This window comes from Brevibacterium moorei, from assembly GCF_024580735.1.
GTDB classification, from domain to species: domain Bacteria; phylum Actinomycetota; class Actinomycetes; order Actinomycetales; family Brevibacteriaceae; genus Brevibacterium; species Brevibacterium moorei.
Genome location: NZ_JANIJX010000005.1, coordinates 57414 through 114502, shown reverse-complemented (window position 1 = coordinate 114502; position 57089 = coordinate 57414). Strand labels below are relative to the sequence as shown.

56 protein-coding genes (2 of these 56 cut by a window edge) are annotated in these 57089 nt (G+C 66.9%); 11 read left to right on the top strand and 45 right to left on the bottom strand.

Annotated elements, in window-relative coordinates; all coding sequences use genetic code 11:
- Positions 1-651: the end of a dipeptide ABC transporter ATP-binding protein gene (locus NQ034_RS05345; protein WP_257047469.1), read on the top strand. Its footprint begins 1065 nt before the window's first position; 651 of the gene's 1716 nt are visible here — the last part of the coding sequence; the start codon falls outside the window, past its left edge; it ends in the stop codon at positions 649-651.
- A gap of 139 nt (positions 652-790) precedes the next feature.
- Here NQ034_RS05345 and NQ034_RS05340 read toward each other — a convergent pair whose 3' ends face one another.
- The 3 genes from NQ034_RS05340 to NQ034_RS05330 form a co-directional block, all read right to left on the bottom strand.
- Positions 791-1417, bottom strand: coding sequence for a superoxide dismutase (locus NQ034_RS05340; protein WP_257047468.1), 627 nt, complete (start codon positions 1415-1417; stop codon positions 791-793).
- Positions 1418-1648: 231 nt separating this feature from the next.
- A complete protein-coding gene (locus NQ034_RS05335) occupies positions 1649-2983 on the bottom strand; it encodes a M16 family metallopeptidase (RefSeq protein WP_257047467.1) in 1335 nt (444 codons plus the stop codon).
- Positions 2984-2992: 9 nt separating this feature from the next.
- Positions 2993-5212, bottom strand: coding sequence for a polyribonucleotide nucleotidyltransferase (locus NQ034_RS05330; RefSeq protein ID WP_257047466.1), 2220 nt, complete (start codon positions 5210-5212; stop codon positions 2993-2995).
- 181 nt (positions 5213-5393) lie between these two features.
- Between NQ034_RS05330 and NQ034_RS05325 the strand changes: the two genes are divergently transcribed.
- Complete coding sequence (locus tag NQ034_RS05325; RefSeq protein ID WP_257047464.1) at positions 5394-6260, top strand: PaaI family thioesterase; 867 nt, start codon at positions 5394-5396, stop codon at positions 6258-6260.
- 95 nt (positions 6261-6355) lie between these two features.
- On the opposite strand, the gene rpsO is transcribed toward NQ034_RS05325, so the two are convergent.
- Complete coding sequence (gene rpsO, locus NQ034_RS05320; protein WP_257047463.1) at positions 6356-6625, bottom strand: 30S ribosomal protein S15; 270 nt, start codon at positions 6623-6625, stop codon at positions 6356-6358.
- 204 nt (positions 6626-6829) lie between these two features.
- Here rpsO and mtnN point away from each other — a divergent pair, with 204 nt between their 5' ends.
- The gene (gene mtnN, locus NQ034_RS05315; protein WP_257047462.1) at positions 6830-7648 is read left to right on the top strand and encodes a 5'-methylthioadenosine/S-adenosylhomocysteine nucleosidase; all 819 of its coding nucleotides are present in this window, start codon (positions 6830-6832) and stop codon (positions 7646-7648) included.
- A 37-nt stretch (positions 7649-7685) separates the two neighbouring features.
- Here mtnN and NQ034_RS05310 read toward each other — a convergent pair whose 3' ends face one another.
- The 11 genes from NQ034_RS05310 to rimP form a co-directional block, all read right to left on the bottom strand.
- The gene (locus NQ034_RS05310) at positions 7686-9425 is read right to left on the bottom strand and encodes an HNH endonuclease signature motif containing protein (protein WP_257047461.1); all 1740 of its coding nucleotides are present in this window, start codon (positions 9423-9425) and stop codon (positions 7686-7688) included.
- Between the two features lie 493 nt (positions 9426-9918).
- The gene (locus NQ034_RS05305; protein WP_257047460.1) at positions 9919-10830 is read right to left on the bottom strand and encodes a lysozyme; all 912 of its coding nucleotides are present in this window, start codon (positions 10828-10830) and stop codon (positions 9919-9921) included.
- 382 nt (positions 10831-11212) lie between these two features.
- The gene (locus NQ034_RS05300; protein ID WP_257047459.1) at positions 11213-12235 is read right to left on the bottom strand and encodes an LLM class flavin-dependent oxidoreductase; all 1023 of its coding nucleotides are present in this window, start codon (positions 12233-12235) and stop codon (positions 11213-11215) included.
- Between the two features lie 210 nt (positions 12236-12445).
- Positions 12446-13396: a bifunctional riboflavin kinase/FAD synthetase gene (locus tag NQ034_RS05295; RefSeq protein ID WP_257047458.1), complete on the bottom strand. Its 951-nt coding sequence runs from the start codon at positions 13394-13396 to the stop codon at positions 12446-12448.
- A gap of 127 nt (positions 13397-13523) precedes the next feature.
- Complete coding sequence (locus tag NQ034_RS05290) at positions 13524-14555, bottom strand: tRNA pseudouridine synthase B (RefSeq protein WP_257047457.1); 1032 nt, start codon at positions 14553-14555, stop codon at positions 13524-13526.
- 77 nt (positions 14556-14632) lie between these two features.
- Positions 14633-15394, bottom strand: coding sequence for a VldE C-terminal domain-containing protein (locus NQ034_RS05285; RefSeq protein ID WP_257047456.1), 762 nt, complete (start codon positions 15392-15394; stop codon positions 14633-14635).
- Positions 15395-15630: 236 nt separating this feature from the next.
- Complete coding sequence (gene rbfA / locus NQ034_RS05280) at positions 15631-16065, bottom strand: 30S ribosome-binding factor RbfA (protein WP_257047455.1); 435 nt, start codon at positions 16063-16065, stop codon at positions 15631-15633.
- A 92-nt stretch (positions 16066-16157) separates the two neighbouring features.
- Positions 16158-19025, bottom strand: a complete 2868-nt coding sequence (infB, locus tag NQ034_RS05275; RefSeq protein WP_257047454.1) for a translation initiation factor IF-2 — start codon at positions 19023-19025, stop codon at positions 16158-16160.
- A gap of 130 nt (positions 19026-19155) precedes the next feature.
- On the bottom strand, positions 19156-19440 hold the full coding sequence (locus tag NQ034_RS05270; protein WP_257047453.1) for a YlxR family protein: 285 nt from the start codon (positions 19438-19440) through the stop codon (positions 19156-19158).
- A 25-nt stretch (positions 19441-19465) separates the two neighbouring features.
- The gene (gene nusA / locus NQ034_RS05265; RefSeq protein ID WP_257047452.1) at positions 19466-20425 is read right to left on the bottom strand and encodes a transcription termination factor NusA; all 960 of its coding nucleotides are present in this window, start codon (positions 20423-20425) and stop codon (positions 19466-19468) included.
- Positions 20426-20532: 107 nt separating this feature from the next.
- Entirely contained in the window at positions 20533-21048 is a 516-nt protein-coding gene (rimP, locus tag NQ034_RS05260) for a ribosome maturation factor RimP (RefSeq protein WP_257047450.1), read from the bottom strand.
- A gap of 111 nt (positions 21049-21159) precedes the next feature.
- Here rimP and NQ034_RS05255 point away from each other — a divergent pair, with 111 nt between their 5' ends.
- A complete protein-coding gene (locus NQ034_RS05255; protein WP_257047449.1) occupies positions 21160-22131 on the top strand; it encodes a hypothetical protein in 972 nt (323 codons plus the stop codon).
- A 4-nt stretch (positions 22132-22135) separates the two neighbouring features.
- Positions 22136-23155, top strand: coding sequence for an aminoglycoside phosphotransferase family protein (locus tag NQ034_RS05250; RefSeq protein ID WP_257047447.1), 1020 nt, complete (start codon positions 22136-22138; stop codon positions 23153-23155).
- Positions 23156-23157: 2 nt separating this feature from the next.
- Here NQ034_RS05250 and NQ034_RS05245 read toward each other — a convergent pair whose 3' ends face one another.
- Together NQ034_RS05245 and NQ034_RS05240 are read right to left on the bottom strand one after the other, a co-directional pair.
- Positions 23158-23961, bottom strand: coding sequence for a TSUP family transporter (locus NQ034_RS05245; protein ID WP_257047446.1), 804 nt, complete (start codon positions 23959-23961; stop codon positions 23158-23160).
- Positions 23962-23992: 31 nt separating this feature from the next.
- Positions 23993-25810, bottom strand: a complete 1818-nt coding sequence (locus NQ034_RS05240; RefSeq protein ID WP_257047445.1) for a proline--tRNA ligase — start codon at positions 25808-25810, stop codon at positions 23993-23995.
- A 111-nt stretch (positions 25811-25921) separates the two neighbouring features.
- Here NQ034_RS05240 and NQ034_RS05235 point away from each other — a divergent pair, with 111 nt between their 5' ends.
- Entirely contained in the window at positions 25922-26314 is a 393-nt protein-coding gene (locus NQ034_RS05235; protein WP_257047443.1) for an RNA-binding S4 domain-containing protein, read from the top strand.
- A gap of 107 nt (positions 26315-26421) precedes the next feature.
- Here NQ034_RS05235 and NQ034_RS05230 read toward each other — a convergent pair whose 3' ends face one another.
- The 5 genes from NQ034_RS05230 to dxr form a co-directional block, all read right to left on the bottom strand.
- Positions 26422-27423 (bottom strand): cytochrome b/b6 domain-containing protein, encoded by a 1002-nt coding sequence (locus tag NQ034_RS05230; RefSeq protein WP_257047441.1) that lies wholly within the window; start codon positions 27421-27423, stop codon positions 26422-26424.
- 134 nt (positions 27424-27557) lie between these two features.
- Positions 27558-28484, bottom strand: a complete 927-nt coding sequence (locus NQ034_RS05225; protein ID WP_257047439.1) for a GNAT family N-acetyltransferase — start codon at positions 28482-28484, stop codon at positions 27558-27560.
- The gene (gene ispG, locus NQ034_RS05220) at positions 28481-29632 is read right to left on the bottom strand and encodes a flavodoxin-dependent (E)-4-hydroxy-3-methylbut-2-enyl-diphosphate synthase (protein ID WP_257047438.1); all 1152 of its coding nucleotides are present in this window, start codon (positions 29630-29632) and stop codon (positions 28481-28483) included. The genes NQ034_RS05225 and ispG overlap by 4 nt, the downstream gene beginning before the upstream one ends.
- A gap of 42 nt (positions 29633-29674) precedes the next feature.
- A complete protein-coding gene (locus tag NQ034_RS05215; RefSeq protein ID WP_257047436.1) occupies positions 29675-31150 on the bottom strand; it encodes a M50 family metallopeptidase in 1476 nt (491 codons plus the stop codon).
- Positions 31147-32373 carry a 1-deoxy-D-xylulose-5-phosphate reductoisomerase gene (dxr, locus tag NQ034_RS05210; protein WP_257047434.1) on the bottom strand — a complete coding sequence of 409 codons (1227 nt, stop codon included), beginning with the start codon at positions 32371-32373 and terminating at the stop codon, positions 31147-31149. The genes NQ034_RS05215 and dxr overlap by 4 nt, the downstream gene beginning before the upstream one ends.
- Positions 32374-32539: 166 nt before the next feature.
- Between dxr and NQ034_RS05205 the strand changes: the two genes are divergently transcribed.
- Together NQ034_RS05205 and ald are read left to right on the top strand one after the other, a co-directional pair.
- On the top strand, positions 32540-33748 hold the full coding sequence (locus NQ034_RS05205) for an acyl-CoA dehydrogenase family protein (protein ID WP_257047433.1): 1209 nt from the start codon (positions 32540-32542) through the stop codon (positions 33746-33748).
- A 173-nt stretch (positions 33749-33921) separates the two neighbouring features.
- Entirely contained in the window at positions 33922-35037 is a 1116-nt protein-coding gene (gene ald, locus NQ034_RS05200) for an alanine dehydrogenase (RefSeq protein ID WP_257047431.1), read from the top strand.
- A 19-nt stretch (positions 35038-35056) separates the two neighbouring features.
- Here ald and NQ034_RS05195 read toward each other — a convergent pair whose 3' ends face one another.
- From NQ034_RS05195 to rpsB, 9 genes are all read right to left on the bottom strand, one after another.
- A complete protein-coding gene (locus NQ034_RS05195; RefSeq protein WP_257047430.1) occupies positions 35057-35692 on the bottom strand; it encodes a hypothetical protein in 636 nt (211 codons plus the stop codon).
- Between the two features lie 15 nt (positions 35693-35707).
- Entirely contained in the window at positions 35708-36265 is a 558-nt protein-coding gene (locus NQ034_RS05190; protein WP_257047429.1) for a DivIVA domain-containing protein, read from the bottom strand.
- Positions 36266-36383: 118 nt separating this feature from the next.
- On the bottom strand, positions 36384-37745 hold the full coding sequence (gene rlmN, locus NQ034_RS05185; protein WP_257047428.1) for a 23S rRNA (adenine(2503)-C(2))-methyltransferase RlmN: 1362 nt from the start codon (positions 37743-37745) through the stop codon (positions 36384-36386).
- A 112-nt stretch (positions 37746-37857) separates the two neighbouring features.
- Positions 37858-39228, bottom strand: a complete 1371-nt coding sequence (locus NQ034_RS05180; protein WP_257047427.1) for an FAD-binding oxidoreductase — start codon at positions 39226-39228, stop codon at positions 37858-37860.
- A gap of 43 nt (positions 39229-39271) precedes the next feature.
- On the bottom strand, positions 39272-40192 hold the full coding sequence (locus tag NQ034_RS05175) for a phosphatidate cytidylyltransferase (protein ID WP_257047425.1): 921 nt from the start codon (positions 40190-40192) through the stop codon (positions 39272-39274).
- 3 nt (positions 40193-40195) lie between these two features.
- Positions 40196-40753: a ribosome recycling factor gene (gene frr, locus NQ034_RS05170; RefSeq protein ID WP_257047424.1), complete on the bottom strand. Its 558-nt coding sequence runs from the start codon at positions 40751-40753 to the stop codon at positions 40196-40198.
- A gap of 150 nt (positions 40754-40903) precedes the next feature.
- The gene (pyrH, locus tag NQ034_RS05165; RefSeq protein ID WP_257047423.1) at positions 40904-41656 is read right to left on the bottom strand and encodes a UMP kinase; all 753 of its coding nucleotides are present in this window, start codon (positions 41654-41656) and stop codon (positions 40904-40906) included.
- A gap of 159 nt (positions 41657-41815) precedes the next feature.
- Entirely contained in the window at positions 41816-42643 is an 828-nt protein-coding gene (gene tsf, locus NQ034_RS05160) for a translation elongation factor Ts (protein WP_257047422.1), read from the bottom strand.
- A gap of 14 nt (positions 42644-42657) precedes the next feature.
- Positions 42658-43515 (bottom strand): 30S ribosomal protein S2, encoded by an 858-nt coding sequence (gene rpsB / locus NQ034_RS05155; RefSeq protein ID WP_257047421.1) that lies wholly within the window; start codon positions 43513-43515, stop codon positions 42658-42660.
- Positions 43516-44011: 496 nt separating this feature from the next.
- On the opposite strand from rpsB, the gene NQ034_RS05150 reads away from it, so the two are divergent.
- From NQ034_RS05150 to NQ034_RS05140, 3 genes are all read left to right on the top strand, one after another.
- Positions 44012-44992, top strand: a complete 981-nt coding sequence (locus NQ034_RS05150) for a D-alanyl-D-alanine carboxypeptidase family protein (RefSeq protein WP_257047420.1) — start codon at positions 44012-44014, stop codon at positions 44990-44992.
- Positions 44993-45195: 203 nt separating this feature from the next.
- On the top strand, positions 45196-46359 hold the full coding sequence (locus tag NQ034_RS05145; protein ID WP_257047418.1) for an inorganic phosphate transporter: 1164 nt from the start codon (positions 45196-45198) through the stop codon (positions 46357-46359).
- Positions 46356-46595 (top strand): hypothetical protein, encoded by a 240-nt coding sequence (locus NQ034_RS05140; RefSeq protein WP_257047417.1) that lies wholly within the window; start codon positions 46356-46358, stop codon positions 46593-46595. The genes NQ034_RS05145 and NQ034_RS05140 overlap by 4 nt, the downstream gene beginning before the upstream one ends.
- A gap of 131 nt (positions 46596-46726) precedes the next feature.
- Here the strand turns inward: NQ034_RS05140 and NQ034_RS05135 are convergent, their stop codons facing one another.
- The 14 genes from NQ034_RS05135 to rimM all read right to left on the bottom strand — a co-directional run.
- The gene (locus NQ034_RS05135; protein ID WP_257047416.1) at positions 46727-47791 is read right to left on the bottom strand and encodes a tyrosine recombinase XerC; all 1065 of its coding nucleotides are present in this window, start codon (positions 47789-47791) and stop codon (positions 46727-46729) included.
- A gap of 31 nt (positions 47792-47822) precedes the next feature.
- Complete coding sequence (locus NQ034_RS05130; protein WP_257047415.1) at positions 47823-49067, bottom strand: DNA-processing protein DprA; 1245 nt, start codon at positions 49065-49067, stop codon at positions 47823-47825.
- On the bottom strand, positions 49064-50596 hold the full coding sequence (locus tag NQ034_RS05125) for a YifB family Mg chelatase-like AAA ATPase (protein ID WP_257047414.1): 1533 nt from the start codon (positions 50594-50596) through the stop codon (positions 49064-49066). Before NQ034_RS05125 ends, NQ034_RS05130 begins: the two co-directional genes overlap by 4 nt.
- A complete protein-coding gene (locus NQ034_RS05120) occupies positions 50593-50943 on the bottom strand; it encodes a YraN family protein (RefSeq protein ID WP_257047413.1) in 351 nt (116 codons plus the stop codon). The genes NQ034_RS05125 and NQ034_RS05120 overlap by 4 nt, the downstream gene beginning before the upstream one ends.
- Before the next feature lie 320 nt (positions 50944-51263).
- Positions 51264-51578 (bottom strand): DUF2469 domain-containing protein, encoded by a 315-nt coding sequence (locus NQ034_RS05115; protein ID WP_257047412.1) that lies wholly within the window; start codon positions 51576-51578, stop codon positions 51264-51266.
- A gap of 46 nt (positions 51579-51624) precedes the next feature.
- Positions 51625-52317, bottom strand: a complete 693-nt coding sequence (gene rnhB, locus NQ034_RS05110) for a ribonuclease HII (RefSeq protein ID WP_257047411.1) — start codon at positions 52315-52317, stop codon at positions 51625-51627.
- Positions 52314-53141 carry a signal peptidase I gene (gene lepB / locus NQ034_RS05105; RefSeq protein WP_257047409.1) on the bottom strand — a complete coding sequence of 276 codons (828 nt, stop codon included), beginning with the start codon at positions 53139-53141 and terminating at the stop codon, positions 52314-52316. Before lepB (NQ034_RS05105) ends, rnhB begins: the two co-directional genes overlap by 4 nt.
- A gap of 87 nt (positions 53142-53228) precedes the next feature.
- Positions 53229-53666, bottom strand: coding sequence for a hypothetical protein (locus NQ034_RS05100; RefSeq protein ID WP_257047408.1), 438 nt, complete (start codon positions 53664-53666; stop codon positions 53229-53231).
- A gap of 94 nt (positions 53667-53760) precedes the next feature.
- Positions 53761-54315: a signal peptidase I gene (gene lepB / locus NQ034_RS05095; protein ID WP_257047407.1), complete on the bottom strand. Its 555-nt coding sequence runs from the start codon at positions 54313-54315 to the stop codon at positions 53761-53763.
- Positions 54316-54368: 53 nt separating this feature from the next.
- Positions 54369-54710 carry a 50S ribosomal protein L19 gene (rplS, locus tag NQ034_RS05090; RefSeq protein ID WP_257047405.1) on the bottom strand — a complete coding sequence of 114 codons (342 nt, stop codon included), beginning with the start codon at positions 54708-54710 and terminating at the stop codon, positions 54369-54371.
- 328 nt (positions 54711-55038) lie between these two features.
- Positions 55039-55239, bottom strand: a complete 201-nt coding sequence (locus tag NQ034_RS05085; RefSeq protein ID WP_257047404.1) for a hypothetical protein — start codon at positions 55237-55239, stop codon at positions 55039-55041.
- 75 nt (positions 55240-55314) lie between these two features.
- Complete coding sequence (locus tag NQ034_RS05080) at positions 55315-55797, bottom strand: hypothetical protein (RefSeq protein ID WP_257047403.1); 483 nt, start codon at positions 55795-55797, stop codon at positions 55315-55317.
- Positions 55798-55898: 101 nt separating this feature from the next.
- Complete coding sequence (gene trmD / locus NQ034_RS05075; protein ID WP_257047402.1) at positions 55899-56750, bottom strand: tRNA (guanosine(37)-N1)-methyltransferase TrmD; 852 nt, start codon at positions 56748-56750, stop codon at positions 55899-55901.
- 3 nt (positions 56751-56753) lie between these two features.
- Positions 56754-57089 carry the 3' portion of a ribosome maturation factor RimM gene (rimM, locus tag NQ034_RS05070; protein WP_257047401.1) on the bottom strand. It continues 189 nt past the right edge of the window, so 336 of the gene's 525 nt are visible here — the last part of the coding sequence; its start codon lies beyond the right edge, outside the window; it ends in the stop codon at positions 56754-56756.

The following is a 57089-nucleotide window of genomic DNA, read 5'->3' as shown; positions in this document are numbered from 1 at the left end:
GGCGAATCGGGTTCGGGCAAGTCCACGGTGGGCAAGATGCTCTCGGGCTATCTCAAACCGGATTCCGGTCGGATCAGGGTCGCCGACATGCCGGTGACGGAACTGCCGCCGGAGCGCGACACCGAATACCGCAGGCGCGTCCAACTGGTGTTCCAGAATCCGGCGACCGCGCTGGATCCCAAACACACGATCGGGGCGAGCCTGGCAGAACCGCTGCGCAATTTCCGGATCGGGACCAGATCGGACCGCGCCGAACGGATCGCCGAGGCGCTGCGCATGGTCGCCCTCGATCCTCAGCTGGCCGATCGACGGCCCCGCGAGCTCTCCGGCGGGCAGCTGCAGCGGGTGGCGATTGCGCGTGCGCTCATCGTCGACCCGGATGTGGTGGTCTTCGACGAGGCCGTGTCCGCGCTGGACGTCACCGTGCAGGCGCAGATCCTCGAACTCATCACCGAGCTACAGGAACGAATGGGGCTGACCTATCTGTTCATCACCCACGACCTCGCGGTGGTAGCCCAGGTCGCCCACGAGGTGCTGGTGCTCTCGCATGCCCACGAGGTCGAATCCGGGCCGACCGCCCGGGTGCTGGCGAGGCCGCGCGATGAGTACACGCGTATGCTGCTCGACGCGGTCCCCCGCGGTCTGGATTGACCTGTTCCACCGACCCTGCTGTTCCGCAGGGCCCGGCTGAGTCCGAGTACTGAATATGCAACCGCCCCGCACCTGTTCCCAGGTGCGGGGCGGTTGTCATTCAAACGCCCGGTTCGGCGGAACCGGGGTCGTGTTCGACTCAGCCGAAGAGCAGGCCCTTGGTCTGAGCGGTGGCGCGGTCGAAGCGGCCCTGGACATCGGCCCAGTTGACGACGTTCCACCAGTTCTTCACGTAGTCAGCCTTGACGTTCGTGTAGTCCAGGTAGTAGGCGTGCTCCCACATGTCCAGCTGCAGCAGCGGGATGTAGCCGACCTGCACGTTGCCCTGCTGATCGTAAAGCTGCTCGAGGGTCAGACGCTGGCCCAGCGTGTCCCAGCCCAGGATGGCCCAGCCGGAGCCCTGGATCGAGGTGGCCGTGCCGGTGAACTGGCCCTGGAACTTGTCGAAGCCACCGAACTGATCGTCGATCGCAGCGGCGAGCTCACCGGTCGGCTTGTCGCCACCGTCCGGGCTCATGTTGTTCCAGAAGATCGAGTGGTTGATGTGGCCGCCCAGGTTGAAGGACAGGTCCTTCGAGAGCTTGCCGATGGTTCCGAAGTCGCCCTTGTCGCGGGCTTCGGCCATCTGTTCGAGGGCGGTGTTCGCGCCCTTGACGTAGGTCGCATGGTGCTTGTCATGGTGCAGTTCCATGATCTTCGCGGAGATGTGCGGTTCGAGTGCCGCGTAATCATACGGCAGTTCCGGGAGCGTGTACTGCTCAACCATGTGAATCCTCCTTGAGAGTATGTGATTGCGAGGGCGGGAAACCACCGGGGGCATCCCGCGCCATCACCTTCGACCTTATCGAAGGCCGTCGTGATGGACAACGCCTGCAGGGGCATTGAGTATTCCCTGTCAGCGAAATGGACCGTCCCAGACGCCATATGACCGGCATCTGGGACGGATTTCGCGGTGGACCCCGCTCGGAACGAGTTCATGTCTCAGAGGAGACCCTCCTCAGGGCAGGTGCAGATCCGTACGCGGGCCGATCGCCACCAGGGCCCGGGGACCGGCCAGCATCCGCGCTGCCAGGTCGCGCACCTGCGCACCGGTGACCGAACGCACCGCATCGACGATCCATTCGGCGCTGCGCAGCCTCTGCCCGGTCAGTTCGGAGCGGGCCAGGCGGTTCATCCGCACCGCCGTCGACTCCATCCCCAGCACAGTGGCGGCCGAGGCCTGGGCCGCGACATCGACGACCTCGGCGGCCGACGGGCCGAGGGCGGCCAGGCGTTCGAACTCCGCCTGGCACAGGTCGAGCACCTGCTGCGCCTTCTCCGGGGCGCACCCGGCGTAGATGCCGAAATCGCCCACATCGGGGTAGCGCGCACCCGTGCAGTACACGGAATAGGCCAGCCCGTGCTCCTCCCGCACGCTCTGGAACAGACGCGAGGACATGCCGCCACCCAACAGGGACTGCAGCACGGTGGAGGCGAACCGGTCCTCGCCCAATTCGCTCACACCCTCGAAGCCCAGCAGCAGCTGCTGCTGTTCGAGGTCCTTGCCCAGCAACTGCACGCCCGGGGTGAAGACCGAGGTAGCCCGCGCCGGGCGCGCGCCCGTGCCGTTGGCGCGACCAACGGCCCAGCCGGTAACCGCGCCACCGGCTGGAACCTCGGTCCCAGCCACCGCGGGCAGGTGCGCGGTGGCGCGCAGCACCAGGTCCACAATCTGCTCGTGGCCCGCCCCGCCGGCGGCCGCGAACACCAACCGTGGGCCCACATAGGCGTGCCTGTAGTGCTCCAGCAGCTCCCCGTGGCCCAGGTCCCGGATCCGCTCGCGGGTCGCGCCCACCGGCCGGCCCAGGGGCTGATCGGAGTAGAACACCTGGTCGGCGGTTTCGAACAGCACGTCCAGCGGGTCGTCGGCCGCCATCGCGAGTTCCTCGATGATGACGCCGCGCTCGCGTTCGAACTCGCCTGCGTCCAACAGCGCGTCGAGCACCATGTCCCACAGCAGATCGGTGGCCTGCGGCAGATCATCTAAGATGCAGCGGGCGAAATAGCAGGTGTAGTCCTTGGCGGTCACCGCATTGGAGTCCCCGCCCAACAGGTCGAAGATCCGCGCGATGTCCTTCGAGGAGTGGCGGTGCGTGCCCTTGAACAGCATGTGTTCGAGGAAGTGTGTGGACCCGGCGGTCTCCGGGGTCTCATCGCGCGAACCGGAATCGACCCAGACGCCCACCGTCTCGCTCGACAGGCCGGGCATCGTCTCCGTAATGACCCTGATACCCGAAGGGAGGGCAGTGCGGAAAACCCCACTGCCCTCCCCCAGGAGTGCTTCAGTATGCACTATTGCGGATCAGTCCTCCGCCTCGGCTTCGTCATCGGAGTCCTCCTCGACGACGGGGACCAGCGACAGCTTGCCACGATCATCGATCTTGGAGATCTCGACCTGGATCTTCTGACCCACGGAGACGACGTCCTCCACGTCCTCGACGCGCTTGCCACCGTTGAGCTTGCGCAGTTCGGAGATGTGCAGCAGACCGTCCTTGCCGGGCGTGAGCGAGACGAACGCGCCGAAGCTCATGCACTTGACGACGGTGCCCAGGTAGCGTTCGCCGACCTCGGGAACCTGCGGGTTCGCGATCGCGTTGACGGCCGAGCGCGCGGCTTCTGCGGCCGCACCGTCGGTCGCGCCGATCAGCACGGTGCCGTCGTCCTCGATCGTGATGTCCGCGCCGGTGTCCTCCTGGATCTGGTTGATCATCTTGCCCTTCGGGCCGATGACCTCGCCGATCTTGTCCACCGGAATGTTCACGGAGATGATGCGCGGGGCCGTGGGGGCCATTTCCGCGGGGGCGTCGATGGCCCCGGCCAGCACGTCCAGGATCACCAGGCGGGCCTCGCGGGCCTGGCCGAGTGCTGCGTCGAGCACCTGCGAGGGGATTCCGTCGAGCTTCGTGTCCAGCTGGATGGCCGTGACGAAGTCCTTGGTGCCGGCGACCTTGAAGTCCATATCGCCGAACGCGTCCTCGGCGCCCAGGATGTCGGTCAGGGCGGCATAGGCCGTCTGCGGACCGTCGGGGGTGTCGATGACGTCGGAGACCAGGCCCATGGCGATGCCGGCAACCATATCGCGCAGCGGCACGCCGGCGTTGAGCAGCGACATCGTCGAGGCGCAGACCGAACCCATCGAGGTCGAACCGTTCGAGCCCAGGGCCTCGGAGACCTGGCGGATCGCGTACGGGAAGTCCTCACGCGAGGGCAGCACCGGCACCAGGGCGCGTTCGGCCAGGGCACCGTGGCCGATCTCGCGGCGCTTCGGGCTGCCGACGCGGCCCGTCTCACCAGTGGAATACGGCGGGAAGTTGTAGTGGTGGATGTAGCGCTTCGAGGTCACCGGCGACAGCGAGTCGATCTGCTGTTCCATCTTCAGCATATTGAGCGTGGTGACACCCAGGATCTGGGTCTCGCCGCGTTCGAAGATGGCCGAGCCGTGGACGCGCGGCAGCACGCCGGCCTCGGCGGTCAGCGGACGGATGTCCTTCAGGCCACGGCCGTCGATGCGGACCTGTTCCTTCAGGATGCGCTGGCGCACGATCTTCTTCGTCAGGGCGTTGAGCGCACCGGCGATTTCCTTCTCCCGGCCGGCGTACTTCTCACCCAGCTGGGACATGAGATCGTCGAGCAGCGCGTCGCCGGCGGCTTCGCGTTCCTGCTTGTCGGCGATCGTGAAGTTCTGCGTCTGCTTGTCGAAGGCCAGGGCCTTGACGTCTTCGTAGACGTCGTCCTCGTAGTCCTTGAACACGGGGAATTCGACGACGGGCTTGGCGGCCTTGTCGGCCAGTTCCTGCTGAGCGCGGACCAGTTCGCGGATGAAGGGCTTGGCGGCCTCGAGGCCTTCGGCCACGACCTTTTCCGTCGGCGCCTTGGCACCGGCCTTGATCAGGTCAACGGCGTTCTCCGTGGCCTCGGCCTCGACCATCATGATCGCGACGTCGTCACCGACCACGCGGCCGGCGACGGCCATGTCGAACACGGCGTCCTTCAGCTGCGAGTAGTTCGGGAAGGCAACCCACTGGCCGTCGATCAGGGCGACGCGCACGCCGCCGATCGGGCCGGAGAAGGGCAGGCCGGAGAGCTGGGTCGACATCGAGGCGGCGTTGATGGCCAGGGTGTCGTACAGGTGATCCGGGTGGATCGACATGACGGTGATGACGATCTGCACCTCATTGCGCAGGCCCTTGACGAAGGACGGGCGCAGAGGGCGGTCGATCAGGCGGCAGGTCAGGATCGCGTCGGTCGAGGGACGGCCCTCGCGGCGGAAGAACGAGCCGGGGATCTTGCCGGCTGCGTACGAACGCTCTTCGACGTCGACCGTCAGCGGGAAGAAGTCGAAGCCCTCGCGGGGGTGCTTGCCCGCGGCGGTGGCCGAGAGCAGCATGGTTTCGTCGTCCAGGTAGGCGACGGCGCAGCCGGCGGCCTGCTGGGCCAGACGGCCGGTTTCGAAGCGCACGGTGTGCTTGCCGAAACGCCCGTTATCGATATGGGCGACGGCGGATTCGGGATTGAGACCCAAAGGTAACTCCGTTCAATGGAGGGTGCCCCGTCCACCCGTCCGATCATCGATCGAGACCCACGCACATTCGTTTTCGTCTTGCGGAGGTCACTACCGATCACCGGATCCTGAGTGGGTCCTGGGGCATGGACTGTTCTAGTCTACCAATCAGTGTCCGATGAAGAACAGTGAAAGGTGTCCGATGACTCATTCCCAGCCGACTCCCCCGCTCCCCGCCGTTGAGCTGGCACCCGCGGCCCAGCGCCGCGCCGCTCTGGAGGCCATGGGCGTGCCCGCCGGCAGTCGGAGGCTGGCCCGCCACGTGGGGGATCTGGAGTTGACCATGGGCGACGGTGTGGCCTCGTCCACGATGACCCTGGGCCCGCGCCTGCAGGCGGCACCCGGCCGACTGACCGCCGGAGCCCTGGGCGTCCTGGCCGACGAGGCGACCGGCTATGCAGTGGTCGATGCCGTAACGCACCCGAACTGGACGGTCAGCAGCGATATCGAGATGAACCTACTGGGCGCGCCGCTCGCCGTGGGCGAGACAGTGACTGTCAACGCGCAGACCCTGGCGGCAAATGACGTCGAGGCCGTGTCGGTGGGCCAAGCGGTCACCGCCGAGGGCCGGCTGGTCGCCCAGGTGCTGCAGCGTTCGCGCTATACCGCAGACACACAGGTCGAGCCGGAATATCCGGAGATGCCGGGGGCTGCGACCGCACACGGGGTCGATGAGCTGTTGGGTGCCAAGTGGAGTGCCGGCGGGGATGCCAGGATGACATTCACAGTGGGCCCGACCTCGCAGAACTCATCGGGCAATCAGCATGGCGGGGTGGCGCTCATGGCCTCGATGCGGACGGCCGAGTTGGCCCTGGAGGCCAAGGGCAGCGAGCTGCTGCCGACCTCGATCCACATTTCGTATCCGAGGCCCATGCCCACGGGGCTGGAGATCTCCTACACCGCGCACATCGAATCCCTGGGGCGGACCTTCGCAGTGCTGCGAGTGGTGGGCGAGGCCGCCGGCCGGGTGCGCACGATCGCCCAGGTCAGCGCGAGCCTGTACCGATGAGCCGGGTTAGCTGAGCCGGGTTTGCCCTGAGATGACGAAAGCCCGGTCGAGTCGGTGACTCGACCGGGCTTTCAGCCGGCTTCAGCGCGCTGGAATCAGCGGCGCAGGCCCAGACGCTTGATCAGCGAGCGGTAACGCTCGATGTCGACGTCCGCCAGGTACTTCAGCATACGGCGACGACGGCCGACCAGCAGCAGCAGGCCACGACGCGAGTGGTGGTCGTGGGTGTGCTCCTTGAAGTGCTCCGTCAGGTCCGAGATGCGGCGCGACAGAACGGCGATCTGAACCTCGGGGGAACCCGTGTCGCCTTCGTGAGTTGCGTATTCCTTGATGATCTCCTGCTTGATAGCGGAATCAAGTGCCATGAGAACCCTCCTACAAGATCGCTGCGCGGCGCCCGAACCTGATGTTGCGAGCACTATGGAACCGCGGCCGGCGAAAAAACGGCAGTGTCCAGCTTAGCGCGCCCGCGAGCACCGGCGCAAAGGGAACGATGCGAGGTGGAGCCCTACTTTGCGCGATGTTGGTCACACCTACAGGGCGACGCTGTGTTCTGGGAGAATGTTCCTATGACTTCCGCTGCCGTTTCGACCTTTGTATCCCGCCCCACACCGTTCCCCGCCGAGTTCGCCGCAATCGTCGGCGCCCCCGCCATCCAGGTGGCGATGGATGAGGAGGCCGCACCCTTCTTGCCCGATGCCGTTCAACCCGCGGCCGAGGGCATCACCGCGTTGGCCGAGCCGATCGATGTGGGGCGGGCCCGTTTCTATGCGCTGCAGACGGCTGGCGGGAATCCGTTCGTACTGGTGCGCGCGGGGATCGGTCTGGTGAATGCCGCGGCGGCCGCGACCCTGGCGCTGGCCGTTCTCAAGGCGTCGGCGATCGTCTCGGCCGGTTCCGCCGGCGGACTGCGCCAGGATGTGAATGTGGGCGATGTGGCCGTGGGTCGGGACTTCACCTTCACGGACGCCGACGGCACCGCCTTCGGATATGTGCGCGGGCAGGTGCCCGGCATGCCCGAGTCCTATCCCGGAGCCGAGGCGCTCATCGCCCGGGCTCAGACCACCCCGATTCCGCAGGTTGCCGACGAGGTCGAGGGGGCCTCCGTTGCTGCCGGACAGCTGCTGGTAGGGCAGATGCTCGCCGGAGGCTCTTTCGTCACCGCGCACAATGTGGGCGATGCCCGGCAGGCCTTCCCCAGTGCGTTGAGCACTGATATGGAGACCACCGCCATCGCGCAGGTCGCGTGGTCGATCGGTGTGCCGATGACTGCGGTGCGGGGAATCTCGGACTTGTGCGGGCCCGCGGCCGATCAGGACTTCCACCTGAGCCTGGACGTGGTCGCTGTGCGTTCCGCAGCAGTGGCACTGGGCGCGCTGGGGCTCTGACCGGGGCCCTGCCTGAAGCGGGCTTCCCTACCGTGGTTTAGAAGGGTGGGACGTCCGTATCGTCTGCGTTCGTTGTTCCAGGCGGGTCAGGTGGATCGGGGGAGTCTGCTGCCTCCCACCCCGGTGGGGAGAAGTCCTCTGGCACCCACACCGGCGGTAGACCCGCCTCATTCCGCGCAGCACTCACATCAACCAGAGCAGCCGCGAACCGGGAATGAAACACCGGCCGCTGCTCGATATCAACATGCCGGGGAGGAATCCACGCCGGCAAACCGCCAATCAACTCGGCCCTCCACCCATGCTGGTCATGCCACGTGTGATGGAACCGGCACGCCAAGGTCAGATTCGATACCGTCGTCGACCCACCGGAGGACCAGGGGATCATATGGTGGGCATCGCACCACCCCACCGGCATATCACAACCCGGGAACGTACACCCCCGATCCCTGGCCGCAATCAACTCAACCTGCCGCCGCGTAGCAAACCTGCCCGCACTCCTCACGGTCACCTCACGTGTCCCCGGCTGGTTGGCCTGGAAGTACACGAGTGCCCCCGGGGACAGGGATTCCAGATCCTGTAACCCGATCGGGCCGGCAGTGGATTCCACCTCCGCCTTCCCCTGCGCATACTCTTCAGCAGTCGCTGTGACGATCAGGGCCATCCCCGCACCCTGCGGACCCGAACCCGCGGCCCGGTCAATCAAGGTCGCGAACATGTCATGACGCCTGGCACCATCGGGCCGCTCCCGATACCCAAACGGATGATCCGCCTTCGTTGTCGGCTGCCCATCAACCGTCACCGCCGTCGGTGCTAGATCACCGGGCGGTTCATCAGCGGGAACCGCATCCAGGCCACCGACCTCAGTAACCGTGCCCGTTCCCGTCGCGTCCTCCACCGGCGCTCCGGGCTCCTGCCGATTCGTCAAGAGCCCATGCAACTTCCCACCCGTCACCGGATCCAACAGGCCCGTCAGATTCCACGCACCATTCCTCCTAGGTGTCACCGTCACATGAAACTCATCAACCAACGGCGGAACCTCCGCGAAACGCCCATCAGGATCCAGATAGGCTCGGATCCGAGAACCCAGCACACGAATCTGGTCCACATCAACACTCGGCACCGTCTGAACCAACAGTCTCTCCGCCGTGGCGTGATGAACATGCCTGACCCGGCGGGGGATCTTCTCGATCTCCCGGATCACCGCCTGCGCCTGATCCACCGACACACCCCCGTCCGCCAGGGCGAGGGCAACATGCGGGTAGGCCGGCTCCAGACGGGCACCCGTTAGAGACCGGCCGACACCGATCGCGTGCGCAAACCGCACCCGCCGCCTCGCGGCCGCCCCATCAATCCTCAACAGGCGAGTCACCAGGGCCGGAAGAGTCTTCGCACCATAATCAACAGTGGGCACCTCGTATTCGGCCCGCGCCACAACAACAGCCTCCGTCGAGGCGGTCACCCGGGTGAGGTGTTCGATTCCCTTGAGCACCAGGAGCAGGTCGGAAGCATCGAGACTGGGATCCGTACCCACACCGGCACACAGACCAGCGAGTGACTCAGCCGCAACAGCGAGTTCCGGAGCGATCTCCTGTAGACGCCCCCAATCGTCGGGGGTCAGCAAGGGGTCAGCTGGACGGGTGAAGACCCCGGCACCATCAGCCGCATCCGGATTCTGAGCCGGACCACCTCCCGACAGGCCCTGGCCATTGCAGGGTGAGCCTGTCGGCTCGTCCGGATCGGGGGAACCAGCACGCGGGAGGGTGGAATCGATAGTCATGACCTCTCCCCTCCTCTACCGGACCGGAACCAGGTCCGGACGTTGCTGTCAGAAGCCGCGCTGAGTATTCAGCGCACGCGTGCTGTGACTGTGTCGGGGAAGACGAGCCGTAAAACCGAAGGGGACTTCACTGTCCGATTCGGGTTTCCTGACCTACTTCAAGTGTAGCGTGTGTCACTCATGAAGGGAAGGGTTTATTCGAAACTGGTTTCCGATGTTTGCCGAGTAACGTCCCTCTGTTTCGGTGGTAGCAGATGCGCTGGGTGGCAGGGTATGCGCGCGCATCTGACACGACAGACAAGGCGCGCAAACTCAACCCGACTAGCATCCAACTCGCGAGTGCCACCGAAAGGCGCCGGCACCCCACCCGAGGAACACCCAACCCGCGAGTACCACCGATGTAACACGCAGAGGCCGGGATTGGGAATCCTCCCAGTCCCGGCCTCGGCTGCCTCTTGACTCAGGCAGCGCTCGTACTCAGGCAACCATCTACTCAGGCACCCTTTGTCAGGGCCCTCAGCTGCTTCATACCACCGTTGAAGACATCCATGTCCGGCACCGGCCTGCCGGATTCGGTGTACTGCCAGAAGGTGAAGTTCTTCCAACCAGCGGGCAGCCGACCGGGGCCATCGGAGTACGAGCTCGGATACCGTGCGATGAACAGCGGGTTGGCGCCGAACTTCTTCGAATTGCCCGTGCACTGCTGCCACCAGTCACGCGTTGTGTAGATGGCGGGCCGAGTGCCCGTCTTCTTCACCGTGGCAGAGAAATCGCTGATCCACTTGACCATCTTGGCATCGCTCATGCCGTAGCAGGTGGAGCCGTACGGGTTGTATTCCAAGTCCAGCAGCGGCGGCAGCGTCTTCCCGTCCGACCGCCAACGACCACCGTGGCTCACGAAGTAGGACGCCTGCTTCTTACCGGAGGAGGTGTCGGGCGTCGCGAAGTGGTAAGCGCCGCGGATGATGCCGGCCTTCGCCGCACCCTTGTACTGCGAGGAGTAGCTGGTGGAGACGTAGCCCGTACCCTCGGTGGCCTTGACATAGGCGAACTTAATGCCCTGGCCCGCCATCGACCTCCAGTCAGCCGCGTTGATCGAGTCCCACCGGCTGACATCCACGCCCTTGAGCCTACCGGCGGACTTCTTCGTGTGCTTCGGACCGTTCCCCTTCGACTTCCCGGGCTTCTTGGAAGGACCGGAATCCTGCCGGACGCCTGCACCCATCACGTGATCATGGGCGGTGTTCATCTGCTTCCGGGACGGCTGGGTCGCACCCCCGGACATGCGCGGAACACTCGACGCACCGGCACCGCGGCCTGCGCCACCACCATCTGTGGCGCTGAGGTCGGCGGCACCGGACGACAGCGAAGTGCCGGCAGAGGCCGGCGCCTGCTGCGTGACCACGGACCCTGTGACAAGTGCTCCTACGACGATCAGGCCGGACAAAAGCCGAGACGGCCGCATACGAGGACGCGCTCCGATGCCGGGCTGCGAGGGAAGAGTCGATTTTTTCAGATCGAATCGCATAATGCACACCGTACACGGCGTGTCTCCACAACAAAATGCACCTTATGTGCTACTGACGCCCGGTTCACCGCGGCGATCCGCTCCAGCAAGCGCGAGGAGGCATTGCACAAGTCACAAAAAAATTTGCCCGCCGACCCAGACCACGATCCGGAAAACAGCCCAAATGCGAACGACGGCCTTCCAGGGTTCCATTTCATGGAACCCTGGAAGGCCGTCAAGCCTCCACCATATCGGCAGCATCTGCCGCCGGCCCAGGACCCTACTTCAGCAGCGGGAACAGATCCGCGGCGATGCGCTCCAGTTCGGAGTCCAAAGGCGATGCCTGGATCAGCACCAGGTTCAATCCGGCGTCCTCATAGGCCTTGATCTTCTCGGCGACCTGTTCGGGCGTGCCGACCAGTTCGGGGCGCAGCGCGCGAGTGCCGACCGAGTACTCGCGCTTGGACAGCTCCAGATCGAGGTTCGAGTTCGCGCGGAACTCCTCGAAGCTGGCGTACCCTGGCGAGTTCGGGTCCACGGTCGTAATGCGTTCCAACTCCTTGCGCGCCTCGGCCTCGGTATCGCGCACGATGACATAGGCGGACATGCCGATCGTTTCGAACGGCGCTCCCTGCAGACGCTCGCGGCGGGCGTTGACGTCGGCGGCCTTCTCGCGGATCTCCTCGACGGTGCCGCCGTGGGTGACATACGAGTTGGCGAAGGCGGCGATGGCCTCACGCCCGGATTCGGATTCCCCGCCGGCGAAGATCTTGGGGGTCTTCGCGGGCTTGGGCTCGACCACAGTGTTCTGGATGTCGAAGTACTTGCCCGACTGGCTGTACGGCGTCTGCGACCACAGGCCGCGCAGTGCGTTGACGAACTCCGTGCAGTGGACGTAGCGGTCGTCGTGCGGCGGGAACACGCCGCCGAACTGCTTGGCCTCCTCGGCCCACCAGGCGGCGACGACGTTGAGCGAAAACCGGTCGCCGCTGATATCGGCCAGGGTCGACACGGTCTTCGCGGTGATCTGCGGGTTGTGGAAGCCGGGGCGGATCGCGGTGAGGATCTCGATGTTCTCGGTCACAGCGGCGATCGCGGTGGCCAGGCTCCAGGCCTCCAGGCTGGGTGCCTCGGGTCCCTTGCGGTCGTTGAGGTAGAGCTCGGGCACCAGGGTCAGGTCGAAGCCCAGCCGGTCTGCGGTCTGGGAGACCCGCTTGATGTAGTCCCAGGTGGCGGGCATACCCTCGTCACCGACATTGCGCAGAAATCCGCCGTAGACGGGGGTCCAGTAACCGTATCGCATGGTGCTCCTTCGCATTCGGACCGCTTCGCGGCCCCGACATCGTGTCGTGGGGTGCGGGCGGTGGGCCGCCCGGTATATCGACATTTGGCACGCTATCGCCCCACGGCCGAGGCCGCATGGGCCGTGTCACATCGCGTCACCTGAGGCGTCGGTCGACCCGGCAGGAAGCAGGAATCGGCCCCGGAACCAGAGCCTCCCGAGGAGTATCCCTCAGATTCCCAATGCGGCCCTGGTGTCGACCAGGTCCTGCCCCATCTGCACGATGAGGGCATCCATTCCGTCGAAGGTCACCTGGCCGCGGATCCGAGACTCGAATTCGATCCGCATATGCGTACCGTAGACGTCCAGCTGGCCGAACTCGACGCCCACGACGTGGGCCTCGACCCGTCGTTCGTTCCCCTCGAACGTGGGATTAGTGCCGATTGATATAGCGCCGGGCAACAGTTCACTGTCGTCGAAGCGCAGCCATCCCGCATAGACGCCATCAGCCGGAATCAGACCGGCCACATCCATTCCCATGTTCGCTGTGGGGAAGCCCATTTCACGTCCACGGGCGTCGCCATGGACCACCGTTCCCTCCAGCACATGGCGCCGGCCCAGAACGGCTGCGGCAGCGGCCACCTCGCCGCGGGCCAACAGACTGCGGATCTCCGTGGATGAATAGCGCTCCCCACCGGTCCCCACATTCTTCAAAGGTGCGCACATGACGAAACCCAGCTCGGTGCTGAGTTCCTCCAGGGTGGAGACCCCACCGGCATTGTCCTTGCCGAAACGGGTGTCCTCACCGACGAAGACCGCCTTGGCGCCGAGCTTGCCGACCAGGTAGTCACGGACGAATTCGTCCGCCGTCTGCTGCGCGAAATCCAATGAGTAGGGCTGGATGAGCACTGCGTCGATCCCGGTGGCGGCCAGCCTGCGGATCTTCTCCGCTTCACCGGTGATGAGTTCGGGTGCGTGATCGGGGTTGTGCACCATCGCCGGGTGAGGGCTGAAGGTCACCGCCAGCGAGGCCAGTCCCTTGTCCTGTGCCAAGGTCACCAGATGCTTAAGAACGGCCAGGTGGCCCTTGTGGACCCCGTCGAAGTTGCCGATGGTCAGGGCGGTTCCGCCGTCCAAGAGTCCGGATTCACGCGCCTGAACAACCGACCGGAAAACCTCCACGCCGCAGCCGTCCTCTCCCTGTACCGTCCAGCAGTCATCACATGCGCCCGGGATCATCCCGAGCGCCACCCAAGTTTATCGCAGGGGCGCCGTCGACAAGTCCTATGCCCGCTCCCCCGCGCCGGACTCAATGCCCCAGATCGGCCGGGGTCAGGAAGCCCGTGTCCACGGCCAGGCGGCCGCGGTCCAGGTGGGCGACGGCCACCAGCCGGTCACCGGTGAGCACAGAGACCCTGTGCTGCGGCCCGATACCCGCAGGCACCGCCACCGGCACGAATTTCCCCTGTGCCAGGGCCAGGGCCTCGGCTTCGTCCACCGTGATCACCGGCAGCACGCTCGCGGCCACCAGAGCCAGGGGCTTGAGCCGCGCAGTGGGAACTCTCCCGGACCCATCGGCCAGAGCCTCGAAGTCCGGCACAGGTTGTGCCTGTTCCACGGTGAAAGCGCCCACCCTGGTCCGCCGCAGTGCCGTGAGATGGCCGTAGACCCCCAGGGCACGGCCCAGGTCCCGGGCCAGCGCGCGGATATAGGTGCCCGATGAGCAGTCGACCACCACGTCGATATCGATATAGGTGCGACCGTCCTCAACGGCCACGCGGGGTTCGGCCAGCACCTCGAAGCGGGAGACGGTGACCGGCCGGGCCTTGAGCTCGACGTCCTCGCCGGCGCGCGCGCGCGCATAGGAGCGCACCCCGTCGACCTTGATCGCCGATACCGCACTGGGCACCTGTTCGATGTCCCCGCGCAGCGGTGCCAGCGCCGCCTCGATCCGGGCGACGCCGGAGCCGAGGCCCGAGGCCGCAGCCGACGAACCCTCCGCAGCACCGTGCTGGAGTTCCCCGGCCAGCGAGCAGATCACCGAGGGATCTGCGAAGGTGTCCGCGGGGGAATCCGCATCGTCTGTGGGCGTCGAGGCACCCAAGCGGATGGTCGCCAGGTAGGTCTTATCGCAGCCCACCAGGTAGGTCAGCAGCTTCGTGCCCTTGCCGGCGCCCAGTACCAGCAGTCCGGTGGCCATGGGGTCCAAGGTGCCTGCGTGGCCCACCTTCCGGGTACCCAGCCATTTGCGGACCCGGCTGACCACGCCGTGGCTGCTGATTCCCTGGTCCTTGTCGATGAGCAGGATGCCCGTGGCACCCGAGTCGTTCTTCTTCCCCACTCCCCCATCCTAGCGGGGAGCAACCCCGTTTCAGCGGAGCCCCACCGTGGGCCGAACCCGGCCCGGCGACCTATACCTCAGTTCACCGACACGTGCACGTGGTCGAAGTGGTTGGCGGTGGCCGACCCCCGATCCGGCATCGGACGACCCTGCCAATTGTTCGTGTACGGCGCGTAGAGCTTCTGTTCCCAGATCACGTACTTCACACCCAGGGCCTTGGCGTTTTTAATCGCGTAGTCGCGGATCGAATCACCCGTCGAACCGCTGATCATGATGTCAACGGCGTGCCCGGTGCCGTGATCGGAACCGGAATCGTTGCGGTAGCCGCCGAAGGTCTTGACCTGCGGGTACTTGGCGCACACGGCGCGGTAGACCTTGACGGCATTGGGCTTGAAGTTCTTCTCCACCCCGCTGGAGACCTTGCAGGGCTTGTTCGATACCCCACCGGAGGAGGAAACTGCACCCGCGTCGGCACCGGTCCCACCTGCCGAGTCCGCCGCAGCGGCCGGGGTCTCCAGGTTCGCCTCGACGGCCTTCGTCTTTACGGCCTTCTTGAAGCCCTTCTTCGAGGTCTGCTCCCCCAGGAACTCCTCATCGCTTTGCGCCTGCGCGAGGTCACCGCCGGGCTGGGCCACAGCCTCCTGGGCACTGGCGGTGGAGACATTGGCTCCGTCCGCGGCTGACTGGCTGCCGGTGACAACGGCGGTCGACCCCAGGACAAGGGCGCCGGCTGCCACCGGAACCACGATCGCGGCCATCTTGGGCCGCTTGTCCATAACCGCCAGGATGCCCGCAGCGGAATTGCGGCGGGACGCCTTCGGCGCGGAGTGCTTACCCACGTGTCATTCCAATCATCGTCGTGCACGACCGGGTTTCCGGCCGCTCCGGTGGCTCCGGAGCACTGCACGACAGTCTACCGAGCAATCGCTTGAGTAACAATGTGATAACGGCCCCTTTCCCCGACATGCATCCCGCACGCTGACGGAGTGCACGCCCGGCAAGGGGCCGTATCAGCAGGCCCGGGCCTGCGCGGCACGGCGGCCGGAACCGTCCGGTCCCGGCGCGCCCGGACCACTCAGTCCTCCGGTTCCTCCCGCGGCTTGCGGTACGGATCGGCCTCGCCTGCGGGTTTGGCCTCGCGTGCCAGGGCCGCAACCTCGGCATCCTGGGCCGCGGCCCTGGCCAGCAGCTCGTCGAGTTCCGCAGCCGCCGCGGGCACCGCATCGGCGATGAATTCCAGGGTGGGGGTCAGCCGGATATGCAGGCCGCGGCCCACCTCCTTGCGGATCAGGCCCTTGGCCGATTCGAGCGCGGCCGCGGTCCCGGCCAGCTCATCCGGGGTTCCGTAGACCGTGTAGAACACGCTGGCATGCTGCAGATCACCGGTGACGCGAACGTCGGTGATCGTCACAAAACCCAGGCGCGGGTCCTTGACCCGCTTCTCCACGGTGCTGGCCACGATGACGCGGATGCGGTCCGCGATCTTCCTTGCGCGGGTGGGATCGGCCATTGTCGTTCCTTACTCTCCATGTACCACGTGTAATCACGGGTGAGGGCCCGCGGGCATACAGCCCACGGACCCTCACCCTATCCGAACGACGCTCAGTCGCGCGGCTTCTCCTGCATCTCGAAGGTTTCGATCAGATCGCCCTCGCGGATGTCGTTGAACTTGCCCAGGCCGATACCGCCCTCGAACCCGTCGCGGATCTCCGTGACGTCGTCCTTGAAGCGGCGCAGCGATTCGATGGTGAGGTTGTCGCCCACGACGATCCCGTCGCGGGTGACGCGCGCCTTCGAATTGCGCTTGATGAGCCCGTCGCGGATGATGACACCCGCGATGTTGCCGAACTTGGACGAGCGGAAGATCTCACGGATCTCCGCCGAACCCGTGTGGACCTCTTCGAACTCGGGCTTGAGCATGCCCTTGAGCGAGCTCTCGATGTCGTCGATCGCATCGTAGATGACCGAGTAGTACCGGACATCCACGCCCTCGCGCTCCGCCAGGTCGCGGGCCTTGGCCTCCGGACGGACATTGAAGCCGATGACGATCGCATTGTCGACCGTCGCCAGGTTGATGTCGTTCTCCGTGATGGCACCCACGCCGCGGTGGATGATGCGCAGATCGACTTCGTCGCCCACATCGATCTTCAGCAGCGAATCCTCCAGGGCCTCGACGGCACCGGAGACATCGCCCTTGAGGATCAGGTTGAGCATGTCGACCTTGCCCTCCTCCAGGGCCTTCGTGAAGTCCTCGAGGCTGATGCGCTTGCGGGTCCGCGCCTGAGCGGCATTGCGCTCCAGCGCATCGCGCTTCTCCGCGATCTGCCGGGCGGTGCGCTCATCGTCGGTGACCAGGAAGGCATCGCCGGCGCGCGGCACGGTCGACAGACCCAGCACCTGCACGGGCCGCGAGGGGCCCGCTTCCTCCAGTTGCTCGCCGTACTCGTCGAACAGCGCGCGGACGCGACCGTAGGCGGTGCCGACGACGAACGGATCGCCCTGGCGCAGGGTGCCGTTCTCGATCAGCACGCTGGCGACCGCGCCGCGGCCCTTGTCCAGCTTGGCCTCGATCGCGATGCCGCGGGCCTGCTTGGTCGGATCCGCGTTGAGTTCCAGCGCGGCGTCCGTGGTCAGCAGGACGGCCTCGAGCAGCTTGTCGATGCCCTCGCGCTTGAGCGCGGAGATCGGCACGAACATCGTGTCGCCGCCGTATTCTTCGGCCACGAGGTTGTATTCGGTCAGCTGCTGCATGACCTTGGCGGGGTTGGCGCCTTCCTTATCGATCTTGTTGACCGCGACCACGATCGGCACACCGGCCGCCTGGGCGTGGTTCAACGCCTCGATCGTCTGCGGCATCACGCCATCGTCGGCCGCGACCACCAGGATCGCGACGTCGGTGACCTTGGCACCGCGGGCACGCATGGCGGTGAACGCCTCGTGACCGGGGGTGTCCAGGAACGTGATCTTGCGCTCCTGGCCATCGTGCGGGACCTCGACCTGGTAGGCACCGATGTGCTGGGTGATGCCGCCGGCCTCGCGGGCGACGACATTGGACGAGCGAATCGCGTCCAGCAGCTTGGTCTTACCGTGATCGACGTGGCCCATGACCGTGACGACCGGGGGACGCGGAACCATGTTCTCGTCGTCCTCTTCCTCGGCGTCGAGGTCGATGTCGAAGCTCTCCAGGAGTTCGCGGTCCTCGTCCTCGGGACTGACGACCTCGACCTTGTAGCCGAGCTCCTCGCCCAGGATCTGGAACGTGTCCTCGTCGAGCGACTGCGTGATCGTGGCCATCTCGCCCAGGTGGAACAGGATGGTCACGAGGTTCGTCGGATCGGTGTTGATCTTCTCGGCGAAATCGGCCAGCGAGGCGCCGCGGCGCAACCGCAGCGGGGTCGACCCATTGCCGCGGGGAACCTTGACGCCGCCGACCGACGGTGCCTGCATATCCTCGAGTTCCTGGCGCTTGGCGCGCTTGGACTTCTTATTGCGCGCCCGACCGCCACCGCGGCCGAATGCACCCTGCGTGCCACCGCGACCGCGACCGGAGCCACGACCGCCGCCACCGGGACGACCCGGTCCGCCTGCGCGGTTGCCGGGACCGTTGCCGGGCGCACCCGGACGTCCGCCACCACCGCCGCGCGAGGGCGCGGGCTTGGCCAGGGCGGAGTTCTTCAGCATCCCGGGGTTGGGACGCGGCACATTGGGCCGCGGGCCGCCGGGACGCGGTGCCGGCTTGGGGCCACCGGGACGCGGACCGGCCGCACCCGAGCCGCCGCGGTTTCCACCGGGCTTGGGACCCGGCTTGGCACCGGGCTTGGGCATCCCCTGGCTGGCCGCGAAGGGGTTGTTGCCAGGACGCGCGCCCGGCTTCGGGCCACCCGAGCGGTTGCCGCCGTCGCGGTTTCCACCGGGCTTGGGGCCCGGCTTGGCACCGGGCTTGGGCATCCCCTGGCTCGTGGCGAAGGGGTTGTTGCCCGGCCGATTGGCCCTGGTACCCGGCTTCGGCGCGCCGTGGCCCGAGGCGGCACCCGGCTTGGGTGCACGCGCGCCCGGCTTCGGAGCGTGACCTGCGGGCTTGGGGGCCTTCGCGTCGTGCTGGGCCTTGGGAGTCGGCGCATGCGCGGCCGGCTTCGGCGTTTCGTGACGCTCATGGTGGGCCGCGCCCGGCTTGGGCGCGGGCTTGGCACCCGGCTTCGGCGCGGCGTGGCCCGAGGCGGCACCCGGCTTGGGTGCACGCGCGCCGGGCTTCGGAGCGGCCGGCTTGGCGCCGGGCTTGGGTGCGGCCTTGGCCGGCTTGTCGGCCTTGTCGGAGGAGCCGTACGACTCCTTCAGTCGCCTAACGACCGGGGCTTCCACGGTCGAGGACGCCGAGCGAACGAATTCGCCCATTTCCTGCAGTTTGGCCAGCACGTCTTTGCTGGTTGTGCCGAGCTCCTTCGCGAGCTCATGGACACGGGGCTTAGCCACATTTCTCCTGTCCGGGTCCCCTCCGGACAGGAAGGAACCTCATTGCGGGTGAACAGCGCTCATTTCACTGCCCACGACCATTTGTCTTCGGTGTCATCGCCGGACACTCACAATTTGGTTTCCATCTTCTTTAACCACTTTCCGTGATTGCGAACGGTCCGGGCGCCCGGTCGGCCGCGACCGGCCGACGGAAGGCGCGCGCGAACGCGTTCTTCTGCAGTGCCTTGTACCAGCACTGTTGCGTGGGGTGGATCCAGGCGCCCCGGCCGGCGAGCCGATGCTCCGGATCCACGCGAATATGCGGCCGCGTCGATGGATCCGAATCAACATCGACGACGAGCCGCACAAGTGAATCCCACTCTTCGCGACTGCGACACCCGATGCATGTGCGAACGGGTGTATGGAAGGCAGTCACCCCATTATTCTAGCACCAGAGCCGTTCAGGCGGCTACGATGTCGATCTTCCAGCCGGTGAGCTTCGCCGCCAGGCGGGCGTTCTGGCCCTCCTTGCCGATCGCCAGGGACAACTGATCGCCCGGCACCGTGGCCCGCGCGGAACGTTCTGCCGCGTCGAGCACCTCGACCCGCTTGACCTTCGCAGGCGACAGCGCATTGGCGATCATCTTGCCGGGGTCCTCGTTGTAATCGACGATGTCGATCTTCTCATTGCCCAGATCGGCCATCACCGCGCGCACCCTGGCGCCCAGTTCGCCGATACACGCGCCCTTGGCGTTGACCCCTGCCTTCCTCGCGCGCACCGCCATCTTCGTGCGGTGGCCGGCCTCCCTGGCCAGGCTGACGATTTCGACCGTGCCGTCGGCGATCTCCGGAACCTCGTGCGCGAACAGCTTGCGCACGAGGTTCGGGTGGGTGCGCGAAAGGGAGACCGACGGCCCCTTCGTCCCCTTGTGGACGTCGACCACATAGGCGCGGATCCGGTCACCGTGCCGGTAGACCTCGCCGGGGACCTGTTCATGCGGGGGCAGAACGGCCTCCACATCGCCCAGCTGTACCTGGACCATGTGCGGATCGCGGCCCTGCTGGACGACTCCTGAGACCAGTTCGCCCTCCCGGCCCTTGAACACGCCCAGCACGTTCTCGTCCTCGACATCGCGCAGGCGCTGGTGGATGACGTTGCGGGCGGTCATCGCCGCGATCCGCCCGAAGCCCTCCGGAGTGTCGTCGAATTCGCCGATCGGCTCATCGTCGTCGTTGAACTCCACCGCCCAGATGGTGGCGGTGCCGGTCTTGGTGTCGAGTTCGGCGCGGGAATCCGGGTAGTAGCCCTCGGTCCGCTGATAGGCCATGAGCAGGGCCTGCTCGATGAGGTCGACGAGTGTGTCGAAGGGGATGTCGCGTTCGCGTTCGATCATGCGCAGAGCGCCGAGGTCGATGTCCATATCACTGCCTAACTTACCCGGCACCGGAGTTTCCGGCGTTCAATTGTCGATATTGAGCTGAGTGACCAGGATAGTTCCTCCCGGCCGTGGGCGCCAGGGCCCTGAGCCTACTTGAACTTCACCAGTACATGGGCCCCGTGGACGTCGCCCAGCGCCAAGCGCAGCGGATCCGGCACCTTCGGGCCCTTGCCCGGACGCAAATCCGTCCCTGCGCGCGCGCCGGTGAGCACGAGCGTCGCGGAACCCGCACCGTCGTCCTCCACCCCGGCCAGCTCACCGGTGTAGCGCTGCTCGGCCGTGTCCAGTTGGACGGTCCGCCCGATCACCCGGCGATAGTGTCGCGGTGTGGACAGCGGACGCTCGGCCCCCGGGGAGGACACCTGCAGGTCGTAGGGGCGGGCACCGAACAGCTCGAGTCCGTCGGTCAACTCCGAGACGATCCGTGTGGCGCGTTCCACGTCCGCGAACGAGGTGGGTTCGGCCTCCTCGGTATCCAGATCGACGACCACCTCGAGGGTGGGGCCGGGCCCGGCCGCGTGCACGGACACCTCTTCCAGGAACAATCCGGCCTCCGCCAGGGGGCCGGCGATCGCGCCCCGCACCACTTCCACGTCATCGGCCATGCCGGTACTCCTTGTTTCCGCTCGTCGCTTCACTCATCCACCGGGGCCACGGTTCCGGCCCGGGGACCAGCCTATCGGCAGGGCGGCCGGGCGCGCGTATAGGATGACGATATGCGCACGCCGACCCCCTCCTATGGACGCTCCTATGGACGCCGCTCCGTCCTCATGGGATTCACCGGCATCGCCGTTCTCGCCCTCACCGGCTGCGGCCTGCGCCTCGAACAGGGCCCGGTGCGCCCCACCCCCGGGCCCGCCGACACCGTCCGCAGCGCCATGGCAGAACTCCTGGCCCGTATCCAATCCTCCGGAGGCACCGCGCGCGCCGTCTCCCAGCTGCGCGCAGCACTCGGCCCGGCGCGGCCCACCACAGCAGCCACCGCCTCGGCTACCGGTGCGCTGCCCGCAGCGACCGGTCTGCGACAGACGGTCTCGGCCTTCTTCGACGGCTTGCCCGCCCTGGCCGAGGACGCCGCGATGCTCACCACCCTGGCCGATGTCGCGGTGGGCGCCGGCCTGACCGCAGCGGAGTTGCCCGGCCAGTCGGCCACCGTGATCGGCCGCCTGTTCGTCGCCCGGCAGGCCGCGGCACCTGCCACCGTGCCGAGTCCGGATGTGCAGAAGCACACAGAGGACGACCGGACGAAAGCACTGGCGGCCTTCGTCACCGCCTGTTATCAGGCCGGGGCCGGCTACACGCGGGTTGCCGTCGCAGCACCGACGGGCAGCGCCTACCGGACCTTTGCACGGGAGCGGATCGCGCAACTGAACACGGCCTCGGCACAGGGCAATGCGCTGCTGCGGGCTGCCGGGGGCGAGCCCGTGGCGAACCGCCCGGCCTGGTCATTCGACTCCGATCCACACGATGAGACCGGGGCCAGGACCATGGCCAGGGGGCTCGAGGACCTGCTGGCCGCGCGCATCGGGTCCCTGCTGCTGACCGGCGGCGCCCGCGACCTCGGCGTGGCGAACCTCTGGTACACCGGCTGGGCACGTGGAAGGGCCGGCGGCGTCCAGGCGGTCCGCTTCGACTACACCGGCCAAAACCCGGGTGCGCTGGCCCCGGCGAGCGGAAACGGGGAGTAAGGACGTGCAGGTCCCACAGGTGCTTTTGAACTCCGCCGCCGAGGCGATCGGCGGCGAGCGCGCCCATGCCTGGGCCGCAGCGCTGGACTATATGTACCTGGAGCTGATGGACCGGTGGCACTTCACCCCCGACCCCAAACCGGGTTCCCCCTGGGCCGGCGCGGAATCGATCGTCATCCCCGTGCTCAGTCAGGACAACTACAAGGCGGTCGTGCGAATCGCCGCACCCAATCGGAACAATCCACATGTGCACGAACAGGTCCTGCGCGCCCTCGAACTGTGGAACGGCCATGGGGCCGTGCGCATCATCTACCAGGACGCGACCTTCCGGGCCACGATGCAGGAGCGCCTGCGCACCCGGGTCAACCTGTCGACCGAGCCATTGGAGGCCGTCGCCCCGATCTGGGGTCAGCTGGCCAGGGCGCTCAAGGTGCCCGGACCCGCCGGCTTCGTACGGGTCCAGGACATCGCTGCGGGCTGGGATGCTAAATTCGACCAGGATCTGAACCTGCTGTCGTCATTCCCCGACTTCCACCCTGGTGATCGGGCGCTGCTGGACATGGCCAGGTCCTGGACCCGGTACCTGGCCGCCTCCGATGAGCAATGGCTGTTACACGCCGATCTGCACTACTACAACATCCTGGCGGGCAATCCGGACGCCCACGGAGTCGCCACCTGGAAGGCCATCGATCCACAGCCGCTGACCGGACCGACCGCCTACACCGTCGCGCCGATCCTGTGGAACCGTCTGTTCGAGCTACCGGGCGGCACTCCGGCCGGCCAGGCCAAGTGGTTGCGCGACTTCGGCGCCGATCTGTGCAGGCACGCCGACATCGAACCGAACTACGGCCTCGGGGCTGCGATCGCCAGGGAGGCGCAGAACATGTTCTGGTATCTGCACAGCGCCTACAACGGCACGCTGAAGTCCTTCGGCGACGCCGCCAGGTCGCTGTGGGTGATGCGCGCGCTGGCGGGAATGGACGTGGGCGGAGTCGATGCCCACTCCCTCAAGCGCCTGGGCTGAGCTCAGCCCTCGACAGTCACAAGGTTGGCCAGCAGCGGTGCGCCCAGCGTGATGATGAGCACCACCAGCACGACGATGAACACGATGCGCACGAAACCGGAGCCGAAGCGCAGGGCGGTGCGCGCTCCGATGATGCCGCCGGCCAGATTTCCCACCGCTACCGCCAACCCGGCCGCCCACACCACATGGCCGGCCGGCACGAAGAGCAGTAGGGCTCCCAGATTCGTCGCCAGGTTCATGATCTTGGCGCTGGCCGAGGCCTGCAGAAAGCTGAAGCCCAGCAGCGCCACCAGGCCGATGACCAGGAACGATCCGGTGCCGGGCCCCAGGGCGCCGTCGTAGACTCCCACCACCAGGCCCAGCAGCCAGCCCAGCGCGTGGTGGCGCTTGGAGCGCAGGCCGAAGCGCAGATGGGCCTCGGCGCCCATGGCCGGCTTGAGCAGGGTGAACACGCCCACGCCCAGCAGCACCAGCACGATGATCGGCTCGAAGGCGTCACCGGGGATGAGGGTGGCGATCTTCGCACCCACCACCGCCCCGGCCAGAGCGAACACCGCGCCGGGCACAGTGAGCGATTTATCGGGTTTGACCTTGCGCAGATAGGTCACGGTGCTGCCGGCGGTGCCGACGATCGAGCCGACCTTGTTCGTCGCCACCGCCTGGATGGGGCTCATCCCTGGGACCAATAACAGCACCGGCAGCTGGATCAGGCCCCCGCCGCCGACAACTGCATCGATCCACCCGGCCAGCAGACCACCGGCCACCAGGGCCACGATGATCCACGGGCCGAGTTCGACTGCGTTCATCCCGGTACGGCCTCCCTGCGCTTCGAATCGGTCAGTCGGCCAGCGTCGCCTTGGCGTAGCCTGCCGCGACGTGCGCCGCCAGGGCGTCTACGGCCTCGGCCACGGGCAGTTCGCGGGATTCCCCGGTGAACCGATCGCGCAATTCGACCAGTCCGTCCTTCAACCCGCGGCCGACCACCAGAATGGTCGGGATACCCAGCAGTTCGGCATCGCCGAACTTCATACCGGGACTCGTCTTGGGGCGGTCGTCGATGAGCACGGAGACCCCGCGGGTCTCCAGGTCCGCCGCCAGGGACTCAGCCGTGTCGAAGACCGAGGAGTCCTTGCCGGTGGCCACGATGTGAACGTCGGCCGGGGCCAGGTGCTGGGGCCACAGCAGGCCCTTGTCATCTGCGTATTCCTCCGCGATGCAGGCCATTACTCGGGTCACGCCGATACCGTAGGAGCCCATGGTCACGACCTGCGTTTTGCCGTTGACGTCGAGCACCTTGAGGTCGAGCGCCTCGGCGTACTTGCGGCCCAGCTTGAAGATCTGCCCGATCTCCACACCGCGTGCCAGCTCGAGTTCCCCCGAGCCGTCGGGCGCCGGATCGCCGGGCCGGACCTCGGCGGCCTCGATGAAACCGTCGGCGCGGAAATCACGGCCGGCGACCAGATCGAACACGTGCCGGTTCGCGGCGTTCGCGCCGGTGATCCAGCGGGTGCCATCGACCACGCGCGGATCCAGCAGATAGCGCAGGCCGGTGGAACCCTCTGTGCCAAGCACCGGAGCGTCCAGGGTCAGACCCGGCCCGATGTAGCCCTTGACCAGGCCCGGATGCTGGGCCAGGTCCTCGGGTGTGGCGGCCTCGAGATCGACCTCACCGTCGCCCAACAGGCCGGTGCCGGCGGCACGGCCGAAGTCGACCTCGCGATCGCCGGGCAGGCCGATGACGATGACCTCGCGGGTGCCGTCGGGGTGGATCACGGTCGCCACGACGTTCTTGAGCGTATCTGCGGCGGTCCATGCCCGGTCGGCTCGTGGATGCGCGGCGTTCGCGGCATCGACCAGTGTCTGGATCGTGGGGGTGTCGGGGGTGTCCTCGACGTGTGCGGCGGGCAGTCCGTCGAACGGGATCGGCTCGGGGACCACCGTGGTGACGGCCTCGACATTGGCGGCGTAGCCGGCTGCGGTGCGGACGTAGGTGTCCTCGCCGACCTCCGATGGGTAGAGGAACTCGTGGGTGCCGGAGCCGCCCATCGCGCCGGGGGTCGCCTCGACCATCACATAGGGCAGGCCCAGACGGGTGAAGACGCGGACATAGGCCTCGCGCATCTTCTCGTACTGGACGTCCAGGCCGGCGTCGTCCACGTCGAAGGAGTAGGCGTCCTTCATGATGAACTCGCGTCCGCGCAGCAGGCCGGCGCGCGGGCGGGCCTCATCACGGTACTTCGTCTGGATCTGGAACAGGTTCGCCGGCAGGTCCTTGTACGAGGAGTACAGGTCCTTGACCAGCAGGGTGAACATCTCCTCATGTGTGGGGGCCAGCAGGTAGTCGGCCTTCTTGCGGTCCTGCAGGCGGAAGATACCCTCGCCGAAGGCGGCCCAGCGCCCGGACTTCTCATAGGGTTCGGCCGGCAGCAGGGCGGGGAAGTGGACTTCCTGGGAACCGGCCCTGGTCATCTCCTGCCGGACGATCTCCTCGATCTTGCCCAGCACGGCCAGGCCCAGCGGCAGCCAGGTGTAGACACCGGGGGCGGCGCGGCGGATGTAGGACGCGCGGTGCAGCAGCTTGTGACTCTTGACCTCCGCGTCAGCCGGGTCCTCCTTCAGGGTACGCACGAACAGCGAGGACATCCGCATGGGCATGGTGGTCTCTCCTTGGAAAACGTGGGGCGCGCGGTGAGTCCGGCGCGCAGATTGCAACCCTCATGAGATTATCATTGCGCCGGGCCCGCGGTGGTGCCCTACAGTGGTCCCATGCCAGAACTGAACTTCGATCCGGCCACCACCCAGCGCATCGACCTGTGGCTGTGGTGCGTGCGCATCTGCAAGACCAGGTCGGCGGCGCAGGCGGCCCTGAAGTCAGGCCATGTGCAGATCGACGGAGTGAAGGTCAAGCCCGCGCAGAAGGTCAGGATCGGCCAGGAGGTCAGGGTCAGGCGTCCCGGGGCGGAACGCGTCCTGGTGGTCCAGGGGTTCCTCGATACGCGGGGCCCCGCGCCCATGGCGCAGGCCTGCTATCTGGACCACTCCCCCACGCCCAGTCCGCTACTGCGCGCGGCCCTGCCCAAACGCGATCCGGGCACGGGCCGGCCCACGAAGAAGGACCGGCGGGAACTCGACCGCCTGCGCGGCCGCGACAGTCACTGACCTCCCGAGCGCAGAGTTCCACTACTTAACGAAATGACGATTTCTGCCTGAAATCACCGATATATCAACAATTCGTCAAGTAGTGGAACTACACAGGAGAGGACGGGTCAGCGGGAGGACTTGCCGAACAGGTTGGCGATCGGCGTGAGGAACATGGGCCGCAGCAGGAACCAGCCGGCCACCAGCACCACGATCGAGATCGCGAACATCAGGAAGCCGAACCATGTCGCGGTGATATCCGGGGAACCGCCGTACATATGGGTGATATTGCCCATCAGGCTGGCGAACCAGCCGTGCTGTTCCCGCAGACCGGCGACCAGGCCGCCGACGAAGACCAGGAAGACGTGGATGCAGATGAAGATGACGAAGTAGAGCATCGTCGGGAAGTGCAGCGCACGGGCGTACTCGACCTTGAAGACCTTGTTGATCTTCCATTCGTTCTTCCACGCATTCGACATCCGCAGGCCCGTGATGAGCGAGACCGGAGCGGCGATGAAGACCGTGACGAAGTAGGCCAGGACCTGCAGGGCGTTGTAGTTCGTCCAGCCCATTTCGGTCGGCCAGTTCATCGAGGCGTACTGCAGGGCGGTGGAGATCGCATTGGGGAAGATGTCCCAACTGGCGGGCACGATGCGGCGCCACTGGCCGGTGGCGAAGAGCATGATGAAGAACACCAGGCCGTTGAGGAACCACAGGAAGTCCATGGTGAAGTGGGTCCACAGGTTCAGGGTGATCTTCTTCGGGGCGCCCTTGGTCTTGATCAGGCCCTTGTTGTTGCGTGTCCAGTGCCCCTTGGGGTTGGGGTTGTTGCGCACGTCGAGCCCGGTCCTGATGATCGTGAGCATGAAGAACATGTTCAGGAAGTGTTGCCAGGACAACCAGGCGGGGATCCCATCGGCACCGCGGCGGACCTCATTGGCAGCGGACTGACCGGGGAACTTCTCGATGAAGGCCTGCACCCCGTCGAAGGTTCGCAGCCAGATCGCCAGACCGACCAGGATCGCAAGGACGACGATGCCGCCCAGAGCGTAGAGTCCCGGTTTGATGAAGGGCTGGAAGTCGAAGCCCTTGGACTTCTTCTTTTTCTTCTTCTGCGTCGACGCTGCCATGAAGCCTTCCTTGGCACTAGTGGGGAGAATCCTGATCACACCATAGCCGCCAAATTGAACGAGCGTTAAGTAGGTGATGCTAAGTAGGCGCCCGAGTGCTCCGGACACACCCGTCAAGCATAACCGGGCCCGCATCACACGGCGAACCGTTCCGCTCCGGCGCCTCCTCGGTACATGACGGTCGCAAAGGTCCCGACCTGCCGGTAGCCGGCGTGGGCATAGGACTTCAGGGCCGGGATGTTATAGGAATTCGCGTACAGGGAGACCACCGGTGCGACCCGGCGCAGCACGTCCTGGGTCAGCGCCGCCATCGCCCCGGCAGCCACCCCGTGTCCACGCGCGGCAGGAGCCACCCACACCCCCTGGACCTGCACAGAGTCCGGCGAGCGCAGTCCCAGGTCGGCCTTGAACAGGATTCGCTGGCCGCCGCTGCCATCCGGTTCGGTGATGACGTAGGTGGAGCCGGCCGCCAGCAGGCCGGCCACCCGGTCGCGGTAGCCACTCGCCCCGCCCTCCAGGGGGCTGAAGCCCAGTTCCTCCTCGAACATGGCGACCGAGGCGGGGAAGACCAGGGGCAGATCGGCCGGGCGGGCCAAGCGCAGGCGGGCGTCCGCTGCGACATCGGGGGCTGCGATCGCGGCCAACAGCGGTTGGTCCGGGCGCACCCCGCGGGGCTCGCCCCAGCCGGTGCGGCCGGCCAGGTCGAGGACCGCACCGGCCGCGCCGATGATCGACACCGCGGCCCTGCGCCGGGCCGCCAGCACCGGGGCGATGGCGGCATTCGACTCCGGGGTCGCACGGACCGGCACGATGGTACCGCCGAGCCAGTACGCCGAGCACAGCCGGCCTGCGCGGAAGTATCCGTAGAGGGTGCCCGTCATCGCCTGCGTCAGATTGCGCCCGTGAACGGCCAGCAGCTGCGACAGGTAGCAGTGTTCGGCAGGAGCGGCCGCCACCGCCTCGCGCAACCAGCCCAGGTGGATGGGTTCCAGCCGACGGATATAGCCGTCGGGGTCCCCGCCGCCTGCTGGTTGCCCGGTCCGCACAGAATGGAAGCTCACTGTGCGACGACGACTTCCGGGTGCCCCGCCGGGGCACCGGACTCATCGGCGATGCGCATCGCCTCTTCGATGAGGGTTTCGACGATCTGGGATTCCGGCACCGTTTTGACGACCTGGCCCTTGACGAAGATCTGTCCCTTGCCGTTGCCACTGGCCACGCCCAGGTCCGCCTCGCGCGCTTCGCCGGGGCCGTTGACCACGCAGCCCATCACGGCCACGCGCAGCGGCACCTCCATGCCCTCGAGTCCCGCTGTGACCTTCTCGGCCAGGCTGTAGACGTCGACCTGGGCCCTCCCGCAGGACGGGCAGGAGACGATTTCGAGCTTGCGCGGGCGCAGATTGAGCGATTGCAGAATCTGTTCGGCGACCTTGACCTCTTCGACCGGGGGCGCGGACAGGGACACCCGGATGGTGTCGCCGATGCCGCGGCTCAGCAGCGCTCCGAAGGCGGTGGCCGATTTGATGGTGCCCTGGAAGGCGGGGCCCGCCTCGGTCACGCCCAGGTGCAGTGGCCAGTCCCCGCGTTCGGCCAGCATCTCGTAGGCGGCCACCATGACGACGGGGTCGTGGTGTTTCACGGAGATCTTGAAGTCGTGGAAGTCGTGCTCTTCGAACAACGAGGCCTCCCAGACGGCGGACTCCACCAGTGCCTCAGGGGTGGCCTTGCCGTACTTGGCCAGCAGCCGTTTGTCCAGGGATCCGGCGTTGACTCCGATCCGCAGGGATACGCCGTGGTCCTTGGCCGCCTGTGCGATCTCGCGGACCTGGTCGTCGAATTTGCGGATGTTGCCCGGGTTGACGCGGACCCCGGCACAGCCGGCTTCGATCGCCTTGAAGACGTATTTGGGCTGGAAGTGGATGTCGGCGATGACGGGGAGCTTGGACTTCGCGGCAATCGCGGTCAGCGCCTCGGCGTCGTCGGCGGTCGGGCAGGCCACGCGCACGATGTCGCAGCCGGCTGCCGTCAGCTGCGCGATCTGCTGCAGGGTGGCGTTGATGTCGGTGGTGGGTGTGGTGGTCATGGACTGGATGCTCACGGGGTAGTCCGATCCCACTCCCACGGCTCCCACGTGGATCTGCCGGGTGGGGCGCCGCGGGCGCAGCACCGGGGGCGGTGCCGCCGGCATTCCCAGATCGATCGAGGTCACTTCTGTTCCCTTCTAAGCTGTCTCGGTGAAAGTCTATGCCGCCTAGAGTCCCAGGCGGATCGGTTTGAAGATGTCGACGTAGACCAGCAGCACGGTCATGCACAGCATGAGGCCCGTGACCGCATAGGTCAGCGGCAGCAGTTTGGCTGTGTCGAACGGGCCGATCACACCCCGTCCGCGGCGCAGGTTGATCCGCCGCCGCGCCCCCTCATAGAGGGCCACGGCGATGTGCCCGCCGTCCAGGGGCAGCAGCGGCACCATGTTGAAGGCGAACAGGAACAGGTTGAGCCCGCCCAGCAGGTTCAGTCCCGTGAGGAATTTATCCGTGACGTCCAGGCGGTCCGAGGACACGATCTCGCCGGCCACCCGCCCCACGCCCACCATTCCCACGGGGCTGTTCTCATCGCGTTCGGCGTCGCCGAAGGCCACCTGGCCCACCGCCACCAGCCGCTGCGGCAGGTGGATGAGCGCGTCAAAGGTCTGGCCGATCAGCTGTCCCATCTGCCCGGGGAACTCGCCGACGGGGATGCCGCTGCGGTCCATGGTCGGCGAGATCCCCAGGAACCCCTCTTCGCGGGTCTCCGGCTTACCGTCCGCACCGGTCACCGGATGGCCGGATTCATCGGTGACGGCCTGTTCGCTGCGGATCACGGGGACGTCCAGGGTCTGCCTGGCGCCGTCGCGTTCGATCACAATGGGCACCGTGGTGCCGGCCGCCGCGCGGACCTGGGAGCCCAGGGCGGCCCAGTCCGAGGTGGCATGGCCGGCGATCGAGACGATCCGATCGCCCGGACGCAGGCCGACCTGCCAGGCCGGTGTCAGGGGGTCCGCTTTCGTGCAGGCCGCCTCGGCCCTGCCCTGCTTCGCCGCTTCGGCCTGCCGCTCCTGTGCCTGCGAGGCGGGCACCGCGCATTCAACGATGGTCTGCACCGTAGTCGTCGGCTGCAGGTTGGCGCCGATGCACACCAGCACGATGAACATGATGATGATTCCCAGGACCAGGTTGACGGCGGGTCCGGCGAACATCACGGCCAGGCGCTTGGGCACCGACAGGGCGTAGAAGGTCCGGTGTTCCTCCCCCGGCACTATGTCCTGGTTCGAATAGGCCCGGGCCTCGGCCATCGTCGTCTCGAAGGGTCGGCGCCGCCGCTGCCTCCCGCCGGGCTCCCCCTGCGCGGATGGGCCCTGCGTGGCTGCGACACCCGCCGGCTGTTCCACCAGAGCGTGCGGGGCGACAGGCGCCAGGGCGTCCTCGCCGATCCGCGTATTCGTCCGATCCTTCGGCGGGTACATACCGGGCATCGCGATGAAGCCGCCCAGCGGCAGCAGTTTGACGCCGTACTCGGTTTCCCCGCGCCGGAATTTGAACAGGGTCGGGCCGAAGCCGATCATATAGTGGCTGACCTTGACTCCGAAGCGCTTGGCGAAGGTCAGGTGCCCCAGTTCGTGCAGCCCGATCGACAGGCCGACGCCCACCAGCAGGAGCAGGACGCCGAGAATGTAGAGCAGTGCCGTCATGCGCGCTCCACCCCCGGCTCGGGCTCACGGGCCACCGGTTCACGGGCTGCGATCCACCTGCCGATCGTGGCACGGGCCCAGGCGTCCGCGGCGCCGATCGCGGCCCTGGTGAAATCCGCCGCCGGAGTGTGGGCCTGCAGGGCGTATGCCAGACCCGTGGGGATATCGGTGAAGCGGATCCGGCCGGCGTGGAAGGCCGCGACGAGTTCCTCATTGGCCGCGTTGAGCGCAGCGGGATAGGTGGTGCCGCGCCGCCCGGCCTCGACCACCAGGTCCAGAGCGGGGAACGCCCGCCGGTCGACGGGTGCGAAGTCCCAGGTCACAGGCCTGTTCCAGGCGTTTCCGGCCGCTACCCGGGGCAGGCGGGCGCCGCGGGCCAGGGCATAGGCGATCGGCAGGCGCATATCCGGTGGGGAGAGCTGGGCGATCGTCGCGCCATCACGGAATTCGACCATCGAGTGGATCTGCGACTGGGGGTGGACGACGACCTCGATGTCCTCGAAGGGCACGCCGAAGAGCAGATGCGCCTCGATCACCTCGAGGCCCTTGTTGACCAGGGTCGCGGAGTTCGTCGTGATGACGGTGCCCATCTGCCAGGTCGGATGCGCCAGCGCCTGGCCCGGGGTGACCGTGGCCAGCTCGGCCGCGGACATGCCGCGAAACGGCCCGCCCGAGGCGGTGACGACCAGGCGGGCGACCTCGCCGTGGGTGCCGGCGCGCAGGGCCTGGGCGATCGCGGAGTGCTCCGAGTCGACGGCCAGCAGCCGGGCGCCGGTGGCCCTGGCGGCCTCGAGCACCAGGGTCCCTCCCATGATGAGTGATTCCTTGTTCGCCAGGGCCACGTCGGTTCCGTGGTCCAGGGCGGCGAAGGTGGCCGAGAGGCCGGCGGCCCCGGTGATCGCGTTGAGCACCAGATCGGCCGGAGTTCCCGCCAGCTCGGCCGCGGCCCGCGGGCCGAGCAGGATCCGGGTGACGGGGTCGGGCCGGCCGAGTTCGGCCCCGGCGCGGGCGAGTGCCTCGCGCACGGCTCCGAGGGCAAAGACGTGGGCCAGGGCCAGGGTTTCCACGCCGAACTCTACTGCGGCGTGCGCCGCAGCGGTCAGGTTCGAACCGGCCGCCAGGCCCGTCAGCCGGAAGTTTTCCGGGTGGGTGCGGACCACATCCTGGGCCTGTGTGCCAATGGAACCGGTGGCTCCTAGTAGGATCAGTGTTTGGGCAGTCACATTGACCGATCCTGCCAAACGATTCTGAAACAACGTCGTGAAGTCGGACCGGACTGCCCGGAAACGCGCAACCGGTTACTCTCCCCTCGGCAACCGCATGCCAGTCGGCAACCGCACGCCAGGGCGCGGGCAAGACCGCGACATCGCTTGAAGGAGCAGAACTCGCATGGCCAAGACCATCACCCCGGATCAGCTGCTGGGCATCGATTCGGTATTCGACAAGGACGATCTCGAGTGGGCCGGCATCGTCCGCAGCTGGCTCGACGACAACGTCCGTGAGAACATCGGCGACTACTACCTCGACGGCACCATTCCCGCCCGCGAGCTGGCGGAGGGCCTGGGCGAGCTGGGCGTGCTGGGCATGCACCTCGAGGGTTACGGCTGCGGCGGCTCGACGGCCACGCAGTACGGCCTGGCCTGCCGCGAACTCGAAGCGGTCGACTCCGGCCTGCGCTCCCTGGTCAGCGTCCAGGGCTCCCTGGCGATGTTCGCCATCCACCACTGGGGCTCGGAGGACCAGAAGAACGAATGGCTGCCGAAGATGGCAGCCGGCAAGGCGATCGGCTGCTTCGGTCTGACGGAACCCGATGTCGGCTCCGACCCTGCGGGCATGAAGACGCACGCGAAGAAGGACGGCGACGACTGGATCCTCAACGGCGCCAAGATGTGGATCACGAACTCCCCCGTGGCCGACGTCGCCGTGGTCTGGGCGAAGACCGAGGAGCTGGACAAGAAGGGCCGGCCGATGGTCCGCGGCTTCGTGGTCCCCACCGACACCCCCGGGTTCTCCGCGCCGAAGATCCAGCGCAAGCTGTCCCTGCGCGCCTCGATCACCGGTGAGATCGTGCTGGACAATGTGCGCCTGCCCGCCGATGCGATGCTGCCCAAGGCCGAGGGCCTCAAGGGTCCCCTGTCGTGCCTGTCAGAGGCCCGCTTCGGCATCGTCTTCGGCGTCACCGGCGCTGCCCGCGACGCACTGGAGGCGGCGCTGGACTACACCGGCACGCGCATCCAGTTCGACCGTCCGCTGTCGTCCTTCCAGATCTCCCAGCAGAAGCTGGCCAAGGCCTTCGGCCAGTACTCGCAGATCACGCTGCTGGCCGCCCACCTGGGCCGAATCAAGGATTCAGCGGCCGGAGTCACCCCGGAGCAGATCTCCCTGGGCAAGATGGTCAACGCCGATACCGCGATGAACATCTGCCGCGATCTGCGCGCGCTGTTCGGCGGTTCGGGCATCACCAGTGAGTACCCGGTGCTGCGCCATGCGATCAACCTGGAGACGGTGCTGACCTATGAGGGCACCCACGAGGTCCACCAGCTGACGATCGGCCGCGCGCTCACGGGCATCAACGCCTTCGCGAACTACCAGGGCTGACCCGGATTCGCCGAGCCGGTGAAAATGTGCGCTGTTCCTCCGGGGGCAGCGCACATTTTCAATGGCCCGGCGCCGGGTTGCTTTAAAGGTCTGGCGGATATACCTTTTAGTCGAGAGCGCGGCGCCCGTCCGCGTTCACTCCTGTCAACGACGACAAACGGAGGACACAGGGAATGAGAATCGCCGTCCCGACCGAAATCAAGAACAACGAGAACCGTGTGGCACTGACCGATGAGGGTGCCCATGAACTGATCCACGCCGGCCACGAGGTCTTCGTCCAGTCGGGCGCGGGCCTGGGCTCGCTCATCACCGACGAAGCCTATCGCGCGGCGGGCGCCACCGTGCTCGAGACCGCGGAGCAGACCTGGGCCGCCGGAGAGCTGCTGCTCAAAGTCAAGGAGCCGGTGGCCGAGGAGTACCGGTACCTGCGGGCCGATCAGACGGTCTTCGCCTATCTGCACCTGGCCGCCGATCGGCCGCTGACCGATGCCCTGGTCGCCTCGGGCACCACGGCCATCGCCTATGAGACAGTGCAGCTGAACGACCGCAGCCTGCCCCTGCTGGCGCCGATGAGCGAGATCGCCGGCCGCTTGGCCGCCCAGGTGGGCGCCGAACAGCTGCTGACGGTCAACGGCGGGCGCGGGGTGCTGCTGTCAGGGGTGCCGGGGGTGACACGCGCCGAGGTCGTGGTGATCGGCGCGGGCGTCGCAGGTTTCAACGCCGCGCGGATCGCCGCGGGACTGGGTGCCAATGTGCAGGTCTTCGACATCGACATCCCGCGGCTGCGCCATATCGACGAGCTCATGGGACACGCCGTGCAGACCAGGGTGTCGGGGAAGATGGCACTTGCCAGGGCGGTCGCCGAGGCGGACCTGGTGATCGGCTCCGTGCTGATCCCCGGTGCCCGCGCCCCCAAACTGGTCACCGACGAGATGGTCGCGGGGATGAAGGCCGGCAGCGTGCTCATCGACATTGCGATCGACCAGGGCGGGTGCTTCGAGAACTCACGGCCCACCACGTACCAGGACCCCACCTTCAGAGTCCACGGTTCGACGTACTACTGCGTGGCGAACATGCCGGGCGCCGTGCCCTCGACGGCCACCCGTGCCCTGTGCAATGCCACCCTGCCCTTTACGCTGCGGCTGGCCAACGCCGGTGTCGAGCAGGCGCTGCGCGCCGATCCGGCTCTGTCCAGGGGCCTGAACACCATGGCGGGAGCCCTGACGAATGCAGGGGTGGCCGCGGCCCACGGGCTGGCGGCGGTCGAACCCGCCGCCGCGCTGGGCTAGCCAATGCCGGCGGAGCGGGTCACATGCGCTGGCGCGCGGTGATCCGCCCGCCGTCCGCCGTTTCCTCCACGACCAGATCGGCCGGCAGTTCCAAAGCGGGGGCCGGTTCGATCCGGCCATCGCGCACCAGCACCTCGAGGACGGCCGCGAAGTCTGGCGCGCTGATGCGCACGCCCTCGACGTGACTGGGCAGTTTCCGCATCGAACGCCGCTGCAGTTCACTCAGCCCCGCGCCGGTCGCGGTCTGCGACGGCTCGGCGGCCTCGACCCGGATCGGGGCGGCGGGATCGGCGGTGAGCAGCCCGCCCAGGCGCAATACGGCCAGGCGCACCAGTTCGCGGGCCAGAGCCGGGACCTCGGCGGTGATGTGTACCCGCGCATCGGGAGTGTCGTCCTGGACGCCGTCCGCCGAAACCCCTACGCCCAGCAGGCGCAGCACCCCTGCGATCTTCGCGACCCGGTCCAGGCCCTGTTCGAAGCTGAGCACCACGGTGTCGCCGGCCGCATTGTCGGCGCGCAGGAAGTCGTCGTCGGCCCGGCCCATGACGATCGGATAGTCCAACAGGTCGAATGTCGGATTGAGCAGCCCGGGATGGTCCTCGGATAACACGCCGGGACGGACGAACCAGTGCGGTTCACGGGTGAAGGGCGACATCGTGTTCGGGACCTCTCAGTCGACGCTGGCCATGACCTCGACGACGCGGTCGATGAACGCGTCGACCTGGTCCTCGTTGTACGCCTTGTGCCCACGGCGGGTCTTGAACAGCACCCGGCGGACCTCGTCGACGCTCATCGGGACACCGTCGGAGAGGTAGGCCCGGATCTTGTCGCACAGCGCGTCGACCTCGGTCAGGTCGTAGCCGATCCGGCCCGGTTCAGCCTGATCGAAGCGCTCCCCATAAGGCCGCTGCAGGCGTCCCCGCAGGCTGCCGGCAGCGCGCGTGAGCTCATTGACCCAGGCATTCTGCCCGGCGCCCGCGATCAGCTGTTCCTGGGCGCGCTTGGCGAAGGCGTCCTCCAAACGGTCCAGAGCGGCGTCGACCACGCCCACGTGGTAGCCCTTGCGGACAAGGTCGAATCCGACGGTGCGCACGGCGCGAGCGTCCAGATCGCCGGGCAGCGTCGTGGAGCGTTCGAAGGATTCACGCGCCCGCTTGAAGAAGCTGTCGACCTGTGCAGGATCGTAGCCGCTCTTCCAGCCCGTCATGCGCGGGAAGTTCGTTTCCATTCCGCCCTTTCCTCCGCCCGGGGTAGTGCCGGGAACCACACCCGGGAGATCCCGGGAAGACACATCTTCTGTAGATCTTAGCGGGTGTGGCGCTCCCGTGATTCTCAGGAAGCCGAACTCATTCGGCGGCGGCCAGCTGTCCGCACGCCCCGTCGATGTCCTTGCCCCTGGTGTCGCGGATCGTCGTCGGCACACCATTGGCCACCAACCGGTCCACGAATTCCTGCGCCACGGCCGGGTCACTGGCCGTCCACACCGAACCGGGAGTCGGGTTGAGCGGGATCGGATTGACGTGCACCCAGCCGCGGCCGCGCGCATTGAGCTTCTTGGCCAGCAGTTCGGCGCGCCACGCGTGATCGTTCATGTCCTTGATCAGCGCGTACTCGATGCTGACCCGTCGTCCCGTGGTCTTGTAGTAGTTGTAGGCAGCGTCGATTGCCTCGTCGGCCTTCCAACGCGTATTAACCGGGATCATCTCGTCGCGCAGTTCGTCGTCCGGCGCGTGCAGGCTCAGCGCGAAGGTCACCGGAATGTCCTCGGCGGCCAGCTTGTTGATCGCCGGGACCAGGCCCACCGTCGACACCGTGATCCGGCGCGCGCTCATGCCCAGGCCGTTCGGCTGCGGATCGGTGAACCGGCGTACCGCGTTCATCACGCGCTTGTAGTTGGCCAGCGGCTCGCCCATGCCCATGAAGACGATGTTCGTCACGCGTTCGGGACCGGAGTGCGCAGGGGCCTGCCCCGTGCCATGGGCCGCGGCCGAGGCGTAACCCGCCTTGGCCACGCCCGTCGAGTGGCTGCCGGGCCGACCGGCGCGGTCGGTCTCGTCCTCATCGGACTCGCCCCCGACCTCGGCGGCGGCGTGGCCCAGGAAGTCCAGGTCCTCCGGCGCGTCCTGCGCGAGTTCGCCCGCGGCGATGACCTGATTGGCCCGCACCACCTGTTCGACGATCTCGGCGGTGGACATATTGCGGGTCAGGCCCTGCTGGCCGGTGGCGCAGAAGGGACAGTTCATCCCGCAGCCGCACTGGCTGGACACGCACAGGGTGATGCGGTTGCGATAGCGCATCAGCACCGATTCGACCAGGGCGCCGTCGAACAACCGCCACAGGAACTTGATGGTGTCCCCGTTCGCGGTCTTCAGCCGCCGCACCTCGTTCAGCAGCGGCGGGAAGAAGCGCTGCGCCAACTCATCCCGCTTGCCCTGCGGCAGATCCGTCATCGCCTGGGGATCCGTCGTATTGTGCACGAAATAGTGCGTGGAGAGCTGCTTGGCCCGGAAACCGGGCAGGCCCATCTCCTTGACCGCCGCGATGCGTTCGTCCATCGTCATATCGGCCAGGTGCTGCGGGGGCTGCTTGACCCTGGGGGACTTGAAGTTCAGCAGCGGCCGCCCGCCGCGGGTGGGTGTGCGCGAGGTGGTCCCATCCTCGTGTTCGACGACGGGACGGACCTGCCTGCGTGGTTTGAAATCAGCCATAACCTGTCAATTCAACCACGCCGGACCCACGCTTAGGACAGGCTGCGTGAGCAATCGCACCACAACCCGCCCGCGCCACATCCGCTCGCGTGGCATTCGGGCGGACAGTGCCTCAGGAGAACACCTTGCCCGGGTTCATGATGTTGTGCGGGTCCAGTGCCCGCTTCACCGCCCTGTGCATCGCAATCACCTCGGCGCTGAGCTCGCGGGACAGTCCGCCCATCTTCAGCAGGCCGATCCCGTGTTCACCGGAGACCGTGCCCCCGGCGTCCAGCGCCGCCTGCAGGATCTCCTCGAAGGCCTGCTGCGCGCGCACCCGTGCCGCATCGTCGCCGGCGGGCACGACCAACAGCGGGTGCAGATTTCCATCACCGGCGTGTGCGATCTGCGCCAGTTGCACCTGGTTGCGCTCGCCGATCTCCTGGATCCGGGCCAACACCTCGGGCACCTTGGACCGGGCGACCACGACGTCCTCCGTGAGCACCGGGCCCAGCCGTTCCAGAGCCGGATAGGCCAGGCGGCGGGCGGCGAAGAAGGCATCGGCCTCGTCCTTGTCCTCGCTGATGGCGGCCATCGTGGCGCCGGCCGATTCGAATGCGGCGACGATCTTCTCCGCCTCGGCGCGGCCGGCCTCTCCCAGGAGGTCGCTCGATGCCAGCAGCACGACCTCGGCGTCGGCCGACAGTCCCATGTTCTTCCAGTCGTCCACCGCCTTCAGGCAGTACTTGTCGACCAGCTCCAGCGCCGCGGGGATGACTCCCGCGGCGGTCACATTGGCCACGCCCTGGCCGGCGTCGACCAGGCTGTCGAAGTAGCCGATGATCGCACGGGTCTCCGTGGGCAGCGGTACCAGACGGACCTTGATCTCGACGATCACGCCCAGGGTGCCCTCGGAGCCGGTGTAGAGGCCGCGGAAATCGTAGCCGGCGACGTCCTTCGCGGTGCGCTTGCCCACCCGGACGAGTTCGCCCAGGCCGTTGACCAGTTCGAGTTCGAGCACGTATTCGCTCGTCACCCCGTACTTCACGCAGCACAGCCCGCCGGCGTTGGTCGAGACGTTTCCGCCGATCGAGGACCACGGCGCGCTGGCGGGATCCGGCGGGTACCACAGACCGTCATCGGCCACCCGCGCCCGCAGATTGTCGTTGACCACCCCCGGCTGCACGGTGGCCGTGCGCTCCACCGGATCCACGTCCAGGATCGTCTGCATCCGGTCGAAGGAGATGACCAGGCAACCGGCGATCGCATTGGCGCCACCGGACAGACCGGTCCCGGAACCGCGTGGGACGATCGGCACGGAGTGCTCGATGCACCAATTCACGGCCGCCACGACCTGCTGCTTGTCGTGTGGGCGCAGCACCGCCAGCGCGGTCTCATAGGGGGCCCATTCCGCATCGTCGTGCAAGAACCGGTCCATCACATCGGGATCCGTGATGAGGCACTGGGGCCCCACCAGGTCCGCCAGGGTTGAGATATCAGGCATGCCACATTCCTATCATGTGTGGGCTAGGCGGCAGTGCCGGGTTTCAGCCGTTGAGGAACCCGGGCAGGAAGCTGAACAGCGCCAGGGCCACCGGTGCCGTCGGGAGGATCGAATCGAGCCGGTCCATCACCCCGCCGTGCCCGGGCAGCAGCGTGCCCATGTCCTTGAGGCCCAGATCGCGTTTGATCATCGATTCGGAGAAGTCGCCCAGGGTCGCGAAGGCGGGCACCACCAGGCCCAGCACCAGGCCGGTCCACCAGGGCGCCTGCACCAGGAGGACGGCCAGGCAGATGCCCACTCCCACCGCGAACACGGTGGAGCCCAGGTAGCCCTCCCAGGACTTCTTCGGCGAGATCGACGGAGCGATCGGGTGGCGCCCCATCAGGACGCCGAAGACGTATCCGCCGGTATCGGAGGACACGCACAGTGCCAGGAAGGTCGCCACCATCGCATTGCCGTGGTCCTGTGCGAGCAGATAGACGACGAATGAGGCCATCAGGCCCACATAGGTCAGCGCGAACAGGTTGAGGCAGAAGTCCTTGACCGGGTTGGCGCAGTTGCGGACCAGGATGATCCACATGATGAGCCCCGAGCCGACGGTGAATACCGCCCACAGCGCCTCCCGTCCGCCGAAGTAGGCGGCGAGCACCATGAGCACGCCCACTCCGATGGTGGGCCAGCGCAGCACCTGGGAACCCGACTTGCTCAACGCGTCGGAGAGCTCCCAGAGGCTAGCGCCCACCCCGATGACGACGACGATGAGGAACAGCGGCGGCCAGATGACCAGGCTGAGGATGACGATCCCGCCGAGCACCACGCCCACGCCGATCGCCGCGGGCAGATTGCGCCCGGCCTTGCCGTAGTCCTTCGCCTCGGGGGGTTCGACGAGGGGATGTTCCGCGGTTCTGGTGTCCTCCGGGTCGAATCCCGGGGGCACCTGCGCCGCCGCTCCGTCTTGGGACACCGCTCAGACCTCGAGCAGTTCCTTTTCCTTTGCGGCCAACAGCTTGTCGACCGCCTCGACCTTCTGCTTGGTCAGGTCCTCGAGCTCGGAGACGGCGCGGTGCAGGTCGTCTTCACCGAACTCGCCGTCCTTCTGGGCCTTCTCCAGGGTTTCCTTGGCCTTGCGGCGAACGTTGCGGATGGCGACCTTGCCGTCTTCGGCATCGCCCTTGACGATCTTGACGTATTCCTTGCGGCGCTCCTCGGTGAGCTCCGGCAGGACGATGCGGATGATGTTTCCGTCGTTGGCGGGGTTGGCGCCCAGATCCGAGTTGCGCAGGGCGGTTTCGATATTGCCCAGCGCGGTGCGGTCGAAGGGAGTGATGAGAATGGTCCTGGCCTCAGGCACCTGGAAGGACGCCAGCTGCTGCAGCGGCGTGGGTGCGCCGTAGTAGTCCACGGGAAGTTCGGCGAACAGGCTGGGATTCGCCCGGCCGGTGCGAACGTTCGCGAAAGCGTCCTTCGTCGCGTCGATCGAGCTGTCCATCTTCGAGCCGGCCTCGGCCAGCGTTTCCTTGATCATGGAGGTTCTCTCTTCGTAGGGTTCTTCTCCCGGCCGGGCTGGGGCCCACGGGCGTTTGAAACCAGTGTAGTCGGTGCGCTCGTGCGCTTCGGGCGCGGCGTGGAGCACCCACCGGGCCGAGCGGCTCCGGTGGGTGCTGTGGGGCAGGTGTCAGGCGGCGGTGACCGAGGTGCCGATCTGGGCACCGGCGATCGCGGCCTGCAGGTTGTCCGTGCCCTCCATGCCGAACACGCGCATCGGCAGGCGGTTGTCCATGCACAGGCTGAAGGCAGTCGAGTCGACGACCTTGAGACCGCGGGCCAGGGCGTCCTGATAGGTGATGTGATCGATCTTGACCGCCGAGGCGTCCTTCTTCGGGTCCGCCGTGTACACGCCGTCCACACCGTTCTTGGCGATCAGCACCTCATCGGCGCGAATCTCCAGCGCGCGCTGGGCTGCAACGGTGTCGGTGGAGAAGTAGGGCAGGCCGGCGCCGGCACCGAAGATGACGACGCGGTCCTTCTCCATGTGGCGGATGGCGCGGCGCGGGATATAGGTCTCTGCGACCTGGGTCATCGGAATGGCCGACTGCACGCGGGTGTCGACGCCGGCCTGCTCCAGGAAATCCTGCAGGGCCAGGCAGTTCATCACGGTGCCCAGCATTCCCATGTAGTCGGCCCTGGTCCGGTCCATTCCGCGCTGCTGCAGTTCGGCACCGCGGAAGAAGTTGCCGCCACCGACCACGATGCTGATCTCCACTGCGGGCGAGGCCGCGGCGATCTGCCTGGCCACACCGGAGACGACGTCCGGATCGACGCCGACGTTTCCTCCGCCGAACACCTCACCGGAGAGCTTGAGCAGGACGCGCCGCTTGGAGGTGCGCAGCGGATCGTTGGCGTGAGCGGACACGGGCGTTTCGGACATAGGTTCCCTTTCGAACGGTGCAACCACGATTTTGACCATCGTACAGTTTAGCGCGCACGCCAGGCGGGCGCACAAAGGCCGAGGCCGCACCCCGGTGACATCACAGTGTCACCCGGGTGCGGCCTCGGCCTGCGGATCCTCCCGGTGGGAGGATGCGGATCAGTTGCCCACGCGGAAGCGCAGGAAACCGGTGGCCTTCAGGCCGGCGTCGGACAGGATCTTGCCGACGGAGACCTTCGGGTCCTTGGCGAAGCCCTGGTCCAGCAGAGCGTTCTCCTTGTAGAAGCCGTTGAGGCGGCCTTCGACGATCTTCGGCAGGGCGGCCTCGGGCTTGCCCTCGTTCTTCGTCAGTTCGGTCAGCACCTGGCGCTCGTGCTCGACGATCTCCGCGGGGATGTCCTCGCGGGAGAAGTACTTCGGCGTCAGAGCGGCGATGTGGACTGCCACATCGTGGGCCACGGCCTGGTCGTCGCCCTCGTAGGCCAGCAGCACGCCGACCTGCGGGGGCAGGTCCTTGTTGGTGCGGTGCAGGTAGGACTCGACGTGCTGGCCCTCGATGCGGGCCACGCGCTTGAGTTCGACCTTCTCGCCCAGCGAGGCGCCGCCTTCGGTGATGATCTGGGAGACGGGCTTGCCGTCGACCTCGACCGCCAGGAAGGATTCCGCGTCCGCGGCGTTGTTGGCAACGGCCAGGTCCAGGATCTGGTTTGCCAGTTCGATGAACTTATCGGACTTGGCGACGAAGTCGGTCTCCGAGTTGAACTCGATGATCGTGCCGACGCCGTTTTCGACGTGGGTGGCGATCAGGCCGTCGGAGGTCGAACGACCTTCGCGCTTGGTCGCGCCCTTGATGCCCTTGAGGCGCAGGGCCTCGGCCGCAGCGGCCTGGTCGCCATCGGCGGCGTCGAGGGCCTTCTTGACGTCGAGCATGCCGGCGCCGGTCTTCTCACGCAGCGCCTTGATGTCGGCTGCCGTGTAGTTAGCCATGGATTCTCCTCTTCTTACTTCTCAGCAGCGGCGTCTTCGACCGGAGCCTCAGCAGCGGCCTCGGCGGCGGGAGCCTCCGTGGCGGGGGCTGCAGCGTCGGCATCCTTGCCCTCGAGGACCTCGCGCTCCCATTCGGGCAGCGGTTCGACGGCGGAGACGTTCTTCTCACCCTCATCGGCGGAGTGGCGCTTGATCAGACCCTCGGCGACGGCGTCGGCGACCACGCGGGTCAGCAGCTGCACGGAGCGGATCGAGTCGTCGTTGCCGGCGATCGGGTAGTCGACCTGGTCGGGGTCGCAGTTGGTGTCGAGGATCGCGATGACCGGGATGCCCAGCTTGCGGGCTTCGTCGACGGCCAGGTGTTCGCGGTTGGTGTCGACGATCCACAGCGCGGACGGGGTGCGCTGCATATCGCGGATGCCGCCCAGGGTGCGCTCGAGCTTGTCCTTCTCGCGGCGCAGGATGAGCAGTTCCTTCTTGGTGTGGCCGGAACCGGCGACATCGTCGAAGTCGATCTCTTCGAGTTCCTTCAGGCGACGCAGACGACCGGAGATCGTCTGGAAGTTCGTCAGCATGCCGCCGAGCCAGCGGTGGTTGACGTAGGGCTGGCCGACGCGCTTGGCCTGCTCTTCGATGGCTTCCTGCGCCTGCTTCTTGGTGCCGACGAACAGGATCGAGCCGCCGTGGGCGACGGTTTCGCGCACGAATTCGAAAGCGCGATCGATGTGGGTCAGCGTCTGCTGCAGATCCACGATGTAGATGCCGTTGCGCTCCGTGAAGATGAAGCGCTTCATCTTCGGGTTCCAACGACGGGTCTGGTGACCAAAGTGCACGCCGCTTTCCAGCAGCTGGCGAGTGGTGACGACGGCCATGCCGCACACCCCTTTCCTGGGCGCCCCAACCAGGGGCGCACTGTTGAGTCATGCTGCCGCGCACGGGCACGATGTGCCCGAAGGACCGCATGACGGATTCCGGTTGATTCCTGGTATCCGTCCGGATGCCGGCGACTCCCTGCCCGGCGCCTGGTTGTGACCATGCGCGCTTCGGGCTGTGGATTCGCACCGTCGGCATACTCGGATGCATCGGATACGCGAAGTCGAAAGGCGTCATAAGACACTTTCCGCTGTGGCGATTCTATCCCGGCCGGTCAACGAGCGACAAGCCGGATACCGCACCGACACCAGTGATTCAGGGCACATGGGTGAATGTGCACCGCGGGTCACCGCCCTGTGGACCGCGTGCCCACCGTGTGTTCATCGGACTGTGGACACGGTGCCGGCATCCACAGCTCCGCCGAGGGCTCTTCCCACAGTGCCCCGGACCGGCTGTGCTGGAGGCATCGAGAGCCGATGGACTCCAGGAGGAACGATGTCCACTCCCCCGCCCCGCGACACCCTGCTCATCGCCGTGTGCGCTGCCCTGATGACCGTCATGGCCAGCTTGGTGGCGCTGCCGGCCCGGGCCCAGGAGACGCCCAACTGGCTCAGCCCGGTGGCCGGTTTCACGATCAGCAGGGCCTTCGACAAGCCCGCCCAGAACTGGAATTCCGGCCACCGGGGGATCGATGTGGCCGCCGGGTTCGGCGAGCCGGTGCGGGCCCCGGCCGATGCCACCGTGACCTTCGCAGGGTCGATCGCCGGCCAGGGATCGCTGACCCTGGACACCGGCGATTACACCGTCTCCTTCACCGGCGTCGCTCCCCGGGTGAAGAAGGGCGCGACGGTGGCAATCGGAGATGCCATCGCCGAGGTCTCAGCACCCGGACACTGCGAGACCGGCTGCGTGCACATCGGAGTGTGGCGCAGTGGTGCGGCCAAGGACTATCTGAACCCTGCGGATTTCTTCGGCGCGGACTATTCCGTCCTCCTGGCCATGGCACAGGCACCCGATGAACTCCCCGCCCTGCCGGCCGGCGGGTCGGACTCCCGCTCGGGTGCGGGAGCCTGGGGTGGGCACTCGAATGGGCGCATCCCCGAAGTGGCGCTGTGCCCCATTGCGACCGCGCCCGGACACCGGCAGCGCTGCGATGCGGCCAGAGCATTCGACCTGCTCAGCGGAGCCTTCAAACAGCGCTTCGGCCACCACATCTCGGTCACCGACTCCTATCGCGACTATGCGACCCAGGTCAGCGTCAAGGCGCGCAAAGGGCGGATGGCCGCGACCCCCGGCCGCTCGAATCACGGCTGGGGCCTGGCAGTGGACCTGGGCAGCGGGATCAGTTCCTTCGGCAGCCCCCAGCACGAGTGGATGCGGCAGAACGCTCCCCGCTACGGCTGGATCCACCCCGCCTGGGCGCGCACCTCGGGAACACTTCCCGAACCGTGGCACTGGGAGTTCCGCGCCGGCTGAGTCGGTCCGAGCACCCGCGAATGCGTAATGCGCATCACCGCATGGGACCTGCTTCACTGCGCGGCATGCACGGACGGTGACACCAAGGTGAACATCAGGTGAATTCGCCCGGGAGGGCCCGAATTGGCTTGGCACCAGGTGCCCGCAGGGCGTGAAAATGGACGAAGAACACCGTCAAGTCCGCCGAGTAGTTAAGGCCCCCTGTGTCCCTTACATTCACGCTCTTCATCGTCGTGGTCGTCGTGGTCGTGGCACTCGCCTTCGACTTCACGAACGGCTTCCACGATTCCGCGAACGCCATGGCGACTTCCGTCGCCACGGGCGCGTTCACCCCCAGGACCGCGGTGCTGGTGGCGGCCGTCCTCAACGTCATCGGCGCGTGCATGTCCACCGAGGTCGCCAAGACGATCTCCGGCGGACTGTTCGATGAGAATCTCGTGACGCCACAGTTGGTTCTGGCAGGGCTGGCCGGCGCCATCATCTGGAATCTCATCACCTGGTTGTTCGGGCTGCCGTCCTCTTCCTCCCACGCACTGTTCGGCGGTCTGATCGGCGCGGTCCTTTTCACCGCCGGAACCCAGGGCATCCACGCCGGGGTCGTCGTCTCGAAGATCCTGCTGCCGGCGCTCATCGCCCCCGTGGTCGCCGCCGTCGCCTCGGCGATCGCCACAAAGCTGACCTACAAGATCTCCAACCCCGACGACAAGTACTCACAGCGGCTCTTCCGCAACGGCCAGCGGGTCTCCGCCTCGCTCGTCGCCCTGGCACACGGAACCTCGGACGGACAGAAGACGATGGGCGTCATCACCCTGGTGCTCATCGCCGCTGGGTTCCAGACCGGCGGGACCGGACCCCAGTGGTGGGTCATCATCTCCGCCGGGCTGGCGATCGGCCTTGGCACCTTCTCCGGGGGCTGGCGCATCATGCGCACCATGGGCAAGGGCCTGACCGATATCCAGACCCCGCAGGGCTTCGCAGCCGAAACCTCCTCGACCGTGGCGATCCTGGCCTCGAGCCACCTGGGCTTCGCCCTGTCCACCACCCATGTGTGCACGGGATCCGTCGTGGGCTCCGGCCTGGGCCGCGGCACCGCGGTCCGCTGGGGCACCTTCGGGAAGATGGCCCTGGCCTGGCTGATCACCCTGCCGGCCGCCGGCCTGGTGGGCGGCGTGACGGCGCTGATCGCCAATACGGGCGGTTACGCCGGACCACTGATCGTCCTGGCCCTCTTGGCAGCGGGCTCCCTGGCCATCGTCATCCACGCATCGAAGACGAAGATCGATGCGAAGAACGTCAACGAAGCGCGGGACGTGGTCGTCATGGCCGGTCCCACGACCACACCGAAGACTCAGGAGGTTGCGGCATGAGCATCGATTGGATGTCCCTGGCCGTGGTCTGCGGCATCACGGTGGGCGCCACCGCCGTGATCGCCATCATCGTGGCCACCAGCGCCAAACTACTGGACCGTTCACATGTCCACGAGGTCAATTCCGGACCGTCCGCTCAGGCCAGCGCCGAACGAATCGGCGGCATGGTCCTCCTTGCCGTCGTCGGCCTCATGCTGTTGTTCGGACTGTGGCTGATCGTGCCCTACTTCCACTGATTTCTCCCCGAAATGCCTACTGCGGGCCATGAGCGATGAGCTCATGGCCCGCAGTGCGTATATCGGCAGTGCTTCGGGCCCACTGTGTTGGCCGGCGCTGCCGCAGACCCGCGGTGCGTCTCGACGGCGCTTCAAGCTCTGGGGTGGGCCTGTTCGTAACCTTCGCGCAGCCGCCGCATGGAGACATGCGTGTAGATCTGGGTGGAGTTGAGGCTGGAATGGCCCAGGTATTCCTGCACCTGGCGGATGTCCGCCCCGTTCTCCACCATATGGGTGGCCGCGGAGTGCCGCAGCCCGTGCGGGGCCAGCTCCGGGGAGCCCGCCTGCCCGGCGGTCGCCGCATGGACGACCCTTCTGACCTGGCGCACATCGATCCGGCCCCCGCGGGCTCCCAGGAACAGCGCCTGGCCCGAACGCGGTCCGAACAGTTCCGGCCGGCCCTGCGCCAGCCAGGCGTCCACCGCGGACTGGGCGGGCACACCGTAGGGCACCCGGCGTTCCTTGTTGCCCTTGCCCAATACCGTCACCATGCGGATCGAGTCATCGACCGCGTCCACGTCCAGGGCGGCGAGTTCGGACACGCGCATCCCCGTGGCGTAGAGGAGTTCAAGCATAGCGGCGTCGCGCAGCCGCTGGGCCCGCTCACGGGGTGCGGCATCCTGGGACGCGGCTTCCTGAGATGTGCTGTCCCGAGATGCAGTGTCCTGCAGCGGTGCGCCCGCTGGAAAATCTTCCTGGGGTTCGGTGTCCTGCACGGGTGTGCACTCCGGATGGGCCAGGGCCTCCGCCCGGTCGAGCACTCCGGCGGCCTGCTCCTGCTTGAGTACCGCGGGCAAGCGCGAGGCCCGTTTGGGGCTGACGAGGCGGGCCGCCGGATTCCCCCGGGTCAGGCCCTGCCGCTGACAGTAGGCGCCGAAGGCCCGCAGTCCCGCGATGTGCCTGGCCACCGTGCCCGCTGCCCGGTTCTGATTGTGCATGTCCCACAGCCAGCCGCGCAGATTGCCCAGTTCCACCTGGTCCAGGGCCGGGGGCTCTCCCCCGGAGTCCGCCAGCAGGAAGTCGAAGAAGCCGCGAACATCGGCGCTGTAACTGCGCACAGTGTGCTGCGAGGCCGCGCGTTGGATGCGCAGGTCGTCCAGGAAGCCCTCGAGTGCCCGCTGGTATTCGGACGGGTAGGGGGAAGCTGCTTCGTCCATGCGCCAAGTCTAGATCCCCTGCGCGCTCCGGTCATCCGGTTCCGCGCACCTTGACCCAGCCGGCGGCCGAGTGTTCGGCGTGCCCGGTCAGCTCCAGTTCGGCGAGCGCCGCCATCGCCTGCCGATGGGTGATCCCCGCCTTGACGGCCAGGACGGTCGGGTCGACTCCCCCGCGCAGCGGCAGGGCGCTGTAGAGCCGGAGCTGTTCGGGACTCATCCCGTCCGTGGGCCGGGTCAGGACCGGCTGGGCTGGTCCTTCCGTGTCCGCCAGCTCTCCGATCCCGCCCACCAGCTCGCGGACCTCTGCTGCTGTGCTGACCAATACGGCCTGGCCCTCGCGGATGATCTTGTGGCAGCCGGCGGATTCCCCGTTGAAGACGGAACCGGGGAAGGCCCCCACCGGGCGCATCAGCCCACTGGCTTTGTTCGCGGTGCTGAAGGAGCCCGAGCGCCAGCCGGCCTCCATCACGATCGTCCCCAGTGAGAGTGCTGCGATGATGCGGTTGCGGTCGAGGAAGCGGTGCCGCATGGCGGTGGCTCCGGGCGGGAGTTCGGTGACCACGGCGGAGCGTGCTGCGACCTCGTCGAGCAGCGCCGAGTTCTGTTTCGGATACCACTGGTCGATCCCGCAGGCCATGACCGCCACCGTGCTGGGGACGTCCGCTTCCGGTTCCGTGGCTGCGCGCGCAGCAGCGGCGTCGAGGGCCGCAGCGTGGGCTACGGCGTCGATGCCCAGCGCCCCGCCGGAGACGACCGTGTGCCCGTGGCCCACCAGATCCATGACCACGGTGCGGGTCAGGGCCAGGCCGTATTCGGTGGCCGCGCGGGTGCCGACGATGGCGATGGGGGCGACGAGGGCCCGGTTCAGGGGCAGTCCGCCGCGCACCCAGAGGCCCAGCGGTGCGAAGAGGCCCAGATCGTCCAGGGCGTGGGGCCATTCGGCGTCGCCGGGGATGACGAGGCGGGCCCGGCCGGTGCGCAGCAGTGCCGCGTCGTTGTCGAGGTTGACCAGCGGCAGCCGGGCATTCCAGGTCTCCCACTCATTGCGCAGGCGGACCCCATCCGGTTCCATCCCCTGTTCGGCCACGATTGCCTGCAGCGCGTCGATGGCGGTGTCACGTCCCCCGGTGATCAACTCGAGCGTGTCCTCTGCGCCCAGCTGCAGGCAGGCGGCTTTGAGAGTGGGCCGACCGGGTTCGGTCAGATGCATGAGCAGGGCCGTCGCCCGGCGCTGCTGCGGACTGCTCGTCTTCGCGTCCATGGTGTCGTGTGTCATCGCACATCCTTCATTCGCAGGGCGAAGGCCTGGAGGACGTGCTCCCGGCCCAGTCGATCGATTCCGTCGAGGTCCGCCAGGCTGGTCGCCACCCGGAGGATGCGGGTGAAGCCGCGGGCCGACAGCAGCCGGCGCTCCATCGCATCGTGCAATGGGGCCGTCTCCTTGCGCGTCAGGGCGAAGTGGTCGAGCAGGAAGGCCCCGTCGGCCTTCGCGTTGAGTTCCCATGGCAGACCGGCATAGCGTTCCGTTTGGGCAGCTCTGGCCCGCTCCACCCGGGCCGCGACCGTCGCCGAGGTCTCCTGTGGGCGGCCACTGACCAAGTCGGCCGGCGCGACCGGCAGCATGTTGAGTTGGATGTCGATGCGGTCCAACAGGGGCTCGGAGAGTTTGCTCCGGTAGCGCTTGCGCTGCGCCGGAGTGCAGATGCACCGGTTTCCGGGGGCCCCGGAGGCCCCGCACGGGCAGGGGTTCGACGCCATGATGAGTTGGAAGTCGCTGGGCATGCGCACCGAGCCCCAGGAGCGTTCGATATTGCAGTAGCCGTGTTCCAGGGGTTCGCGCAGGGATTCGAGGACGTCGCGCGAGAATTCCGGGACCTCGTCCATGAACAAGATGCCACGGTGTGCCCGGCCGATCACGCCCAGCCTGCCGTATTTGGAGGTGCCGATGAACGCGGCCCTGGTCGCCGAATGGTGTGGGGCCTCAAACGGCGCGACGACGCACAGGTGATTGCCCGGTTCGATCACCCCGTCGGTCGAGCGCAGGGCGAGGACCTCCATGGCGGCCTCCGGGGTCAGTGGGGGCACGATGGACGGCAGACATTCGGCCAGCAGGGTCTTGCCTGCGCCAGGGCTGCCGGTCATGTACATGTGGTGGCCGCCGGCCGCGGCGACTTCCAGGGCGAAGCGGCCCTGGGCCTGGCCCTGGACTTCGGCCAGGTCGTGGGTGGTGCGGGGCAGCGCCACTTGGGGGATGTCCATTTCCACCGCGGGCAGGCCGGTCTCGCGCACCCGGCCGCCCAGACTGTTGACGACCTGGGCCAGGTCGACGGCGCCCAGGACCCGCATGCCGGTGACCATGGAGGCCTCATCGAGGTTGGCCCGCGGCACGATCATCCGCTCGAAGCCCGCGGCCTGGGCCGCCATCACGGCCGGCAGCACCCCGGTGACAGGGTGCAGGCGGTTGTCCAGGCCGAGTTCCCCGTAGCACACGATGTCCTCGCATCCGCCTGGCACCAGGGTCTCCGCCGCCAGGATCGCCAGGGCGATGCCCAGGTCGAAGACCGTGCCCTCTTTGCGCAGGTTGCCTGGCGACAGGCTCACGGTGATGCGCTGCTGGGACAGGGTCACGCCCATATTGCTGATCGCCGCGCGCACCCGCTTCTTCGATTCGCTCACGGCGGCGTCCGGCAGGCCCACGATGTCGATTCCCGGCAGGCCGGAGTTGAAGCTCGCCTCGATGGCCACGGTCTTGCCCGTCATGCCCAGGACCGCCACGGCGGCGCTGCGGCCCACCCGCCCGGTCATTGCGCGGCCTCGACGTGGGTGATCAGCGGATCGCCGGGACCCAGCACGATACCGATCGCATCGATCCGGATCTGGGGCTCCCAGGTCCGGTGTTCGCTCAGCCAGGCGCCGGCCAGTCGGCGCAGCCGTTGCAGCTTGGAGTAGCCGATCGCCTCCAGGGGGTGGCCGGAGCGCACCGAGGTGCGGGTCTTGACCTCGACGAAAACCAGGGTGCGTCCCTCGCGGGCCACGATGTCGATTTCGCCTAAGCGGCAGCGCCAGTTGCGCTGCACGATCTCCCAGCCCTTGGCCTCAAGGAAGGCCGTGGCCAGGTCCTCCCCCGTGCGTCCCACCGTCTGATTCGTCATGGCCCCAGGGTGCAGGGACCGGTTCGCTCCGGCCAGGGGTCATGCGTCCCCTGTGGACGATGCATGGGGTTCCACAGGGCCGAGGACGCACGGTGGGACGCTCGTGCAGTTGACTCTGGTGCGGCACATTTGCGGGCAGATCGTGCCGAATAGGGCTGTGACCAGTCCGGCATCGGGCCGTCCACCGGCCGGTGACGCCGCGGTCGCCCGGCGTCCACAGGTCGATGATGCACCGATCGCCGGAGCCCAGTCGGTGTGGTGGAGACCGGCCGGTGCGGTGGAGCCCGGCGTGCCGAGACACCAGGCGAGTTCACGGAGGTTCAGCGCAGGGCGCTGGGCGGCTCCAAGTCCGATTTGGCGATCTCTTCGACGTTGACGTCCTTGAACGTGAAGACGTGGACCTGCTTGACGAAGCGGGCTGAGCGGAACGTGTCCCAGACCCAGGCGTCGCCCAGGCTCAGTTCGAAGTACACGTCATCGGATTCGTGATGCGCCTTGAGGTCGACGGAATTGCACAGGTAGAACCGGCGTTCGGTTTCCACGACATAGGTGAACAACGGCAGGATGTCGCGGTACTCCCGGTACAGCGACATCTCCATATCGGCTTCGAAATCGTCGAGGTCCTCTGCACTCATGGCGCCATCCTAATCGATCGGTAGTAGCCGGGTCCGCCCGGCGCGCTCAGCGCAGTTTGAAGGACCGCCGGTGGTGGGAGGTGATGCCCAGCTGTGCGACGGCGGCCTTGTGCGCCGGGCTCGGGTAGCCGGCATTGGATTCCCATCCATAGCCGGGGAAATCCACGGCCAGGGCGTGCATGAGCTCATCGCGGGCCACCTTGGCGACCACACTGGCCGCGGCGATCGTGACATAGGTGCCATCGCCCTTGACGAAGGTGCGCACCGGCGGGACCGGGACCTCGGCCGAGGGTCCGAAGACCGCCGCCGCATCCAGGGTCAGGTTCTGCGAGAGCCAGTCGAAGCTCCCGTCGAGGAGCACCAGGTCCGCCGGCGTCAGCTGGGAGAGTGCCCGGCGGCCGGCCAGGCACAGGGCCAGGCTGATGCCGAGCGCGTCGATCTCCGCCGGCTGGGCGTAGGCCACCGCGGTGTGCGGGTTCCAGCCGGCGATGGCCTCGACCATGCTGGTGCGCGCCGTGGCGCTGAGTTTCTTCGAGTCGTCCAGGCCGGCGGGGATTCGGGACTCCGGAGCCTCGCCTGCCAGCAGGGTGGGTAAATCGAACCGGGCCGCACCGACCCCGACGGGCCCTGCGATGCAACCGCGGCCCACCTCGTCCATGCCGATGACGGACTCGATTCCGGACGCCAGCAGTTCGCGTTCCAGGGTCAGGTCGGTCAGCCCCCGATGCGTCCGCCTCATCGATTCGTCGCCATCGTGTCGGACAGCGTGGGTGCCGAACTGGACTTACCGGTGTCTCTCAGTCCACCGGCGTCGCCGTCGCCGCCGGCCGGGTCCTCTCCCGGGTCCGTGTCCGGTACCTTGGCGAAGACCTCGCTGGGGTTGCGCAGGATGCGCATCCGGTTCGAGGGCCAGTTGATGGCGAAGGCCTGGCCGACGATATTGTCCTCCGGCACGAAGGGCCCGCCAGCCGATTCCTGGTTGTAGCGCGAGTCCGCCGAGTTCGAGCGGTTGTCGCCCATCACCCAGTAGTGTCCGGCCGGGACGCGGACATTGAAGGCCATAGAGGACGGTTCGATGCCCGAGGACAGGTAGGTTTCGTCGATCGGCTGGCCGTTGACGGTGATGCGGCTCTGCTCATCGCAGCACACCACGTGGTCGCCGCCCACGCCGATCACGCGTTTGATCAGCTGTTGGCCGGCATCGGCGGGGACCAGGCCGATGAATTCGAGGACGGGATTGGGCTTGTACTCGTCGATCGTCGACTGTCCCAGCCAGCCGCCCGGATCGTCGAAGACGACGATGTCCCCGCGCTTGGGGTGGTTCCACGGCAGTTGGTTGACCAGGATGTGGTCGTGCACCTGGAGGGTGTCCTCCATGGACTCCGAGGGGATGAAGAAGGACCGCATAACCCAGGTCTTGATCCCCGTGGACAGCAGGAGGGCGATGATGAGGATGATGACGACCTCGCGTACGCCACCCCAGAATTTCTGTGCCGGGGTCTTCGGCTGTCTCGCTTGGTCTTTTCGCCCGCGCGCCGCGGGTACCTGACTGGCTGAACTCACAACGGTCAAGTCTACCGGTCTCGGACTGTGTGGGGCCTGTGTCCCAAGCCGGGGCACGGGCCAGATCACGGTCCATCTCGCCGGCCCTCAGGGTTTGAGCTCCGGATCGTCCAACTTCTCCACGCTTCGCTTTCCGACCGGCCGTTCGGTGGTCACGATGATGGTGGACTCCGCACCTTCGGCAGTACACGCCTCCGGGGCAGCGGGCCGGGCTCCTTCGATCAGCGCGATGCTGATGGTCTGGGCCGATTCCCTTAAGACAGTCCGGTAGCCAAAGCACTCGGATGTGCCGGAGATGAACGACAGTCCGATACGGTGTGCGTCGAGTATCTTGAGCCCCGACCAATCGATGGTGTGCTCCGAATGCAGGTCGTCGTGCTGTTCCTCCGGGGCAGGACTGGGCCCCGGCGCATCGGCTGTCACGTGCTGAGAAGAGCTACCCGAGGACTGCGCCGAAGCGCACGATGCCAGGAGGAACAGTGGCAGCACAAGGCAGATACGCAACAGTGGCTTTTTCCCCAACATCACCCCATTCAACCTTCCCCGATCACCATCCGCAATGGCGAGCAGACCAGGAGAACCGTCCCGGAACGTACCGGCAAGCCGCAGCGCCCGCACTTCAGTGCCCGATAACGGTTCCCAGCACGGTGCGCTGATCGATCATCCCGCCGCCCGGCGAGCCCAACAGGGCCCGGGAGTCGGTCGAATCGTCGCGGTTGTCCCCCATCAGCCAGATCCGTCCGGCGGGAACCTCGACGTCGAAGGTCTGCTTCGAGGCCTTCTGAGCCAGGGTCACATAGGGTTCGTCGACGGCTTTCCCGTTGATCTTCAGACGCCCATCCGGGCTGCAGCAGGTCACCCGGTCCCCGGCGACGCCGATCACCCGTTTCACGTAGAACACGTCACGTGGGCCCAAGCCGAACCAGCCGGCCACCTGGTGTGGCAGATCGGGCCGGTGGGCTGCGATGAAGGAACCCCTTCCGTCGATGACGACCAGATCGCCGCGCTCAACGGTGTGGGCCAGGCCCGCCGGGCGCCACACCCAGACTCGTTGGCCCGCGTGCAGGGTCGGTTCCATCGAGGCGGTGGGCACTGTGAACGTCTGGACGACGAAGGCGCGCAGGGCGCCGGCCAGCAGCAGTGCGGCGACGATCAGGCCCAGCCCGGATAGCACAAGGGTGCGCGCCCGTGACGGACGCGCACCCAAGTGGTGTGAGGAAGAGCGGATCAGCGCTTTTCCTTGATGCGGGCTGCCTTGCCGCGCAGGTCGCGCAGGTAGTACAGCTTCGCACGACGCACGTCACCGCGCGTGAGAACCGCGATCTTCTCGACCGTCGGGGCGTGCACCGGGAAGGTACGCTCCACACCGACGCCGAAGCTGATCTTGCGGACCGTGAAGGTTTCGCGCACGCCTTCGCCCTGACGGCGGATGACGATGCCCTTGAACTTCTGGATACGCGAGCGGTTACCTTCGATAACGCGCACATCGAGTTCGACGGTGTCGCCGGCGCGGAAGGCCGGGACGTCCTGCTTCATCGACTTGGCGTCGAGGAAATCAAGCTTCTGCATGTTTCTTCTCCTGTTGTCATGCCCCGGATCACTTCAACATCAATCAGGCTCCGCACACCGGTCACCCGGGCGCGAAAGGGTGTGATTCGTCCGCCGAGCCGGACTCCGAGGCCCCCTTGCGGGAATTCCGGCGGTCCGTCCCTGAACCGGGCCGAGGCCCCACTCATCCGAGCGGGCCCGGCACCGTAGGCTTCCGGCCCTCCGAGGCAGGCCGAACGCCAACAAACGCAATAGACAACTCTAGCCCAGCACCCGCACCCACTCAAGTGAGGTGAGACGCTTCACAGGGCCTGGTCGAGGACCTGAGCTACGCGGACCCGGCCGAGCTCTACGCCGGACCGTGTTCCTCAGCATTGGAACCGGTGCGCGCGATCCGGTTCCACAAGAACACCACATTCACCAGTCCGATGACGGACACCGCCGTCAGCACCGTCTGCACCCAGCCCCACGGGCCACCCAGAATCGGACCGATCACCTGGCCGAGGAGGACCAGCGAGAACGTCACTCCCAACAGGATTCGCAGAACCATGAACAATCACCACTGATCATTTGGTGTAGGAACAAGCCGCCTTGCAGTTCACGATACCAACCCCGCAGGACCGTGTCAGTCACGGATCCACTCATGAGGGTTCAGCAACGGTTCCGCAAGCAGGGCCGCTGCCAGCCCGTCATTACAGCCGACGACGGTGACGCAGGTGTCCGCGGTTGAGGCCAGGAACCAGGAATGGTCCCTGGCCCACAGATAACTCAGTTCGGTGAAGTGGACATCGCCCCAGCGCCGCCGAACCGCTGCGAAGGTGCAGTCCGCGAGCTCTCCGGACAACAGAACATAGTTCAGTCTGCCTTGGTACCAGGTGTTTTCCGGCTCTAGGAAGCCGCTGGACCGCCCCCGGTCCTTTTCATCGAAATACCCCGCATACAAAGCGAAATCGCAGATGGCGTCGGGACCCGCATAGTCCAGTAGGACATGATCGAGCACCGCAGCCTGTTCATCTGATAGGTCTTCGTCAACCGCAGGTTCGACGTTCGGGGACTGGATTGGGAACCGATCGTCCTCGACGAAGGTGGTGCCGGGATGCAGCAGCACAATCCACCGCGCGAACCGGTCGTCTGGGATCGAATCCGTCGACTCGACCCAGCCAGTGAACCAGTGGACTTGTGCATCGGGAACCCGAGTGATCATCCCAGTCAGTCAATGCCAGAGGATTGCCCGGGCAGCCCGGCTTCAACGGCCTCGGGCGCGTCCTGCTCGAGCAATTCCACCCGCAGTTCCTCGAGGAACTTCCGGTCCTTCTTGTCCAGGTTCGCAGGGTCCAGGAACTCCAGCAGGTCGGGGCGGGTGCGGGCCGTGCGCTCCAGGCTGCGCTCGCGCCGCCACCGGGCGATCGCACCGTGGTTGCCGCCCAACAGGATCTCCGGCACCTGCCGCTCCCGCCAGGTGTTCGGCTTGGTGTAGACGGGGTACTCCAACAGCCCGTCTTCGTGGCTCTCCTCTTCCAAGGACTCCGGATTGCCGATCACACCTGGGATCAGCCGGGCCACGGCCTCGATGATGACCATCGCGGCGACCTCTCCCCCGTTGAGCACATAGTCGCCCAGGGACACGAAGCGCACGTCGAAGCCCTCATGGGCCCAGTCGATCACCCTCTGGTCGATTCCCTCGTAACGCCCACAGGCGAACACCAGATGGTCCCGGCCGGCCAGTTCGTGCGCCTGCGCCTGAGTGAACCGCACGCCGGCGGGGCTGGGCACCAGCAGTACCGGCCGTTCGGCGCCCTCCCCTGCCGATTCCCCCTCCGGCCCACCGAGGGGAGCCGCCAGCATGGTGTCCAGCGCCTCACCCCAGGGTTCGGGCTTCATCACCATGCCGGCTCCCCCGCCGTAGGGGGTGTCGTCGACGGTGCGGTGCCGATCATGGGTGAAGTCCCGCAGATCGTGGACCTGCAGGGCCAGTTGTCCGTCCTCGATGGCGCGGCCGATCAGGGAGAGCTTCAGCGGTTCCAGATAGTCGGGGAAGATCGAGAAGACGTCGATGCGCACGGTTCAGTCCTCCGCCTGGCCCAGGTCCAGCAGCCCCACCGGTGGGTCGATCTCCACCCGCCCGGCCTCCGGGTCCACCACCGGCACGATCTGTTCGACGAAGGGCACCAGGGACTCGGTCCCGCCGGCCAGGCGCACGTGCAGCAGGTCCTGTACCGCACCTGGGGTGACCTCCACGACCTCGCCCACCGGCTGTGCGTCCGGTCCGGCATCCACCAGGTAGACCTGGGCGCCCACCAGGTCCTCGATGTACCAGGCATCGTCCTCGACGACGTCGTCATCGTCGACGATCAGCATGGTATTGCGCAGCTCCTCCGCGCGGTTGCGGTCCGCCACCTC

Excerpts from the sequence above, each read along its gene's own strand:
- NQ034_RS05300 (WP_257047459.1), bottom strand. The coding sequence starts at position 12,235 with ATGCGATACGGTTACTGGACCCCCGTCTACGGCGGATTTCTGCGCAAT.
- NQ034_RS05205 (WP_257047433.1), top strand. The coding sequence starts at position 32,540 with ATGGCCAAGACCATCACCCCGGATCAGCTGCTGGGCATCGATTCGGTA.
- NQ034_RS05135 (WP_257047416.1), bottom strand. The coding sequence starts at position 47,791 with ATGGACGAAGCAGCTTCCCCCTACCCGTCCGAATACCAGCGGGCACTC.
- NQ034_RS05085 (WP_257047404.1), bottom strand. The coding sequence starts at position 55,239 with ATGGTTCTGCGAATCCTGTTGGGAGTGACGTTCTCGCTGGTCCTCCTC.
- NQ034_RS05115 (WP_257047412.1), bottom strand. The coding sequence starts at position 51,578 with ATGAGTGCAGAGGACCTCGACGATTTCGAAGCCGATATGGAGATGTCG.
- rbfA (WP_257047455.1), bottom strand. The coding sequence starts at position 16,065 with ATGGCCGATCCCACCCGCGCAAGGAAGATCGCGGACCGCATCCGCGTC.
- frr (WP_257047424.1), bottom strand. The coding sequence starts at position 40,753 with ATGATCAAGGAAACGCTGGCCGAGGCCGGCTCGAAGATGGACAGCTCG.
- NQ034_RS05150 (WP_257047420.1), top strand. The coding sequence starts at position 44,012 with ATGTCCACTCCCCCGCCCCGCGACACCCTGCTCATCGCCGTGTGCGCT.
- NQ034_RS05310 (WP_257047461.1), bottom strand. The coding sequence starts at position 9,425 with ATGACTATCGATTCCACCCTCCCGCGTGCTGGTTCCCCCGATCCGGAC.
- rplS (WP_257047405.1), bottom strand. The coding sequence starts at position 54,710 with ATGCAGAAGCTTGATTTCCTCGACGCCAAGTCGATGAAGCAGGACGTC.
- NQ034_RS05245 (WP_257047446.1), bottom strand. The coding sequence starts at position 23,961 with ATGAACGCAGTCGAACTCGGCCCGTGGATCATCGTGGCCCTGGTGGCC.
- NQ034_RS05240 (WP_257047445.1), bottom strand. The coding sequence starts at position 25,810 with ATGCCCATGCGGATGTCCTCGCTGTTCGTGCGTACCCTGAAGGAGGAC.
- ald (WP_257047431.1), top strand. The coding sequence starts at position 33,922 with ATGAGAATCGCCGTCCCGACCGAAATCAAGAACAACGAGAACCGTGTG.
- NQ034_RS05340 (WP_257047468.1), bottom strand. The coding sequence starts at position 1,417 with ATGGTTGAGCAGTACACGCTCCCGGAACTGCCGTATGATTACGCGGCA.
- NQ034_RS05120 (WP_257047413.1), bottom strand. The coding sequence starts at position 50,943 with ATGACGAATCAGACGGTGGGACGCACGGGGGAGGACCTGGCCACGGCC.
- NQ034_RS05130 (WP_257047415.1), bottom strand. The coding sequence starts at position 49,067 with ATGACACACGACACCATGGACGCGAAGACGAGCAGTCCGCAGCAGCGC.
- NQ034_RS05230 (WP_257047441.1), bottom strand. The coding sequence starts at position 27,423 with ATGGCAGCGTCGACGCAGAAGAAGAAAAAGAAGAAGTCCAAGGGCTTC.
- tsf (WP_257047422.1), bottom strand. The coding sequence starts at position 42,643 with ATGGCTAACTACACGGCAGCCGACATCAAGGCGCTGCGTGAGAAGACC.
- rimP (WP_257047450.1), bottom strand. The coding sequence starts at position 21,048 with ATGGCCGATGACGTGGAAGTGGTGCGGGGCGCGATCGCCGGCCCCCTG.
- NQ034_RS05125 (WP_257047414.1), bottom strand. The coding sequence starts at position 50,596 with ATGACCGGGCGGGTGGGCCGCAGCGCCGCCGTGGCGGTCCTGGGCATG.
- pyrH (WP_257047423.1), bottom strand. The coding sequence starts at position 41,656 with ATGTCCGAAACGCCCGTGTCCGCTCACGCCAACGATCCGCTGCGCACC.
- rnhB (WP_257047411.1), bottom strand. The coding sequence starts at position 52,317 with ATGAGGCGGACGCATCGGGGGCTGACCGACCTGACCCTGGAACGCGAA.
- NQ034_RS05215 (WP_257047436.1), bottom strand. The coding sequence starts at position 31,150 with ATGACGGCACTGCTCTACATTCTCGGCGTCCTGCTCCTGCTGGTGGGC.
- mtnN (WP_257047462.1), top strand. The coding sequence starts at position 6,830 with ATGACTTCCGCTGCCGTTTCGACCTTTGTATCCCGCCCCACACCGTTC.
- NQ034_RS05190 (WP_257047429.1), bottom strand. The coding sequence starts at position 36,265 with ATGGAAACGAACTTCCCGCGCATGACGGGCTGGAAGAGCGGCTACGAT.
- NQ034_RS05100 (WP_257047408.1), bottom strand. The coding sequence starts at position 53,666 with ATGTTGGGGAAAAAGCCACTGTTGCGTATCTGCCTTGTGCTGCCACTG.
- rpsB (WP_257047421.1), bottom strand. The coding sequence starts at position 43,515 with ATGGCCGTCGTCACCACTCGCCAGCTGCTGGAAAGCGGCGTGCACTTT.
- NQ034_RS05235 (WP_257047443.1), top strand. The coding sequence starts at position 25,922 with ATGCCAGAACTGAACTTCGATCCGGCCACCACCCAGCGCATCGACCTG.
- NQ034_RS05255 (WP_257047449.1), top strand. The coding sequence starts at position 21,160 with ATGCGCACGCCGACCCCCTCCTATGGACGCTCCTATGGACGCCGCTCC.
- NQ034_RS05195 (WP_257047430.1), bottom strand. The coding sequence starts at position 35,692 with ATGTCGCCCTTCACCCGTGAACCGCACTGGTTCGTCCGTCCCGGCGTG.
- nusA (WP_257047452.1), bottom strand. The coding sequence starts at position 20,425 with ATGGACATCGACCTCGGCGCTCTGCGCATGATCGAACGCGAACGCGAC.
- rpsO (WP_257047463.1), bottom strand. The coding sequence starts at position 6,625 with ATGGCACTTGATTCCGCTATCAAGCAGGAGATCATCAAGGAATACGCA.
- NQ034_RS05180 (WP_257047427.1), bottom strand. The coding sequence starts at position 39,228 with ATGCCTGATATCTCAACCCTGGCGGACCTGGTGGGGCCCCAGTGCCTC.
- rlmN (WP_257047428.1), bottom strand. The coding sequence starts at position 37,745 with ATGGCTGATTTCAAACCACGCAGGCAGGTCCGTCCCGTCGTCGAACAC.
- NQ034_RS05140 (WP_257047417.1), top strand. The coding sequence starts at position 46,356 with ATGAGCATCGATTGGATGTCCCTGGCCGTGGTCTGCGGCATCACGGTG.
- NQ034_RS05325 (WP_257047464.1), top strand. The coding sequence starts at position 5,394 with ATGACTCATTCCCAGCCGACTCCCCCGCTCCCCGCCGTTGAGCTGGCA.